The 57,671-nt window shown below is 61.0% G+C and carries 54 protein-coding genes and 2 tRNA genes (1 of these 56 running past the window's edge); 30 read left to right on the forward strand and 26 right to left on the reverse strand.

What is annotated here, in order from left to right:
• The first annotated feature begins 168 nt into the window (after positions 1-168).
• From MTX19_RS34550 to MTX19_RS34560, 3 genes are all read left to right on the forward strand, one after another.
• Complete coding sequence (locus tag MTX19_RS34550) at positions 169-1,233, forward strand: phospholipase (protein WP_280981199.1); 1,065 nt, start codon at positions 169-171, stop codon at positions 1,231-1,233.
• 101 nt (positions 1,234-1,334) lie between these two features.
• Positions 1,335-1,541 carry a hypothetical protein gene (locus MTX19_RS34555; RefSeq protein WP_280981200.1) on the forward strand — a complete coding sequence of 69 codons (207 nt, stop codon included), beginning with the start codon at positions 1,335-1,337 and terminating at the stop codon, positions 1,539-1,541.
• Between the two features lie 91 nt (positions 1,542-1,632).
• A protein-coding gene (locus tag MTX19_RS34560; RefSeq protein ID WP_280979624.1) for an IS630 family transposase occupies positions 1,633-2,699 on the forward strand; the annotation gives its coding sequence in 2 pieces (ribosomal slippage) (positions 1,633-2,119 and positions 2,119-2,699; 1,068 coding nt in all).
• Positions 2,700-2,785: 86 nt separating this feature from the next.
• Here the strand turns inward: MTX19_RS34560 and MTX19_RS34565 are convergent.
• The 6 genes from MTX19_RS34565 to MTX19_RS34590 all read right to left on the reverse strand — a co-directional run bounded on the left by MTX19_RS34565 (position 2,786) and on the right by MTX19_RS34590 (position 6,652).
• On the reverse strand, positions 2,786-3,460 hold the full coding sequence (locus tag MTX19_RS34565) for a DsbA family protein (protein ID WP_280981201.1): 675 nt from the start codon (positions 3,458-3,460) through the stop codon (positions 2,786-2,788).
• A 35-nt stretch (positions 3,461-3,495) separates the two neighbouring features.
• Positions 3,496-4,233 (reverse strand): sulfite exporter TauE/SafE family protein, encoded by a 738-nt coding sequence (locus MTX19_RS34570; protein ID WP_280985689.1) that lies wholly within the window; start codon positions 4,231-4,233, stop codon positions 3,496-3,498.
• A 135-nt stretch (positions 4,234-4,368) separates the two neighbouring features.
• Positions 4,369-5,091, reverse strand: a complete 723-nt coding sequence (locus MTX19_RS34575) for an LrgB family protein (protein ID WP_280981202.1) — start codon at positions 5,089-5,091, stop codon at positions 4,369-4,371.
• Positions 5,088-5,474 (reverse strand): CidA/LrgA family protein, encoded by a 387-nt coding sequence (locus MTX19_RS34580; RefSeq protein ID WP_280981203.1) that lies wholly within the window; start codon positions 5,472-5,474, stop codon positions 5,088-5,090. Before MTX19_RS34580 ends, MTX19_RS34575 begins: the two co-directional genes overlap by 4 nt.
• A gap of 294 nt (positions 5,475-5,768) precedes the next feature.
• The gene (locus MTX19_RS34585; protein WP_280981204.1) at positions 5,769-6,212 is read right to left on the reverse strand and encodes a PaaI family thioesterase; all 444 of its coding nucleotides are present in this window, start codon (positions 6,210-6,212) and stop codon (positions 5,769-5,771) included.
• A 5-nt stretch (positions 6,213-6,217) separates the two neighbouring features.
• A complete protein-coding gene (locus tag MTX19_RS34590) occupies positions 6,218-6,652 on the reverse strand; it encodes an acyl-CoA thioesterase (RefSeq protein ID WP_280984977.1) in 435 nt (144 codons plus the stop codon).
• A gap of 99 nt (positions 6,653-6,751) precedes the next feature.
• Here MTX19_RS34590 and MTX19_RS34595 point away from each other — a divergent pair, with 99 nt between their 5' ends.
• Entirely contained in the window at positions 6,752-7,309 is a 558-nt protein-coding gene (locus MTX19_RS34595; protein WP_280981205.1) for a TetR/AcrR family transcriptional regulator, read from the forward strand.
• A 63-nt stretch (positions 7,310-7,372) separates the two neighbouring features.
• On the opposite strand, the gene MTX19_RS34600 is transcribed toward MTX19_RS34595, so the two are convergent.
• Positions 7,373-7,867, reverse strand: coding sequence for a hypothetical protein (locus MTX19_RS34600; RefSeq protein WP_280981206.1), 495 nt, complete (start codon positions 7,865-7,867; stop codon positions 7,373-7,375).
• A 185-nt stretch (positions 7,868-8,052) separates the two neighbouring features.
• Here MTX19_RS34600 and MTX19_RS34605 point away from each other — a divergent pair, with 185 nt between their 5' ends.
• Positions 8,053-8,337, forward strand: coding sequence for a PsiF family protein (locus MTX19_RS34605; protein ID WP_280984978.1), 285 nt, complete (start codon positions 8,053-8,055; stop codon positions 8,335-8,337).
• Positions 8,338-8,623: 286 nt separating this feature from the next.
• Entirely contained in the window at positions 8,624-9,709 is a 1,086-nt protein-coding gene (locus tag MTX19_RS34610; protein WP_280981207.1) for an AbrB family transcriptional regulator, read from the forward strand.
• Positions 9,710-9,806: 97 nt separating this feature from the next.
• Here MTX19_RS34610 and MTX19_RS34615 read toward each other — a convergent pair whose 3' ends face one another.
• Complete coding sequence (locus tag MTX19_RS34615; protein ID WP_280981208.1) at positions 9,807-10,379, reverse strand: disulfide bond formation protein B; 573 nt, start codon at positions 10,377-10,379, stop codon at positions 9,807-9,809.
• 157 nt (positions 10,380-10,536) lie between these two features.
• Here MTX19_RS34615 and MTX19_RS34620 point away from each other — a divergent pair.
• The 3 genes from MTX19_RS34620 (at position 10,537) to MTX19_RS34630 (ending at position 11,439) form a co-directional block, all read left to right on the forward strand.
• Positions 10,537-10,621: transfer RNA gene (locus tag MTX19_RS34620), tRNA-Leu, on the forward strand.
• A 78-nt stretch (positions 10,622-10,699) separates the two neighbouring features.
• Positions 10,700-10,864, forward strand: a complete 165-nt coding sequence (locus MTX19_RS34625; RefSeq protein ID WP_280981209.1) for a hypothetical protein — start codon at positions 10,700-10,702, stop codon at positions 10,862-10,864.
• Positions 10,865-11,362: 498 nt separating this feature from the next.
• Positions 11,363-11,439, forward strand: a tRNA-Arg gene (locus MTX19_RS34630).
• A gap of 53 nt (positions 11,440-11,492) precedes the next feature.
• Here the strand turns inward: MTX19_RS34630 and MTX19_RS34635 are convergent.
• Positions 11,493-12,224 (reverse strand): Crp/Fnr family transcriptional regulator, encoded by a 732-nt coding sequence (locus MTX19_RS34635; RefSeq protein ID WP_280981210.1) that lies wholly within the window; start codon positions 12,222-12,224, stop codon positions 11,493-11,495.
• 233 nt (positions 12,225-12,457) lie between these two features.
• Between MTX19_RS34635 and MTX19_RS34640 the strand changes: the two genes are divergently transcribed.
• Complete coding sequence (locus MTX19_RS34640) at positions 12,458-14,056, forward strand: PAS domain S-box protein (protein ID WP_280981211.1); 1,599 nt, start codon at positions 12,458-12,460, stop codon at positions 14,054-14,056.
• Positions 14,057-14,316: 260 nt separating this feature from the next.
• On the opposite strand, the gene MTX19_RS34645 is transcribed toward MTX19_RS34640, so the two are convergent.
• The 3 genes from MTX19_RS34645 to MTX19_RS34655 form a co-directional block, all read right to left on the reverse strand.
• Entirely contained in the window at positions 14,317-16,230 is a 1,914-nt protein-coding gene (locus MTX19_RS34645) for an AI-2E family transporter (protein WP_280981212.1), read from the reverse strand.
• A 468-nt stretch (positions 16,231-16,698) separates the two neighbouring features.
• Positions 16,699-17,163 carry an IS200/IS605 family transposase gene (gene tnpA, locus MTX19_RS34650; RefSeq protein ID WP_280984622.1) on the reverse strand — a complete coding sequence of 155 codons (465 nt, stop codon included), beginning with the start codon at positions 17,161-17,163 and terminating at the stop codon, positions 16,699-16,701.
• Positions 17,164-17,931: 768 nt separating this feature from the next.
• The gene (locus MTX19_RS34655; RefSeq protein ID WP_280981213.1) at positions 17,932-19,050 is read right to left on the reverse strand and encodes a maleylacetate reductase; all 1,119 of its coding nucleotides are present in this window, start codon (positions 19,048-19,050) and stop codon (positions 17,932-17,934) included.
• 87 nt (positions 19,051-19,137) lie between these two features.
• Here MTX19_RS34655 and MTX19_RS34660 point away from each other — a divergent pair, with 87 nt between their 5' ends.
• Positions 19,138-20,085: a LysR family transcriptional regulator gene (locus MTX19_RS34660; RefSeq protein ID WP_280981214.1), complete on the forward strand. Its 948-nt coding sequence runs from the start codon at positions 19,138-19,140 to the stop codon at positions 20,083-20,085.
• A 21-nt stretch (positions 20,086-20,106) separates the two neighbouring features.
• Here the strand turns inward: MTX19_RS34660 and MTX19_RS34665 are convergent, their stop codons facing one another.
• From MTX19_RS34665 to MTX19_RS34680, 4 genes are all read right to left on the reverse strand, one after another.
• A complete protein-coding gene (locus MTX19_RS34665) occupies positions 20,107-21,006 on the reverse strand; it encodes a dioxygenase (protein ID WP_280981215.1) in 900 nt (299 codons plus the stop codon).
• 146 nt (positions 21,007-21,152) lie between these two features.
• Entirely contained in the window at positions 21,153-22,736 is a 1,584-nt protein-coding gene (locus tag MTX19_RS34670; protein ID WP_280981216.1) for a 4-hydroxyphenylacetate 3-hydroxylase N-terminal domain-containing protein, read from the reverse strand.
• 38 nt (positions 22,737-22,774) lie between these two features.
• Complete coding sequence (locus tag MTX19_RS34675) at positions 22,775-23,236, reverse strand: flavin reductase (protein ID WP_280984979.1); 462 nt, start codon at positions 23,234-23,236, stop codon at positions 22,775-22,777.
• 560 nt (positions 23,237-23,796) lie between these two features.
• Positions 23,797-25,374 carry a winged helix-turn-helix domain-containing tetratricopeptide repeat protein gene (locus tag MTX19_RS34680; RefSeq protein WP_280985690.1) on the reverse strand — a complete coding sequence of 526 codons (1,578 nt, stop codon included), beginning with the start codon at positions 25,372-25,374 and terminating at the stop codon, positions 23,797-23,799.
• Positions 25,375-25,517: 143 nt separating this feature from the next.
• On the opposite strand from MTX19_RS34680, the gene MTX19_RS34685 reads away from it, so the two are divergent.
• The 17 genes from MTX19_RS34685 (at position 25,518) to MTX19_RS34765 (ending at position 46,249) form a co-directional block, all read left to right on the forward strand.
• A complete protein-coding gene (locus tag MTX19_RS34685; protein WP_280986153.1) occupies positions 25,518-26,267 on the forward strand; it encodes an SDR family oxidoreductase in 750 nt (249 codons plus the stop codon).
• A 91-nt stretch (positions 26,268-26,358) separates the two neighbouring features.
• Positions 26,359-29,298 (forward strand): winged helix-turn-helix domain-containing protein, encoded by a 2,940-nt coding sequence (locus MTX19_RS34690; protein ID WP_280981217.1) that lies wholly within the window; start codon positions 26,359-26,361, stop codon positions 29,296-29,298.
• 185 nt (positions 29,299-29,483) lie between these two features.
• A complete protein-coding gene (locus tag MTX19_RS34695) occupies positions 29,484-30,458 on the forward strand; it encodes an alpha/beta hydrolase (RefSeq protein WP_280981218.1) in 975 nt (324 codons plus the stop codon).
• A 185-nt stretch (positions 30,459-30,643) separates the two neighbouring features.
• Entirely contained in the window at positions 30,644-31,294 is a 651-nt protein-coding gene (locus MTX19_RS34700) for a response regulator transcription factor (protein ID WP_280981219.1), read from the forward strand.
• A gap of 491 nt (positions 31,295-31,785) precedes the next feature.
• Positions 31,786-33,900 (forward strand): ATP-binding protein, encoded by a 2,115-nt coding sequence (locus MTX19_RS34705; protein WP_280981220.1) that lies wholly within the window; start codon positions 31,786-31,788, stop codon positions 33,898-33,900.
• A gap of 276 nt (positions 33,901-34,176) precedes the next feature.
• Positions 34,177-35,127, forward strand: coding sequence for an AraC family transcriptional regulator (locus MTX19_RS34710; RefSeq protein ID WP_280981221.1), 951 nt, complete (start codon positions 34,177-34,179; stop codon positions 35,125-35,127).
• A gap of 52 nt (positions 35,128-35,179) precedes the next feature.
• Complete coding sequence (locus MTX19_RS34715; protein WP_280981222.1) at positions 35,180-36,130, forward strand: AraC family transcriptional regulator; 951 nt, start codon at positions 35,180-35,182, stop codon at positions 36,128-36,130.
• A gap of 101 nt (positions 36,131-36,231) precedes the next feature.
• On the forward strand, positions 36,232-36,522 hold the full coding sequence (locus MTX19_RS34720; protein ID WP_280985691.1) for a hypothetical protein: 291 nt from the start codon (positions 36,232-36,234) through the stop codon (positions 36,520-36,522).
• A 118-nt stretch (positions 36,523-36,640) separates the two neighbouring features.
• Entirely contained in the window at positions 36,641-37,846 is a 1,206-nt protein-coding gene (locus tag MTX19_RS34725) for an NAD(P)/FAD-dependent oxidoreductase (RefSeq protein ID WP_280981223.1), read from the forward strand.
• Between the two features lie 78 nt (positions 37,847-37,924).
• Positions 37,925-38,725: an acetoacetate decarboxylase gene (locus MTX19_RS34730; protein ID WP_280981224.1), complete on the forward strand. Its 801-nt coding sequence runs from the start codon at positions 37,925-37,927 to the stop codon at positions 38,723-38,725.
• A gap of 32 nt (positions 38,726-38,757) precedes the next feature.
• Positions 38,758-39,939, forward strand: coding sequence for a patatin-like phospholipase family protein (locus tag MTX19_RS34735; RefSeq protein ID WP_280981225.1), 1,182 nt, complete (start codon positions 38,758-38,760; stop codon positions 39,937-39,939).
• A 29-nt stretch (positions 39,940-39,968) separates the two neighbouring features.
• Complete coding sequence (locus tag MTX19_RS34740; protein ID WP_280981226.1) at positions 39,969-41,117, forward strand: HlyD family secretion protein; 1,149 nt, start codon at positions 39,969-39,971, stop codon at positions 41,115-41,117.
• 35 nt (positions 41,118-41,152) lie between these two features.
• Positions 41,153-42,763: an MDR family MFS transporter gene (locus MTX19_RS34745; RefSeq protein ID WP_280981227.1), complete on the forward strand. Its 1,611-nt coding sequence runs from the start codon at positions 41,153-41,155 to the stop codon at positions 42,761-42,763.
• A gap of 29 nt (positions 42,764-42,792) precedes the next feature.
• Positions 42,793-43,257: a carboxymuconolactone decarboxylase family protein gene (locus tag MTX19_RS34750; protein ID WP_280981228.1), complete on the forward strand. Its 465-nt coding sequence runs from the start codon at positions 42,793-42,795 to the stop codon at positions 43,255-43,257.
• Between the two features lie 43 nt (positions 43,258-43,300).
• Complete coding sequence (locus tag MTX19_RS34755) at positions 43,301-44,083, forward strand: 3-hydroxybutyrate dehydrogenase (RefSeq protein WP_280981229.1); 783 nt, start codon at positions 43,301-43,303, stop codon at positions 44,081-44,083.
• Between the two features lie 57 nt (positions 44,084-44,140).
• A complete protein-coding gene (locus tag MTX19_RS34760; RefSeq protein ID WP_280981230.1) occupies positions 44,141-44,851 on the forward strand; it encodes an SDR family oxidoreductase in 711 nt (236 codons plus the stop codon).
• A 66-nt stretch (positions 44,852-44,917) separates the two neighbouring features.
• Positions 44,918-46,249, forward strand: coding sequence for a threonine/serine exporter family protein (locus tag MTX19_RS34765; protein WP_280981231.1), 1,332 nt, complete (start codon positions 44,918-44,920; stop codon positions 46,247-46,249).
• A gap of 509 nt (positions 46,250-46,758) precedes the next feature.
• Here MTX19_RS34765 and MTX19_RS34770 read toward each other — a convergent pair.
• The 7 genes from MTX19_RS34770 to MTX19_RS34800 form a co-directional block, all read right to left on the reverse strand.
• Positions 46,759-47,622: a CmcJ/NvfI family oxidoreductase gene (locus MTX19_RS34770; protein ID WP_280981232.1), complete on the reverse strand. Its 864-nt coding sequence runs from the start codon at positions 47,620-47,622 to the stop codon at positions 46,759-46,761.
• Complete coding sequence (locus tag MTX19_RS34775) at positions 47,619-48,254, reverse strand: glutathione S-transferase family protein (RefSeq protein ID WP_280981233.1); 636 nt, start codon at positions 48,252-48,254, stop codon at positions 47,619-47,621. The genes MTX19_RS34770 and MTX19_RS34775 overlap by 4 nt, the downstream gene beginning before the upstream one ends.
• Positions 48,255-48,387: 133 nt before the next feature.
• Positions 48,388-49,173 (reverse strand): hydratase, encoded by a 786-nt coding sequence (locus MTX19_RS34780; RefSeq protein WP_280981234.1) that lies wholly within the window; start codon positions 49,171-49,173, stop codon positions 48,388-48,390.
• 98 nt (positions 49,174-49,271) lie between these two features.
• Complete coding sequence (locus MTX19_RS34785; protein WP_280981235.1) at positions 49,272-50,504, reverse strand: MFS transporter; 1,233 nt, start codon at positions 50,502-50,504, stop codon at positions 49,272-49,274.
• A gap of 494 nt (positions 50,505-50,998) precedes the next feature.
• A complete protein-coding gene (locus MTX19_RS34790) occupies positions 50,999-51,325 on the reverse strand; it encodes a hypothetical protein (RefSeq protein WP_280985692.1) in 327 nt (108 codons plus the stop codon).
• A gap of 327 nt (positions 51,326-51,652) precedes the next feature.
• Positions 51,653-52,696, reverse strand: a complete 1,044-nt coding sequence (locus MTX19_RS34795; RefSeq protein ID WP_280981237.1) for an alcohol dehydrogenase catalytic domain-containing protein — start codon at positions 52,694-52,696, stop codon at positions 51,653-51,655.
• A gap of 274 nt (positions 52,697-52,970) precedes the next feature.
• Positions 52,971-53,909 (reverse strand): LysR substrate-binding domain-containing protein, encoded by a 939-nt coding sequence (locus MTX19_RS34800; RefSeq protein ID WP_280984980.1) that lies wholly within the window; start codon positions 53,907-53,909, stop codon positions 52,971-52,973.
• Positions 53,910-54,000: 91 nt separating this feature from the next.
• Between MTX19_RS34800 and MTX19_RS39390 the strand changes: the two genes are divergently transcribed.
• Together MTX19_RS39390 and MTX19_RS34805 are read left to right on the forward strand one after the other, a co-directional pair.
• A complete protein-coding gene (locus tag MTX19_RS39390; RefSeq protein WP_348638329.1) occupies positions 54,001-54,759 on the forward strand; it encodes an acyl-CoA thioesterase domain-containing protein in 759 nt (252 codons plus the stop codon).
• 64 nt (positions 54,760-54,823) lie between these two features.
• On the forward strand, positions 54,824-55,888 hold the full coding sequence (locus MTX19_RS34805) for an alcohol dehydrogenase catalytic domain-containing protein (protein WP_280985693.1): 1,065 nt from the start codon (positions 54,824-54,826) through the stop codon (positions 55,886-55,888).
• A 15-nt stretch (positions 55,889-55,903) separates the two neighbouring features.
• Here MTX19_RS34805 and MTX19_RS34810 read toward each other — a convergent pair whose 3' ends face one another.
• The 3 genes from MTX19_RS34810 to MTX19_RS34820 form a co-directional block, all read right to left on the reverse strand.
• Positions 55,904-56,233, reverse strand: a complete 330-nt coding sequence (locus MTX19_RS34810; RefSeq protein WP_280984981.1) for a glutathione S-transferase N-terminal domain-containing protein — start codon at positions 56,231-56,233, stop codon at positions 55,904-55,906.
• Between the two features lie 129 nt (positions 56,234-56,362).
• Positions 56,363-56,827, reverse strand: a complete 465-nt coding sequence (gene tnpA / locus MTX19_RS34815) for an IS200/IS605 family transposase (protein ID WP_280984622.1) — start codon at positions 56,825-56,827, stop codon at positions 56,363-56,365.
• A 304-nt stretch (positions 56,828-57,131) separates the two neighbouring features.
• Positions 57,132-57,671 carry the 3' portion of a crotonase/enoyl-CoA hydratase family protein gene (locus MTX19_RS34820; protein WP_280981239.1) on the reverse strand. The gene runs 357 nt beyond the window's last position, so only the last 540 of its 897 coding nucleotides appear in the window; the start codon falls outside the window, past its right edge; the stop codon is at positions 57,132-57,134.

The following is a 57,671-nucleotide window of genomic DNA, read 5'->3' on the forward strand; positions in this document are numbered from 1 at the left end:
GTATCGCATCGTAGATGCGATACGGTTGGGGCTCCACTCAAAGATTTTCGCTCGTGGCAACACCCCCACCCCGGCCCTCCCCCGCAAGCGGGAGAGGGAGTGCTGTCCCCGTGTAACTGCACCTCACCCTCATCTTCTCACGCTCTAGCACCAGGAAGGATGGCACCGATGAGCGAGGCCGTGGTGGACGACATGGTGGCCGTGCTGCCACCGCTGTTGCAGACGCTGGAATCGCTGTCGTTCGTCGCGCGCAATCTCAACCCGCCGGATTTCGGCCGCGTGATGCAAATCGCGGGCGAACCCGACGAAGCCTTGCAGGCGGTGCGGCCGCGGCTCGCCGACTGGCCGGAAAAATTCGCGCACATCAAGACGGCGCTCGAAGCCGCAATCGATGCCGCGCTGGCGGGCTATGCGGGCCTGCGCGCGGTGCAGAACGGCGAGGGCGATCTCGTCAGCGTGTTCCGCGCGCTGCGCTATTTGCCGCGGGCGCAGGAGGCGCTCTATCCGCTCACCGAGCTGCCGCCGGTGAGCGGATTCTTCATCGCGCCGGAATTGCGCGAGGACGCCGAGCTGCAGGCCACGCTCGCGGCCGCGCCCAATGAGAACACCGGCATGTTTCACGAGCGCAACGAACCTGGCAGCCGCGGCGGCTTCTCGATGTACGTGCCGGAATATTATACGCCCGATCGCGCCTGGCCGCTGGTGATGGCGCTGCACGGCGGCAGCGGCAACGGCCGCGGTTTCCTGTGGAGCTGGCTGCGCGATGCCCGTAGCCGCGGCGCCATCCTGATCGCGCCGACCGCGACGGGATCGACCTGGGCGCTGATGGGCAACGACAGCGATACGCCGAACCTCAACCGCATTCTCGACCAGGTGCGTGAACGCTGGCGGATCGACGAGACGCGCATGCTGCTGACCGGCATGAGCGACGGCGGCACGTTCAGCTACGTCACCGGCCTCGACGGCGCCTCGCGCTTCACGCATCTTGCTCCCGTTGCGGCAACTTTCCATCCGCTGATGGCGGAGATCGCCGATGCGGACCGCTTACGGGGCCTGCCGATCTTCATCACCCATGGCCGCCTCGACTGGATGTTTCCGGTGCAGGCCGCACGGCAGACCCAGGGACTGCTGTCGGCCGCCGGCGCCAGGGTGATCTATCGCGAGCTTGACGATCTCAGCCACGCCTATCCCCGCGAGATCAACGGCGAGATATTGCAGTGGCTGAACGGATGATCTGGCGGCCGCCACCATTTCGCCATCGGAACGCCTCGTGCCGCTGCCCCGGAACCATCCCCTCCGCCTCGACGTTATCCGCCAACACCGGAGGACTCGTGATGCAGACCTTTTTCGGAATGATCTTGGGCGCGCTGCTACTGGTCGCCGGCGTCTATGTCTACGATTCCATGCAGACATCGAGCGTGGCGAACGGACAGGTGGCGCAGGAAAACCGGACACTCGTCAATTGGGATGTCGCGGCTCAGGACTGGAACGCGCTGAAGGCGCGGGCCCATGAGGAATGGACCAAGGTCGCATCGAAGTAATACCAACGGCCCCCGGATTTGACTCACATTTGGGATTCCCAAATCAGTGAGTTTCTGAATCGATGTTGCTGCGTAGACAGGAGCAATATCGATGGGGGCAGCGGTAGCGATTACGCGGCTTGATTTGACCGCGGGCGAGCTTCGGAAGGCGGCGCGCAGAGAGAAGAATAGTACGGTAGCGCGGCGGATATTGGCGCTTGCGCTTGTGCTGGAGGGCGCGGACCGCAAGAAGGCAGCCGAAAGTTGCGGGATGGATCGTCAGACCCTGCGGGACTGGGTGCATCGTTATAACGCCGAAGGCTTGGCGGGACTGCGGTCGCGCAAACCGACGGGACCGCGGTCGCGGCTGACGACAGAGCAGCAGGCCGAATTGGCCGCGTTGGTCGAGGCCGGTCCCGATCCTGAGCAGCATGGGGTCGTACGTTGGCGGCGGGTGGATTTGCGCGACGCGCTTGAGCGGCGGTTTGGCGTCAAACTGCACGAACGTTCGGTCGGCAAGGTTCTGGCCAAGCTCGGGTACCGCCGGCTCTCGGTGCGGCCGCGCCATCCGCAAGCCGATGAAGCGGCTCAGGAAGCGTTCAAAAAAACTTTGCTACGACCCTCACGACAACGCTCCCCGCTCACGCCCAAGGCAAGCCGATCGAAATCTGGTTCCAGGACGAGGCGCGGATCGGCCAGCAGGGCACGCTGACACGCGTGTGGGCCAAGCGTGGCTCACGGCCTCGCGCGCCGCGCGATCGACGTTACGATTGGGCTTATCTCTTCGGTGCCGCCTGTCCTCAACGTGGCGTCGCCGCGGGTCTTGTCATGCCGACGGCAAATGCAGAGGCGATGTCACTGCATTTGGAGGCAATCAGCCGCAAAGTTGCACCCGACGCACATGCCGTTCTCGTCTTCGACGGCGCCGGCTATCACAGTGCCGGCACCGTCCGAGCTCCGGAAAATATCACTCTGTTACAGCTGCCGCCTTATGCGCCCGAGCTCAATCCGATTGAAAACGTCTGGCAGTACCTGCGCGCCAACAAGCTCGCCATCACCGTCTTCGACGACTACGACGATATCGTCGCCAAGACCTGCGAAGCCTGGAACTTCTTCGCAAATGATCCAGATCGCATCGCCTCAATCACAAGCCGCACTTGGGCAACAGTCAATCCTTAGGGCCATTGGTATAAGGCCTTATCCGGAACGCCCCACAGCAACCGGCCTCTCCCCTACAGAAGAGGCCGTGACTCGTTGCGACGGGTTTAGTTCTTCTCGATCTTGCGGCCCATATTCGCCTTGCGGGCGTCGGCGATGGCCTGCTCGAACTGATCCATCGTGAGCACGCCGGGCACGCGATATTTGCCGACGATGAAGGACGGCGTGCCGTTGAATCCGAAGGCTTCCGCCTGCTCGTTGTTGCGCGCGAGCACCGCGTCGATCGCCTTCGCGTTGGCGTTGAGATCCTTGTTGAGGCGATCCATGTCGAGGCCGGCGCCCGAGAGCAATTCGCTGACGCGCGGCTCGGTGATGCGCGAATTGACCGCCATCATCGCCTCATGCGCGACCAGGAATTTGTTCTGGTAACGCGCGGCGAGCGCCATCCGCGCGGCAACCTTGGACACCGGCCCCAGGATCGGCCAGTCCTTCAGCACCAGCCGGACCTTGCCGTCGTCCTGCACCACCTGGCGCAGCTCCGGTTCGAGCTTGCGGCAATACGGGCAGTTGTAGTCGAACCATTCGACGATGGTGATGTCGCCGTCGGGATTGCCCGCCACCGGGATATCCGGGTCGCGCAGCACCTGCGCTTCGGTCAGGACCTTCTCTTCTTCCTCGGCACAGGCGGCTCCCGCGGCCAGCAGGGCGACGCCGGCACCGAACAGGCCAAGCGCGTCGCGGCGGGTGGGGGTGATCACGGATGGTCTCGTCAAGCGGTTCATATCTGGCTTTCGCGGGGGGCCCTTCGTTCCTACGCTCAGGACCCGTGGATGTTACGCACCAGCATATAGATTGCCACCACGATAATGACAGTCGCGAATACGATATTGAGCGCACCGCGGCGTACCGACAGGTGCCGGGCGCTGCGCGTTCCCACCAACCCCCCGGCGATGCCGCCCGCGACGAATAGCGCCGCCAGCCCCCACGACACCAGCCCGGACCATGCATAGCTCAACGCCGTCGTCATGCCGAAGGCGGTGACGGCGACCAGCGAGGAGCTGACCGCGTTCATGATCGGCATGCCGGTCGCCAGCATCAGGGCCGGCACGATCAGGAAGCCGCCGCCGATGCCGAAAAAGCCCGACATGGTGCCGGTCGTAAGCCCGAGGCCGACGATCGCCGGCATGTTGTCCATGCTGAACTTGACATCGGTCACTCCGACCCGCGCGCGGGCCTTCAGCATCAGGGCGGCAATCACCAGCATCACCAGCGCGAACAGCGCGAGCAGCCTCTGCCCGTCGAGCATCTTGCCGAGGATCGAGCCGCCGAACGCGCCACACATGCCGGCGAGCGCGAACACGATCGCGCAGGACCAGATCACCGTGCCGCCGCGGGCATGGTTGGAGAGATTGATTGCGGCATTGGCGGCGACCGCGATCGCCGACGTGCCGATCGCGACATGCGGCTCGGGCACGCCAACCACATAGACCATCAGCGGCACCGCCAGGATCGATCCACCGCCGCCGACCAGGCCGAGCGAAAAACCGACCAGCATGCCCGATGCCAGTCCGAGCAAACTTTGCGTTGCGGAGAAGACCAAGGGGAACAGACTCGCGTTTGAGGCGGCAACCCTAGAAGGATTTGCTGCCCAACGCCATACTCATAGCACAAAACTGCACTGCAATTGCCGTCAGTGCACCAGAAATGTCACGGCGAGCGGCACCAGCAGCGCGGTGACCAGGGCATTCAGGCTCATCGCGATGCCGGCGAAGACGCCCGCCACCTCATCGACCTGGAAGGCACGCGCGGTGCCGATGCCATGCGCGGCGATGCCGACGGCAAAGCCACGGGCGCGATAATCAGTGACGCCGGTCAAGTTCATCAGGGGCGTCACCACGATCGCCCCCATGATGCCGGTGAGGATCACCGACACCGCGGTCAGCGACGGATCGGCGTGCAGGGATTCGCTGATGCCCATGGCGACGCCCGCCGTCACCGACTTCGGCGCCAGCGACAGGATGACCTCGCGCGGCAGGCCGAAGGCCTGCGCCAGCAGCACGACGGAGACGATCGCCGTGATCGAGCCGACCGCGAGCGCCACCAGCATCGGCAGGATCGCGGCGGCGACCCGCCGGCGGTTCTCGTACAGCGGCACCGCGAGCGCGACGGTGGCGGGACCGAGCAGGAAATGCACGAACTGCGCGCCGGCAAAATAGGTGGTGTAGGAGGTCTTCGTCAGCAGCAGGAAGACGCCGATGATCCACACCGAATGCAGCACGGGATTGGCGAGCGGGTGGCGGCGCGTCCTGAGCGACACCGCATCGGCCGCCGCATAGGTCAGCAGCGTCACCGTCAGCCACAGCAGCGGCGACTGCGAGAGATAAACCCAGAGCGAGAATGGATTGTCGCTCACGGTTTGTCCTCGCCGCCTGACAGCACGCTGCTGGCCGCGACGAAGGTCGCGACCGTCGCCAGCAGCGTGATGATGACCGATATCGCGAGGATCGCCAGGATCGCGACGCCGTGCTCGGCGAGCAAATCCAGCTTCTGCACCACGCCGACGCCCGCCGGGATGAACAGCAGCGAGAGATTGGCCAGCATCGCGCGGCTCGTGTTCTCGACGCCGTCGTCGCGAAGCGGCCCGCGCGCAAACGCCGGAAAACGGTCGCGCGCAAGCAACAGCAACAACAGCAGCATCAGGCCGACCACCGGGCCCGGCACCGGCGCGCCAAGCGCGCGCACCGCGACTTCGCCGATCAGTTGGCAGAGCAGGATCAGGCTGAGGCTGGCAATCATGCGAGAGGCGTCCCCACGATCCGCCTATCAGGTCGCCGCGGCCGGAGCTTGTCAATGCATCGCAGTGTACACAGCTGCGTCATTGCGAGGAGCGCCAGCGACGAAGCAATCCATCTTTCGGTACGGCCGGACGTAATGGATTGCTTCGCTTCGCTCGCAATGACGTGGATAGCGCAACGCCCGGCCACCGGCCGGGCCGTTCATGCTTCGAGACGCCGCTATGCGGCTCCTCCAGCGACAAAGGCGAAGCCTTTGCGCGGGCATGACGGAAATGGATTCTCGCGCTTGGCTTTATTACTCCCGCCGCGGCAGCGCCATCAACGTGCCGGTCATGGTCGCGACCAGCGACTCGGCGCCGTCGTTGAGCGCATAGGCCCCGGCTTCGCAAAACGTCAGCGTGCGGCCAGGTTTGACCACATGGGCGCGAAAGGCGAAGCGCTCGCCCTTGGCCGGCGCCAGCAGATTGGTCTTGAACTCCACCGTCAGAATATCAGAGCCGGCGGGCATCAGCGTGAAGGCGGCGACGCCGCAGGCATTGTCGAGACCCGCCGTGATGATGCCGGCATGAACGAACCCGTTCTGCTGGGTGAAGTCGGCCGAATAGGGCATCGCGAGCTCGACCTCGCCGGGCTCAATGCGCGCGATCGAGATTCCGAGCGTCTGCATCGCGCGCTGGCGCTTGAACATATCAACCGCGACGGCGCGATAGTCCGGGTTTTTCGGCTGGAAGGACGGCATGACGGTCACGCAGGCGTTGGGTCTGACGGGACCAGGTGCTGCATCGCGGTGTAGCGGATCGCCGGAGCGAACGGCGCCGACTTGCGCGCGGCGCGATCCATGTGCACGGCCGTGATCTCGCAGGTCGCGGCAACCTCGCCGGTTTCGGCATTGCGCATCTCGTGCAGCAGGCGGATCGACTTGTCGCGGAATTCCAGGAGCCGGCTCTTGACCTCGACGATATCGCCGGCGAGCAGCTCGCGCTTGTAGGAGATGTTCTGCTGCACGGCGGCCATGCCGCGGCCGGACTCGCGCAGATAGCCCGGCGTCAGGCCGAGCCGCGCGAACATGTTCCAGCTCGCCTCGTCGAACTTGCCGACGTACCACATGACGTTCATGTGGCCGACGTGATCGCAATGCCAGGGATAGACCGTGCCGCAATAGGTCGCCTCGCCTTCCATCGTGCCGTTCCCGTTTTTCATTTTGATACGGTAGCGTATCAGCGGCCAGACAGGCTAGCAATACGGTACCGTATCACAAGGCCGCGCGCTGGAGACGAGATGACCGAAGGCAAGAGCGATGTCTGGGTTGCCGCCGGCTTTGCCGAGCTCGCGCGCTCCGGCGTCGACGGCGTGCGGGTCGAGGTGTTGGCGAAGAATCTCGGCGTCACCAAGGGCGGCTTCTACCGCCGCTTCAGGGATCGCGCCGCGCTGCTCGAGGCCATGCTGTCGCGCTGGCGCGACGGCCGCATCGCCACGATCGAGAAGCACACCGCGCTCGACGGCGCGACCGCGCGCGAGCGGCTGAAGGCGATCATCACGCTCTATTCCGAGCACATGAACACCGAAGCGATGGCGATCGAGCTTGCGATCCGCCAGTGGGCACGCACCGACGAGGCCGCGGCGAGCGCGGTCGCCAGCGTCGATGCCGCGCGGCTGAAGAATGTCGGACAGCTCTATCGCGCGACCGGACTTGCGGCTGAACAGGCCGACGCCAAGGCCTTCCTGTTCTACTGCTTCATCTTCGGCCAGAGCCTGCTGTTTCTCGAACGCGGCCCGCGCGGGCGGGCGCAACTGCTGGCCAAATCGGCGGACAAGCTGCTCGACGACGGGCCATAAAAGACGAGCCATAAAAAAGCGGCCGGCGCGGTGCCGGCCGCTCTTCAACATCGATATGCGAGCTCAGGCTGCGCCCTTCAGGCGCTTGTTGCATTCGCTGTAATAGCCGCCGCCCTTCTGGATCCACTTCAAGCCGCCATTGCCGCCGGTGGCCTTGTTGGCCTTGTACTGGTCGACGCAGGTGTGCATGCGCGCTTTGCCCTCGGATTCCTTGGAGTATTTGGGATCGACGGCGTTCGGAAACACCGCCTGACCTGCGGGCATTGCCGGTGCCGCGGCGGGAGCGGCTTCCTTCCTGGCTTCCTTCGGCGCGGCCGGCGCGGGCGCGGCGGCAGCCGGAGGCGGCGCGGCAGGTGCCGCAGCCGGGGTTGCGTCGGCGCCGCACTGGGTCTTGCGGAAATCATTCCACTTCTCGCCGTTGAGGGTGCCGTCGGCCTTGGCGGCCTTGTACTTGGCGCTGCACTCCTGCATGGTCAGGGCATGCGCTGGCGCGCTCGCCGCAAAGGCTGCGAAACCCGATACGGCAATCACGCACAACAATCTGGTCTTGATGGTCATCCCTGGTCTCCCTTGGGGGCAATGGCGTAAGACCATTATCCTAGCGCAACCGGCGCGTGCGACAACGCACGCGCCCGCTCAGCCGGCAAAATATTTGTGGCGGCCAAAATGTCGCACGTTCATCCGCGGTTCAGCATCGCCGCGCGACCGTTCCTGCCTCCATCCCCCACGAGGTACACCCCATGATGAAGATTTCCTCGCTCGCGACCGTCGCCGCCCTTGCCACCGCTCTGGCGGTGGGCGGAGCCTTCGCGCAAACTCCCGCACCTGCCACCGGCGCCGCTCCCGCTGCCACGGCCAAGGCGCCGAAGGCAGCCAAGCCGCGCAGCGCCGCCTCGCTCGAATGCTCGAAGCAGGCCGACGAGAAGAAGCTCAAGGGCAAGGAGCGCAAGAAGTTTCGCCGTGAATGCATGAAGGAAGCCGGCGGCAGCGCCGCGCCGGCTGCGGCGCCCGCCCCGGCCAAGCAATAGTCGACAATGTTTCACGCGCCGCGCGCACCGGCTCCCGTCGGGCGACGGCGCGGTCTCGATCGAGCGGTCGCGTTGAGACCTGGTGGATTGGACCGCCCCGGACAAGCTCCGGGGCGGTCTCTCTTGCATGGCCCCCGGCTCGCGGGCTCGCGCCGTGCGCGGCCAACCGCCGGACGAAATGTCTTGTCTCCGTCATAAATCTGCGTGTCACAAACCGACCGGCCGACGCATTGCTGCACCGCGCCGATGCAATTGTTCCGTTATCGCGGATTTGTCATAAGACGGCGTGACCCTGATCCGCGCATCGATAGCACCTGCCGTTCCCAGCCGCGCCAAACTGCTCAGCGCGCTCGAGACCATCGTGATCGGCAGTGCCGGCGGCTTGCTGTTCTTCTGGGCGCAGTTGCCGGGCGGGCTGATCTCCGGCGCGATGAGCGCGGTCGCCATCGCAGCCCTGATGGGACGGCCGCTCGCGATGCCGCCGGTGCTGACGCAATCGGTGCTGCTGCTGCTCGGCATCTCGCTGGGCTCGCTGATGTCGCAGCAATTGCTGCAGCACATGGGCTCCTATCCGCTCACCATCGGTCTGCTGGCGCTGGCGACCTTCTGCTCGACCTTCGGCTCGAGCTACTATCTGCAGCGCGTGCACGGCTGGGACCAGACCTCGGCCTTCCTCGCCGGCAGCCCGGGCGCGCTGTCGCAGATCACCATCCTTGCCGCGGAGAAGGACGCCGACGTCGCAGGCATTGCTGTGGTTCAGACCATGCGCGTGATCATCCTGACCGCCGCACTGCCGATCATGCTGGCGGTGACCGGGGTGACCCATGCCGCGCAGCTGCCCTTGCCGACGGGGGTCGCCTCCCCGCTTGGCCTCGCCGCATTGATAGCAGCGTCGATCGGCGCCGCGCTGCTGCTGCGCTGGGTGAAATTTCCGGCGAGCTGGATGTTCGGCGCGATGCTCGCCTCCAGCCTGCTGCACGGCGCAGGTCTGGTCGATGGCGGTCTGCCGCCCTGGATCCGCAACGTCGCGCTGGTCGGCATCGGCGCCGTGATCGGCACCCGCTTCGCGCGGATGAAGACCTCGACCCTGCTCAGGCACGTCAATGCCGGGATCGGATCGTTCGCGATCGCGATCCTGATCTCCGCCGTCTTCGTCATGGTGATCGCGTTCACCACCCATGTGCGGCTGGCAGACATCGTCGTCGCCTTCGCGCCCGGCGCGATGGATGCGATGCTGGCGCTGGCGCTGACGCTGCATATCGACCCGATCTTCGTCGGCGCGCACCATTTGTCGCGCTTCGTGTTCGTCACCGTCTCGACGCCGGGCATCATCCATCTGTTCGGACGGCCGCAGGACGACGTCGACGATTAGGTCGAAAGCGTAGGATGGGTAGAGCGCAGCGAAACCCATCGGCTGCGCTCCGCGGCCGGCACTGGTGGGTTTCGCTACGCTCTACCCACCCTACGGATTACGCCCTGGCGGTCTTCGCGACGCCCCAGGCTGCGATCGCGGCCATCAGCAGCGAGATCAGCACGTTGTAGCCGGCCAGCGAGATGCCGAGGAAGCGCCACTGCACCTCGTCGCAGCGGACCACCTTGACCTTGTCGAGTTGATCCAGCAGCGAGCCCGCCTTGCCGAAATCCACGACCGGACCGGTGCAATCGGTCGGCCCCTGCCAGAACCCCCATTCGACGCCGGCGTGGTAGGCGCCGAGCCCGGCATTGGCGAGCGCAGCGAGGCCGAGGATCGCGAGTCCGGCCAGCAGGACCGGGCGCGGCGCGCCCTTCGCGGCCGCAAGCACGACCGCCGCGCCGAGCGGGACGGCAAGATAATAGGCATAGCGCTGCTCGAGGCAGAGCGGACAGGGCAGGATCTCCAGCACGAGCTGGAAGAACCAGGCGCCGGCCAGGGTCGCCAACGCGATCACCGCGATAGCAGCCGATGCCGTCAGCGCGGAGTTGCCGGCTGCGCCGGCGTGCGAGGGATGGGCGGTGGCGAGCGTCACGGCGGGTCTCCTGCGAGCATCATCCGGTGGGGTCATCACCCTCCTCCATGCTCATTCCGGGTCGTATCCCGCGAAAATACCGCTGTCGAGGCGCGGGACAATCACATCCACGCGGGTTGACCGTGACGGGCCGCCCGCTATAGTCCGCCGCGCTTCGCGACCCCGGGCCATCCAAACGGCCCAGGTCACGAATGCCCCTGTGGCGGAACTGGTAGACGCGCTCGACTCAAAATCGAGTTCCGCAAGGAGTGCTGGTTCGATTCCGGCCAGGGGCACCACGGAAAAAAGTGCAGTAATAACAATAACTTAAGTCGATCGTTCGATTCCGGATTTCCCCGGAAAACTGTCGCGACGGTTTGAAAATCCAAGCAAAAGCTCACCGCAGCGGTCCACTTTGCTGGTATTTTTGCTGGTATCGCCAAGCCAAACGCGCCGCGGCGAATTTCGCTATTCCGAACAACGGAATCGAGCAGATGGCCCGCAAGAATGATGGCGCGGGTGCCGACCCAAAGCAGATCTGATCAATCTCGACTGCCGCGCCGCGCGACCGAAATTCGACATGAGCGACGGACCGCTCGCGCTTTTCGGCTCGCGCACGCTGGTGCAGCATTGGGCTGATCGGAACTGTTTCGATCCCAAGAAGTCGATGCCGACAAGGGAGGCGCGCAGCTTGAGTCTCTTATCATCAGGCTGGTTGAGGTTGTCCAATTCTACCCGCGGCAAGCTCATGTGATAGTCGTCGAACGCTTGTGCATGTGTGCCGGAAAGCGGATCGATTTCGCAGCGCTTTTGCGACGCGTTGCGCTTGGTCGCCTGAGATAAACCGCCGCGCGTACATACGCCGTAACCAAGAGATCGTCTGCGCTCCTGACCGCTGCCCTCCGAAGGCAGGTGTCAACCTAATTCGTGCTGATAGGGAGATTAAAACAGAGTAGGAAAACAAGGACTTGTGAAGTCGGTGTCAATCACGTCAGTCTCGCAAGAACGTCGCGTAAGCACCGCGTAAGCAACACAGAGATGCGCCCGTAGCTCAGCTGGATAGAGCGCCACCCTCCGAAGGTGGAGGCCACACGTTCGAATCGTGTCGGGCGCGCCACTTGTCGCGAGATGATTTGCGCAAGTCGGTCGCGCCGCCGCGTTCCGGAAGCGTCAGACGGGCGACCGCTTCTTGAGGTGGAGGTAACCCGGATCGAAGTCGCCCAGCCGCTGCAACTCTCGCCACTTTAGAACGATCAGCTCACCATCGCGCAGGTCCGCAGTGCCTGATCCCCGCAACTCCTGAAGTGTTCGATTGACGGTAGCAATCGCCATTCCCAATGCTTCACCCAGCTGAACCAGGCTTATCGGAAACTGGCATTTGTTACCTTCGCTAAGGCCCGCAGCGCGCGCCTTATAAAAGAGCTCGCAAAAGAGATGCGCCATTCTCGTCCGCATCGGTCTCGCACTGTTGTTGGTGATGGCTCCCCGAAAAATCGCGGCATCCAGCAATGTCTCCCGCCAGATTGCAAAGCCAACCGATGGTCGGCGTTTGAATGCAAGGAGCAACTCCTTATGGGGGAGGAACGCTACGGTGGCTGGCCCTATCGCGCACAGAGCATGATCCATCTTTTCAATGAAGAGACCCTGCGCGTCCGGAAGATCGCCGGAGATATGGAACGAGAGGTACTGACGACGGCCCGTTCGGAGGAGGTGGTAGCGAGCGACCATGCCGGACACCACAAGCGCCGCGACTTCCGGATCATCGCCTTGACGGATGAAATCCTCGTTCGGCTTGAAATTGCGGGCCGTACACGTCAACCGGCCGATCTCGGCGACGTCGTTTTCCGTGAGCTCGGAGTGCTCCCTCAGATTTCGGACTAGGACCGCGTGCGCCTTCTCCATGGAGAGCTCCAAAAAGGCCCGTTTGGCGTATCAATTGATACGTTGGCATCCCGGACGTCAATCTAGACTGACCTAGACTGACGCCGTGCCACATGGCTTCAAAGCTGGTGTGGCAGTCCTGGAGTGTTTCAGGCCGCAGCGGGCAGACCCAAATCGCTGTCGGACACCAACCGTTTTCGTTAGCGGCGGAACTTACCGCTCATCCACCTGCCCCGGGATTCGGAGGAACCGGCATGACCAACAAACGTTTCAGTTCTCCGGACGACCGGCATCACGCCGGTCCTTCTCGCGGTACTCGGAATGGAGAGAAACAAGAAGCAAGGGGCGACACCATGTCTACTACCGTCAGTGTCAGCGTCAACGGACCACCTTTTTGGGGATCTGACCCGGATGAGAGCGCTCTGCACCCGGAGGAACGCGCCCTGTGCGGAGGCGAGGCTTGGTACCGCGAGCTGCTCGCTTCGCTGCCGGCCGCCATCTACACGACCGATGCCGCAGGGCGCATCACTTACTACAACGAAGCCGCTGCCGAGCTTTGGGGGTGTCGGCCTGAACTGGGCAAGTCCGAGTTCTGCGGTTCCTGGAAACTCTATCGGGCCGATGGCAGGCCCATGCGGCACGATGAGTGCCCTATGGCGGTTTGCCTCCAGGTCGGACGTCCGATCAGGGGCATAGACGCGGTGGCAGAACGGCCCGATGGTACGCGCGTATCCTTTCTGCCATACCCAACGCCCCTTTTCGACTCGAGAGGTAACCTGACCGGCGCTGTGAACATGCTCGTTGACATCGGCGAGCGAAAACAGGCGGAGATGGCGGCACTGCGCCTCGCAGCCATTGTCGATTCTTCCGAAGACGCCATCGTCAGCAAAGATCTGAATGGATTCATTCAAACCTGGAATCATGGGGCTGAGCGCCTCTTTGGCTACGAGGCAGCCGAAGTCCTTGGCAAATCTATCTTGATCATCATCCCCCCGGATCGGCACGATGAGGAGCACGGTATTCTCCAGTCCATCAGGCGCGGCGAGCGCATTGCGCATTACGAAACGGTACGGCGGCGCAAGGACGGCTCTTTGGTCGAAATTTCGCTGACTATCTCTCCTGTCAAGGATGCGGCTGGCAGGATACTGGGCGCCTCGAAGATTGCGCGTGATATCACCGAACGCAGGCGAGCGCAGGCGCGCCAGGAGCTGCTGGCTCGCGAGATCCACCATCGCACCAAAAATTTGTTCGCAGTGGTGCAATCGGTGATCGCGAGAAGTTTTGTCGGCAAGCGGACCGTGGAGGAAGCCGAAGCGGCAGTTCGGAGCCGCCTGTCATCGCTCGCTCAAACGCACGTTATGCTGCTCGACAAGAACTGGGAGGGGGCTGACCTGACCGAGGTGATCGGCGCAGAGATGAGGCCCTACGGCGATCGGGTGAAGATCAGAGGGCCGCGGGTCGTGCTCAACCCGAAAGCCGCACAGAACGTCGCGCTGGCGGTCCACGAGTTGGCGACCAACGCAGCAAAGTATGGGGCTCTGTCAAACGAAATCGGATGGGTCGACGTTAGTTGGTCGGTAAACCATTCGAATGGATCGAGAGCGCTCTGCTTCGCATGGCAGGAGCGTGATGGTCCACCAGCGACGACTCCGCGGAGCAAGGGCTTCGGTAGTACCGTCCTTGAGATCGTAATGCGCGACTACGGTCAGCCACAGATCGAATATGCAAGCGAGGGCCTCATCTATCGTCTCACGGCTCCGCTTGACGCCATCGCTTGCGTCGGCGGGGTGCAGCCTGCATCCGGTAAGGGCCATTTGGCCTCGCCATCCAAGCCGGGTTTGGAAATGTCCTAACGAGGTCGGGGTACGCTTCGGGGGCTATCAATCCTTTGGAGCTTGAGACTCCTCCCGAGAAGCGCCGAGAAGTGTTTCATTCCTGCCTTGACATTGGCGCAAGCTGAAGGGCGCTGTTATAATGTAATGAACAGCTGCGCGACCGATGCCCGTTCACACCAGACCGCTAGAGCGCGATGGAATTGGGATGAATCGCAATCGCGCTCTAGGTTCTTGATTGAGCACGATCTTTTCGGAAAACCGCTGCACACTTTTCCGGATCATGCTCTAGTCGCGGGTAATGTACTCCCGACGCCGTCCTCAGAGACAGTCTGCGGAGGAGCAGACGGACACGCGACTCCTGCGCGCTGTTCGGCCACGGCCCGTGCAGTCTCGAGCAGATCCTCCAAGGACGAAGCGTATTCGTCGGCGCCTATCGTTGAGAGTTTCTCCTGCGATGCGGTGGCGGATTTCTGGACAAAACCGAAGACGATCTTCGCATTCGGACTGCGTTGTCTTAGGCGGCGGACCAAAAGGCGCGCGCTTGCTGGAACGGCGCGTGTATCGAGATAGAGCACGCAGATCAGCGCAACGTCCTTCATCTCCTGGGATGACAGCTTCTCGCGAGAGGAGGCCTCAGCGATGCTTGTGGTCACCCCGATATCTTCGCGCTCGATCAGCTGCGACAACATCGTCGCGGCGAGGCCATCAAACGGACCGCGGCCGGAGAGGCACAAGATGTGGGCCTCGCTCCCAAGAGCAAGAGCCGCGCCTGACGACGGGCGCTTGGCCTCCTGCTTGTTGTCGAACTCTTGTGCGAAATCGATGAGCTCCTCAAAATTGGACCGTAGCCTTTCAGCATCAGAATGCGACAGCTTACTCGCTCGAAAGTCTGAAGAAGCGAACTGGAGAGCCTCGATTGCCACGTTATCGTAGTAGTTCATCAGGCTGTGCTCGCCAGCCAGCTCCTCCAACTGCTCTTCCGCCTCGTCGGCATTATCCGCGAGAAGTCGCTGGTACAGGCTTTCAGACGGACGCAAAGCCGGGTGGCTGCCGAGGAGAATGTCGATGAAGGAGAGCTGTTCGATGTGCCGGCCGAGTACGACGGCACACAGCGTAAGTGGGGTTGAGATAATCAACCCGATCGGGCCCCAGAGCCACGTCCAGAAAATTGCGGCGATGACGACCGCAATCGGCGAGAGTCCAGTGCTATGTCCGTAAAGCAGCGGCTCGAGAAGCTGGCCGGCAAGAAATTCCGTGATGGCGTAAAGACCGACGGTCAACAGCGCCATCGACCAGCCCGGTTCGATAGCCGCGGCAACCAGGCTCGGAAGCGCCGCCGCAATCCACGCGCCGATATACGGGACGAACCGTAAGACGCCGCCGATGACGCCCCACAGTATCGGATGCGGCAGTCCTATTAAGTACGTTCCGATCGATACGACTATTCCGAAAGCGGAGTTAATCGCAAGCTGCGCGATGAAATAGCGGCTGAGCCCCTCGCCGGCGTCGTCCATCGCGGACGTCGTGCGGCTTAAATCATGTGATCCGAACACGCGAATCGCACGGTCTCGGATGTCTTCCCGATAAAGCAGCGCGAAGATGGTGACCACGATCATGATGATAGCCGTGGCAACTGGGTGAAGGATTGGACCAAGGACCTTTGCTCCGACCTGAACAGGCGATGGTGGAGACTGTTGAACAATGACCGGCAGCGGCTTCTGGGAGTTGGGAGAAGGGGGACCGGTCTCATGCGAACTCTGTGGCTGCTGCTCTCGGCGCGACTCGAGGCGCGTGATAGCGCCCGACAGAGGGGCGAGCGTAGCATCACGCAGCTTCGTAATCTTGCTTTCCAGCGTGTTTTGGTATTGAGGAAGCTGCGCAAACAGGTCAGCGACCTGCGTGCCGATAACGGTTCCGAGCCCGAGGATGATCCCGAGCGCAAGGAGCACGGTCGCGACGATTGCGGGGACCCGCGGGATTCCGACGCGGCGCAGCAAATTGGCCAAGGGAGCGAGAATGAACGTGAGGAGCGCAGCAAGTGTAATCGGAATGAGCACTTCGCCGGCCACATAGAGGGCACCGACAATAATGGCTGCGGTGATCATCCCAGCCGCCCGGGTGATCTGCTTGCGATCGCGCCGCCAGTCGATCAGGTTGTCAGAGGGGTCCTGAGGCTGAGCTTCTGAAGCCATCTGTCCCTCACTTGAGCGACTGAGCCCCAAGCGACCAAGACGCATGGTTCGAAGCTCGGCGCCTGCGATTTAGAACGTTGCGCTCTCGCGCCTGTTCCGTCCTTCGCAACCATGATCAACCATGATGATGATCCTGCGGACGTTCCGCTAGATCGCAGTCGGAGTTTGAGTGCTGTCAACCTTCGGCATCCTGAGCCGGTATACCTCCAACTGGCGTTGGCAACCGGTGCCTGCAAGGGAACTCGAACTGGCAAATCGTAGATCGCGCGACAGACGCCACTCTTACCAAAGCGGAGTGTCTGCCGCGATCGTGTCCGCCGCTCAGCTCGCCGGCGGGCTCTGAGCAACTCGGCTGCAATCTCGAACTCTGGAGCGAGGGCGTCGTACTGAGACTTGACTTTCGAGCCAATAACCTCCAGCAAAGCTGGAGGTTTGATTGGGAACCGCCAAAGGCGGTTTTAAGGGATGTTAGGACGATTGCTTGGATTTTGGGGCAGCTGAAATCTTTAGCTCAAACTGATCCAGTTGCTGGTCGGCCATTTCCTGATTCTTGATGTAGGCCCGGATCATTTCCTCATCGCGGCCGACGGTCGTGACAAAATATCCGCGTGCCCAGAATTTGTGGCCCAGGAAATTTCGCATCTTCCGTTCGACGTTCTGCGCGATCCAGATCGAACTCTTCCCCTTCATATACCCGATGATCTGCGCCACCGAATATTTCGGAGGTATCGATATCAGCATGTGGACATGATCCGGCATCAGGTGACCTTCCTCGATCCGGCACTCCTTCCGTCGTGCCAGATCGTGAAATACCTGGCCCAGATGTCGCTTGATCTTCCCGAACAGCAGCTTCTTGCGGTACTTCGGCGTAAACACGACGTGGTACTTGCACTCCCAAGTCGCGTGATTAAGATGATTGTACTCTGCTTCCATCATGGTCTCCTTGAGGGTTCTTGGCGGTTCCCCAAGGAGACTCCATGACTTCATTCCCGCAGCTGTAGAACTGCCGGTTTTCGCCCCGCCATAGGCGGGGGCTTAGCAGGCTTGGTTAGCGAGGAGACAAGCCTTGAGCTATCGTTATCCACCACTTCAAGCCGCTCGACTTGGCCACTGCGCGTATCACTGTCCATAAGGACAGTTCTCACACCGACAGCCGCCTTTTGTGCGCAATCGAGCGACGTTTCGAATGTTGCCTAGCAAATTCGCCCTTTGGGTCGCTTGCGCCGATGACGGAAGCATCGTGGTTGCGCGCGCTTGCGAAACGATTCTTGCGATTGACTGAGCGAGAGATCCCGAGGCTTGTGGCGTAGCCAGTTTGGAATGGACTCTCGGATGTTTGAAACGGGTGAAGGGAATCGAACCCTCGTATTCAGCTTGGAAGTCGCCAAATTCTATAGCGCGCTCAATGGCCATTCCGACATTTTGCAGCCTTGCGGACGATTGAGACTACTACAGAATTTCTCGTTGTCTGAATGGCGGTGCGGCGGTTTGGCAAGTGGGGACCGGACCTCCCTAGCCGATCCTTTCGCGGATCAGCTCGATTCCCGATCGACGCATCCGAGGCGTCGGGGGGTCGAGCCAGTGGTCCGCTACGCGATACCCACCATTGTGGCAGCGCTGTTTTCTTATTGGAGGGCAGCCCTGCCCGCGAAGCGGCTTCTTAATAGTCCGCTGAAGTTTGCCATTCGTGCGAGACGCGGCTCAGAGGGGTCGCGGCGACGAAGAAAGACCAGAGACTTCGCCGTAAGTTTCGGCCGATCCAACATACTGACAACGTCCCACGAACGCGTCATCGAGCAAAGCTAAAACGCCATCGTAAGTCACTGGCCGCGGATTATAGTACGGCAACTGCATTACAAGCGATGCCGCACGCGGGAGATCGGCACGCTTCATGCCAATCTCCTCTAGCGACATTGGCGCACCCAATCTCTGCATGAGCGCAAAAACTGCGCTCGCCGCGTTCTGTGCATTCATAGCGTGCTCGAGTCGCTTCATCGCATCCGGTGCGGCGGCGGCGTTGTAGGCGAGCACATGCGGCAGGATGACGGTGTGAGTTTCGGCGTGCGGCAAATTCCAGGTACCGCCCAGCACGTGGCAGAGCTTGTGATGCAGCGCCATGTTCGACATTCCCAGCACGGCACCGCAAAGCCAGGCGCCGTAGAGACAATCGCTACGGCTGTCAACGTCTCGAAGATTTGCTTTCACGCCCGGTAAGCCACGCGCGAGCGCACGGATACCTTCCTCCGCCATCAGATTCGTAATCGGATTGGCGTTTTCTGCATATAGAGCTTCGGCCGCGTGTGCGATCGCGTTGAACCCGCTCGTGATCGACATGGTCAACGGCAGATCCAGGGTGAGATAGGGATCATAAATCACAGCCTTCGGCAAAACCCGCCGGTCTTTTCCGGTCCTCTTCAGTCCCGCTTCGGTCAATCCGTAGATAGGAGTCATTTCGGAGCCGGCGTAGGTGGTCGGCACCGCCAGGATCGGGAGCGCCGACTCCAGCGCGATAGCCTTGGCCAGACCGATGGTCGACCCGCCGCCGGCCGCCACCACACAATCCGCGCCGAGCCGGTCAGCCTCCTCGATCGCCTTCTGGGCGACCTCGACGGGGACGTGCATCACGGCATGTGGATAGATGCCGACACTCCGGTCACCGAGACGCACCGACAGATTGTTCGCCAGCTCCGCTTGCTGGGGCGTCGACAGCACCAGCGCGCGGCGTGCGCCGAGCAGTTCGATTTCGAACGCCAAGTGATCGAGGGCGCCAGCTCCGAACACGACGCGTCCCGGCGAGGCTTCGAAGATAAAAGACTTCATATGAGCTCCGTTTTCTTTTTCGGCCTCATCTCGCAAGTGGCGCTAGCGTAGCGGGAATGGCGCGGCTAAGCTATCGCCCGGGCAGATATGAAGACTATTCCGGGAAAGCACGCTGAAGATCTCGACCTACACGCGCTGCGGGTGCTCGACGTGCTGTTTCGCGAGCGCAGCATCACGCGCGCCGCCGAGGCACTGCATACCCAGCAGCCGGCGCTGAGCAAGACGCTGGCGCGCCTTCGCCTCTATTTCAAGGACCCCCTGTTCGTCCGCGTCGCGCTGCACATGGAGCCAACGGCCAAGGCGCTGGAACTCGAGAAGCCGGTGCGCGCGCTGCTCGATGGCCTGCAGCGGCTGCGCAGCGAGCAGACGCGGTTCGACGCATCGCAGTCGACGCGCGTGTTTCGCGTATTTACGCTCGATGCGGGCGTGATCGTGATGCTGCCGCCCGTCATCAAGACGTTGCTCGGCTCCGCGCCCGGTGTGCGCTTGCGTGCCGCCCAAATCGGACTGCAAAACCTGCACACCTCGCTCGAGTCCGGCGAGATCGATCTCGCGATCGGCGAATTCCCGCTGCTGATTCCCGGCATCCGGCGGCAGAAGCTGTTCTCCGGCCAACACATGTGCATCTTCCAGAAGGGTCATCCCCGGCTCGGCCGATCGCCGTCGCTCGCCGAATTCCTGGAGGAGCAGCACATTTTCATCACCGCAGCAGGCACCGGCCATCCGCATCAGGTGGCGGAGCGGTCGCTAGAAGGACAATTGCCAGCGAAAAGCATCATCGCGCACGTGCCGACGTTCACCGCGGCCGCGATCCTTGCCAAGAACACTAACGCGGTCGCTACGATGCCGGGACCGGTCGCAGCCGTGCTGGCGCGCGAGCTCGACATGCAGCTCGCAAAGCCGCCGGTCAAGCTGCCGGCCTTCGAGATTGCGCAATACTGGCATGAACGCTTCGATCGCGACCCCGGCAACCAATGGCTACGCGCGGTGTTCCATGCCGAATTCGGTGGCAAGCCGCCGAGAGGGAAGCGATAGCTTCCGCCGTCATGGGCGATGTCAGGCTGCAACGCTCGCCGGCGCCGCGGCCGAAGCAATCTCCGCCGGTTGCAGCACGAAGTCATACTCGAGCAACCAGAACGGTTGATTCGCGGTCTTGCCGGTCGGCGTTGTGCTGCCCGCCGGCATCAATCTGAATTCGACGATCAGCGGCGCCTTCACGCCATAGACCGCGTCGGTCTCGATATAGGGACAGGACTTCTTGAACAGATGCGTGACTAGGCGATGATGACCTTTCGCCTCGATCAGGAAATGAATATGCGACGGCCGCATTGGGCTGATCTCGGTACGGCTCATCACCTCGCCGACGCTGCCATCCATAGGAATCGAGTAGGGGACCGGAAGCACGGTCTGCACCACAAACCGGCCGTCGTTGCTCGACTTGAAGATGCCGCGCATCCACGGCTCGTCGCTGCCGCGCTGGGCGTCGTAGAGCCCCTCTCCGTCGGCCTGCCAGATGTCGAGCGTGGCGCCGGCAATCGGCGCGCCACACACGCCGTGCACCGAACCGACAATATAACAGGGCTCGCCCGGGGCACCGTTGGCGATGTCAGCACCATCGGCAAGATTCGGCGAATCATGCACGTGGAACGGCCCTTTCACCGTGGTCGGCGTCGCTTCTCCCGAAAGGCGATTGTTGATGCAGTCGACCAACATGCTGACGCCGACCACGTCGGAGGCCAAGATGAACTCCTGCCGCTTGTCGTTCGACTGCTTCCCGGTTCGGGTCAGCCATTCGATCGCGGCCATCCACTCCTCTTCCGTCGGCTCGATCTCGCGAACGAAAGCATGCAAATGCGTGATCATCGATTGCATGATCTGCCGCAGCCTCCGATCCGGTACGGCTTTCCAGCGCTCGAGCACGATGTCGGTGATGGTCGTTTCGGTGACGTAGGGCATGGCGTCCTCCTGATATGCGCAAGGAACGATTGCGCGTGTGCCTAGCTTGCAAGTTCCTGCTCGCGCGCCAGCACGAGCCGGGAAAGATGTCGGCCTCAAAGCGGCACCGCGGACGCCAGGCTTTTCCGGCGTCCGCGATCAGCGTGCTAGATGCGCGGATCGGTCAGCTCTCCGATCGCCCTTTTCCGGAGCGGCGTAGAGGCTATTGCGCTCGCCGGTGCGCCGGCGTCCTGCGCGCGGGCGTAGGATGCAGAGGTGCTGTATTCGGTCGCGGCATCCTGCTTCAGTTCGATGCCACAGACCTGGCGCGCGAACTCGACGTAGCGGCCGGCGCCGGAGAACTCGGCGCGCTGCATGGTCAGCGAGCGGATCGCCATCAGCGGCGTGCCGTTGAAGTTCTCGAACATGAAGAGACGGCCGCCCCAGTCCGAGAGATAGAGATCACGGATCACGCGGCCGATCTTGAGCCGATCATGCGGCTTGCCATTCGGTCCGGTGTTGAGCCTCTCGAGCCACGGTCCGAGCTTGGTGTCCCTCCACTGCCCTTCTGACGGGAACAGCAACGCACTGCGCCCGCAGAGATCAAGCAGCTCGTACATCATCGAAGAGAAATGCTCGAGATAATAGGCGCGGCCAAAATCGTAGATCAGGATGTTCGGCTTGTAGTGACCGCCCGGAGTGTGGAAGCCGAGGTCTTCGGACGCCACTACATGCGCGATCATCGCTTGGTGGAAGCCGACGAATTTTGCCACCCGCGTCTGCACGGCTGGGATCTTGCTGGTACCGATATGCTCTGTGATCAGGATGGCGAGCCCGGCCATCAGCTCGGCGCGTACCATCTGGCGGACGATCGCGTGATAATGCAGCCAGTCGAATACGCGCTGCGGATAGAGCTTGGCGTGATCCGGGTTACCAATATGGAAGACATACTTCCAGGGGATGAAGACATGATCGAAGATCGTCAGATTATCGAGCTCGTCGCCGGCCGAAGCCATCGGGTGTTCAACCGGATCGTCCTTCACGGTGCTCTCGCGGCACACCACCGTGACACCCTTGGTATTAACTGGTGTCATGGCGAAGATGATCTGTTCCGCCGGAATGCCTGGACGGAAGAACACGCCGATGTGGATCCAGTCGCCGAAAGCCGTGCCCGTGCCGATTGCCTTGATGCCGTCGACGATGATGCCCTCGTCATTCATCTCGACGATGCGGAGTGCCGGTGAACGCGCCTGCGCCTCCGTAGTCGAGCGGTCGGCCTGCGGATCGACGAATTGCGGGGTGCAATTGAGGTCATTATTCCTGGCGAATTTGAAGAAGTCGACGATGTTCTTCGCAAGTCCCCGCCCCTCGGCACCGATCGCGGCGTTCTCCCAGGGCTGCGGGTCGTCGACATAGGTCAGGAGTGGATAGTTGTTGGTATCAGGCATGCGCGGAAACGAGGTGCCGCCAAGCTCGCGCATGATGGTCTCGTGATACTTGCGCTTGCGCCGCACCTCCTCCTTGTTGCGGTGGCCGAACCACTGCATCGAGCGGCGCACGCCATCCTCGTCGACGAAGGTCATGACGTCCTGCAGGTCCTTGCGGTGATGCAGGTCGTAGAAATCGGCGATACGCCTGGCATAATCGCGGGTCTTCGGATGGGTTGCAACGTTGTCAATCTTCTCGTTGCCGACCCAGACGTTGCGGCCGTCATTGAGGGCTTCCAGATATTGTGCGCCAGTGCGTAGCATCGTCAGCTCCTGTGTGTTCGCGATCGGTGGCAGCTGGCTCAAGCCATGTGCCGGAGGGTTGCGTAATTGCGGCTGTGATAGATCAGAGGCTCGTTACCGTCGGCATGGGCGGTGGCGAGCACTTCGGCAAAGATCACGCTGTGCGTGCCGACCTCTCGAATGTCGGCCACTCGGCAATCGAGAGCGACGCGTGAGGTCTTGCAGTAGGGCGAGCCGGTGGTGAGCAAAGCCCAGTTCGGACCGGCAAACCGCTCGTTCATCGGGACTCGGCCGACGCCTGCGAAAATCTGCGACAGCTCCACCTGGTCGGCGCCAAGGCTGCTGACGCAGAGCACGCCATTCGACTTGATGACGGCATTTGCCGCACTCTTGCGGTTGACGCACACCATAATGGTGGGCGGCTCGTCGGTCACGGAGCACACGGCCGAGCAGGTGAAGCCGGCTATACCATGAGGGCCGTCGGTGGAGACAATGGAGACCGATGAAGCGACGCGGGACATGGCTTCACGGAACTCACCTGCGCTAGCCCGCGACGCATTGTTCTGAATGAAGGCCTGGACTTGCCTGTCCGGGCGGACGCTGCCGGCCGGAGACCGGGTTTCTGTGTGCGCTAGCATCTTCCTCTCCATAAGCTTTCCGGCAGTACGGATCCCAATGCGTCGTTGCACGAAGATTCTTTCTTGTTGTTGAGGCAACCTTGTCGCAACCGCAAACGCCGCGCCATCCGTGGCACGGCTATGGGGAGTATTGCCTTACAGGAATAGAAATTGCCGGCGGTGCCGTCGCGCGTCCGGCTCGTTGCGCGTCACAAAAGACGGCCTATTGCCGGCGCGCAGCAGATTTTCGGCATCGTGAAATGCCGCACACTGGAAGGGAGGCATTGCAGCTGGCGATAACGACAAGCGTCAGGTCGGAAACCGCGGCGGCCGCAGCGAAGCCTTGTTTTCTTATCGGCGGGCAGCCTAATTCGCTTGGCGCCCTTTGTTGATGCGCTAGGAACCGCCGTTGGCGCGCGATTCACTACGCCCATCCGAAGTGCCTGCTGCGGATCAAAGGGAGGTCACTCAGGTAGCCCCGCCAGCCGCAGGCCGGTTTCGAAGCGGGCGAGATGCTCCGGTCGTCGGATCGGAATCCATCCTTGGAGACTGGCGATACGAAACGTGGGATCCAGCGTCCACAGATGTTCTACAGCAGTCCGCGCTTGCTCAGTTCGACCGGCGAGCGCGTGACTTGCGGCAATGATGGCAACGACAGCCAAGAAGGTTGGCGCTTCCCTGAACGATTGCTCTCCCCATGAGGAGGCCGCATCAAAGCGCCCCGCAAACAAATGCGACAGCGCCAGACCTGCCTGCATCCGGAACATCTCCGGATCGAGCGGGCTGAAACGCATGGCGCGCGTAAAAAATTCGATGGCAGCGTCGGGGTCACCGCGCACCGTTCTGAGAAAGCCGCCCAGGAACCAGGCCGCCGCAAGATTAGGGTTGAGCACCAGCGCCTTATCGATCAGCGCGATGCCGCCATCCACCTCACCGGCGAGGTGGGCAAGCGCGTGTCCACCCCTCGTGAGCGCGACGGCGTCGTCCTTGCCCAATTCCACCGCGAGGCGCGCCAATCGAACGCCTTCCGCGATTTCCTGCGGCCGGTCGGCCATCCAACCATTTATCTTCCGCCAGAAATGACACCACGCGGCCATGGCATGGGCAGAGGCAAACTCTGGATCGAGCTGCATGGCCTCGTAGAACAGCGGCAGTGCATTATCGATCGCCTCCCGTGTTCCTCGATGGAGGTGAGGCATGGCACGCAAATAGTTATCGTAGGCACTGAGGCTGCCGGTCGGCTTGCGCCTGGCACGCTCGATCTCCGCCCGCTCGAGCTGGGAGGCGATCGCTCCGACGATGCTGGTCGTGATCTGATCCTGAAGCTCGAAGATGTCGTCGAGTGTGCCTTCGAACCTCTCGGCCCAAAGGTGGGTGCCGGTTGTCGCATCGACGAGCTGCCCCGTGATACGGATCCGGCTTTCGGACTGGCGCACGCTGCCTTCAGCTACATACCTCACGCCAAGCTCGCGCCCCACCTGCTTCTCGTCCACGGTCCTGCCTTTGTAGGTGAAGCTTGAGTTGCGGGCGATCACGAACAGCCAGCGAATGCGCGACAAGGCCGTGATGATGTCCTCGACGACGCCATCTGCAAAATAATCCTGCTCGACGTTGCCACTGAGATTCCGGAACGGCAGGACCGCGATCGACGGGGAATTCGGCAGGGCCAGGACCGGCGTCAGCTTCTCACCCGCAATGTCCGAGGTCGTGACCGGGATATTGGCGGGTAATTCCAGGTCTTCGATCTTGCCGACAAACCGAATGCCTTTGCGAGAAACCGTCCGGATCAGGCGCTGGTCCCTGCCGGTGTCCCCGATCGCCTTGCGCACCGCGTTGATGTGGCTTGTCAGCGTGGATTCGGACACTATCCGTCCATCCCACACCGCCTGCAGGAGATCGTCTCTTGTCACAACCTGTTCCCGGTTCTGGACCAGAAAGAGCAGAAGATCGAACACCTTCGGTCCAATCGCGATCAGTTCCGAGCCTCGCCTGAGCTCGCGCCGATCGGCGTCGAGGCAATAATTTTCGAATAGGAACGGCACTTCCCTCTCCGCTTGGACAAGAAGCCAAGGAAAATTCAACCGCAATTCAGGGTGGCCACAAGGATTTCTGCCCCCGCATGGACGCAATCTCCCTCGCCTTCAGGAAGAAGACCATTGGCGGTCAGCTAAATCGAGGGAAAGTGATGAAGATTGTTGTGATCGGCGGAACCGGCCTCATCGGGACCAAGGTCGCGGGCAAGCTCCGCAGGAAAGGCCACGAAGTAATTCAAGCCGCTCCCAGTACGGGCGTCAACACGATCACGGGCGAAGGTCTCGACAAGGCCCTTTCCGGTGCCGAGATTGTCGTCGATGCCGCGAACTCACCGTCCTTCGAGGACAACGCGGCTCTGAAGTTCTTCGAAACCTCGGGCCGCAATCTTCTCGCTGCCGAGGCCGCCGCCAAAGTGGGGCACCACGTCGCGCTGTCCATCGTCGGGACCGACCGCCTTCCGGAGTGCGGCTACTTCCGCGCTAAGCTGGCGCAGGAGAACCTGATCAGGGCGGCGAAGATTCCCTACACTATCCTGCGGGCAACCCAATTTTTCGAGTTCGTCCGCGGGATCATCGATTCCTGTTCGGATGGCCAAATCGCCAGAATGTCGCCTGCGCTGTTTCAGCCGGTTGCGTCGGACGATGTCGCTGCGGCCCTCGCCGACGCCACGCTCAGCGCTCCCGTCAACGGTGTGGTTGAGTTGGCCGGTCCGGAACGGTTGAGCCTTGATGAATTCGCCCGGCGCTACTTCGCCGCGACGAAGGATCCGCGCAGGGTCGCCGCCGACATCCACGCTCGCTATTTCGGCGCAGAGCTGGACGATCGCTCTCTCACGCCGGGCCACGACCCCCGGCTCGGCTCCATGCGGTTCGAGGACTGGTTGGTCCGGCTCCGCAAGTGAACGCGCGCGATGTCCGACTTGAGATGGACCGTGACATTTGACCGGCTCCACCGTGGTGTGCTAGCTGCTCTCAACGAGGTGAGCCAAAAAAATGGCACCCGCTAACAGAGGCGACCGTGATCGTCCTTCTACATCGGTGACGGAAGCTAACGGACGTAGTGATGTAAGCGCGTCCGTCGAGCTTACTTTTACCTTTGCCCCATTCCGTCTTTTCCCGCGACAGCAACTTCTCCTTCAGGGCGAAAATCCGGTTCCGCTCGGAAGTCGAGCCTTTGAAATTCTCGTAGCCCTGGTCGAGCACGCTGGCCAGGTGGTCGACAAGGATCAACTCACTGCTCGCGTGTGGCCTGGCCTCACCGTCGAAGAATCGAATATTCGAGCTCAAATCACTACCGTGCGGCGCGCGCTCGCGGAGGGTGGGACCGGTGAGAATTACATCATCACGGTGCCTGGTCGGGGGTATCGCTTCGTTGCAACGGTTGTACGGTCCACGGGCGATGCAGCCCTAGCCTTCCCCGCCACCGCCCATAAAGGGCACAACTTGCCCGACCGCCTCACCCGACCGATCGGCCGCGCTGATATCGTTGCCATGGTGAGCAGTCGATTGCAGCGAGGCCGTTTCGTTACGATTGTCGGACCGGGCGGAATCGGCAAGACCACGGTGGCTCTAGCGGTCGCCGACCAGCTGATTGCCTCTTACAGAGATGGTGGACGATTTGTTGACCTTGCCCCGCTCAACGATCCCCAGCTTGTGCCAAGCGCGCTCGCTTCTGTGCTTGGCGTGGCCATCCGCTCGGAGAATCCATACCCCGCACTAACTTCCTTTCTGAAGGACAAGCAGATGCTGCTTCTGTTCGACAACTGCGAGCATGTCTTGCTGGCAGCCGCAGCGTTGGCTGAAGAACTGTTGAAAGGAGCACCGGGTGTTCACATCCTTGCGACCAGTCGAGAACCTTTACGTGCCGAAGATGAGCGCGTGCAGCGCCTCCCGCCACTGGAAACCGCTCCTGCCGAGGCACGACTTACCGTTACGGAAGCGCTTAGCTACCCGGCCGTACAACTCTTTGTCGAGCGTGCGGCCGCGAGCGCCGGCGGATACGAGCTCAAGGATGAAGATGTCCCAATTGTCGCGCAAATTTGCCGTCGGCTCGACGGAATCGCGCTAGCAATCGAGCTTGCTGCATGTCGCGTTAACGTCTTCGGGGTTCGCGGAGTCGCCAGTCGTCTGGACGATCGATTTCATCTGTTGACACGCGGTCGGCGCACCGCTCTGCCACGGCATCAGACGCTTCGTGCAGCGTTTGATTGGAGCTACGAATTGCTTTCCGAAATCGAACGCGTCGTCATGCGCCGGCTGGGTATTTTTGCTGGGCGCTTTACGATGGAAGCTGCAGGCGCCATCGCTGGAGACGCCACGATTATTTCGTCCGAGGTAGATGAGATCGTTGCCGATCTTGTCGAGAAGTCGCTGGTCATAGCGGATGTGGGAGCCGCGACCGTATATTATCGCCTAACCGATACAGCGCGAGCCTACGCCCTGAAAAGGCTGACGGAGGATGGCGAAACGCAAGGTGTGAGGAGGCGGCACGCGCTTTACCAGCTCGACCGGTTCGAACGGGCTCATGCTGCGTGGGAGACCTGGTCCACGACCGAATGGTTGTCCGCCCATGCTCCCCAGATCGACGATATTCGCAGTGCGCTTGATTGGACCTTTTCGCCGGGCGGCGATGTTGGGCTCGGTATAGAGCTGACTGTAGCGGCGGTGCCCCTTTGGTTCGAGATGTCGCTGATGGAGGAATGTCGTACGCGGGCCGAGCGTGCGCTGGCTACGCTGGAGGAAAACACAACGAGAGATGACCGCCGCCGGATGCTCCTCTACGCTGCGGTCGCCTGGTCGCAAATGTACACAACGGCCTCGGCCCGGGACACGGCAGCGGCGTGGACGACTGCGTTCGAAATCGCGGATGCGTTGGACGATACTGATTACCGTTTACGGGCGCTCTGGGGAATGTGGGCTTCGCGAGTTAATCGGGGAGAGTTCGGCGAAGCTCTGGCCCTCGCAAAGCGTTTTTCTTCCGTTGCCGAGAAGACGGCTGATGTCAATGATCGATTGCTCGGCGACCGATTGACAGGTGTGGCGCTGCATTTCCTGGGCAAACAATCGAGTGCGAGACAGCACATTGAGCTGATGCTTGCGCGCTACGTAGCTCCGGTCCGTCGATCACATGCGGTGCGCTTCCAATTCGACCAGCGGGTGACAGCACGCATTACGCTCGCGCGAGTGCTATGGCTGCAAGGGTTTGCGGATCAGGCGTTAGGCTGTGTCGAGATTAATGTCGAAGAGGCCCTTTCGATCAATCACAGGCTTTCGCTCTGCAACGCGCTTGCTCAAGCGGCGTGTCCGGTTGCTCTCATGGCCGGCGATCTGTCGGCCGCGGAGCGCTATACAAAGATGCTGCTCGATCAGACTGCCAGCGATGAGCTCGATATCTGGCGCGCGTACGGCCGCTGTTTCGGAGGAGAACTGCAGGTCAAGCGCGGCGATCTCGCTGCCGGATTGCAGCAGCTTAAGGCTGGTATCGACCAGCTACGTCGAGCCAGATTTGTGCAGTATCTTACGACCTTCCTGGGCGCGCTGGCCGAGGGGCTGGCGGTCGCCGGAGACACGTCACTGGCACACGCCACGATCGATGAGGCGATCATACGAAGCGAGCAGAGCGAGGAGCGCTGGTGCAGCCCGGAGCTGTTGCGGATCAGGGGTGTAGTCGTTTTGCAGCGGGATGCCAATCACGCTGCGCGCAAGGCCGAGGAAGATTTTCTGGGGTCGATTGAGTTAGCCCGAACCCAGGAGGCTCTCGCGTGGGAGCTGCGCACCACAACTGGCCTAGCGCGACTGTGGCAAGATCAGGGGAAGGTCGGCGAAGCGTACGAGCTGCTCTCGCCGCTCTATAGCCGCTTCAATGAGGGCTTCGAAACCAACGATCTTAAGGTCGCGAAGAGTCTACTGGATGAACTCTCGGGACATCGCTAGCCCCAGACTGAGTCCAAAGCTGGCCGTTTCACATCCCCTACTGAGATTTCACGACAATTCACAATGCTTCGTGGGGAGGTTTCACGCCTCCTTCGGAATTTTGCGAGAATTCACAAGCTTTGTTTAGGCTTTCATCGCGGGAGTGCTCATGATGCTGTCGAGCGCTGCTTTTCGGATGAAGATCGATGCCTGAGAAAGCTGCACTAGCAACTATCCCTGACGCAGCGTTGCTTGAGCCCCTGACGCAGCAGTTTGTCGATGCGATCGCTGACGGCCCGGTGATGCGCGAAATGACGCCCGAAGACGCGCGACAATTTCTGGCGGACATCCAATCAGGCATGATCGGCAAGCCCGCCGTGCGCTTTGAGGATCTCGTAGTCCCTACCGGCCCCACTGGAGCGGTGCCAATTCGCATCGTCCGACCGGAGAGAGCAAGTGAAACGCTGCCTGCATTGGTATACGTCCATGGCGGTTGGACTTTCGGCGACAAAGAGACACACGACCGCTTGATTCGGGAAATCGCGGTCGGTGCGCACGTTGCGTTGTTTTTCGTGGATTACAATCGCTCGCCGGAAGCCAAATATCCAGTAGCAATCGAACAAGTCTATGCCGTCACTAAATACGTCGTAGAGCATGCTGGGCATCTAGGAATCGATTCGACGCGCTTGGCCATCGTTGGCGACGGCGTCGGCGGCAACATGGCCGCCGCTGTCACTCTCATGGCGAAGGAGCGGCGCGGCCCCAAGATAGACGTGCAGGTGCTGTTCTATCCCGCCGTCAGCTTAACGTTCGACACCGTGTCTTACGCCTCGTTCGAAAATGGTCCGTGGTTGACCAAGCAAGCGATGGAATCGTTCTGGAGCGCCTATCTTCCTGACGTTGCCGCGCGCAAGCAGATCACCGCGGCACCACTCAACGCCTCGATTGATCAGCTGACTGGCCTTCCGGATGCGCTTATCATAGTTGCCGAGAACGACGTGCTTCGTGATGAGGGTGAGTGCTACGCGCGCAAATTGGCTCGCGCGGGCGTACGCGTCACCTGTACGAGATACAACGGCACCATTCATGATTTCGTCATGCTCAACGCCTTGGCCGATACGCCTGCAGCTCGAGGCGCTATTGCGCAGACCAACGCCCTTCTCCGGTCCATTCTTGAATGAAGGATCGGACAATGCATGGCCGTTTTAGGAAAGGTGCCAGACGTGGACGCTGCCTAGAACGAGCGCCGGTCGGGTAAAAAAGGCAACGACAGATAAGGGAGCAGGAGCGATAAGGAGGCCACGCAATGGTTGGGAGAACCGCATCCGCCCGCTCATCTGCTTTACCACACTTGCCGAGCTTTCCCATGAGCACGACTGCCGACAATAAAGACCACCCACTCGTCTTGATCGTGGACGACGATGAGGAGATCCGGTCTGCGCTTCAAGAACTTCTTCTGTCCGTGGGAATCGACGCATGCTGCTTTGCATCAACACAGGCACTATTGCACGCCGATCTTCCAGAGCGCCCTGGTTGCCTGATCCTCGATGTTCGCATGCCGGGAGCAAGCGGCCTGGATCTCCAGCAGCATCTCGCCTCAAACGGCAATAGGCGACCGATCATCTTCCTCACAGGTCACGGCGACATCCCAATGTCGGTGCAAGCGATCAAGGCGGGAGCCGTTGACTTCCTTACGAAGCCTGTAAGAGATCAGACGCTCCTCGACGCGGTCGCGGCTGCGATCGAGAAAGATATCTCGCAAAGAAACGCGGACCGGCTCGTCAAACAGCACATCGACCGCTACGCAAAGTTGACGCCGCGCGAGCGCGAAGTCTTGCGCGAAGTCGTCAAGGGTCGCCTGAACAAACAGATCGCGTTCGAACTGGGCATTAGCGAGATCACGGTAAAGCTGCACCGCGGCAACGTGACAAAGAAGATGCAGGCAACCACCGTTGGTCAGCTCATTCGCATCTGGGAATTGTTGCCTGCGAAGATCCGAGAGGAAAGATCACCCTAGACCAAAGGATGGTTATAATCCCGCCAGCAATGGGCCAGATGAGCAAATGGCCATTTGGGCCATGCTAGCGAAAGTCATCCGTTTGTCTAAGGCGCCTATAGTCGCAATCATAGATGACGATGAAGCTGTGCGAGAGGCCCTTTCCGATCTCCTTCTGGTGCAGGATGTATCATGTCGCACTTTCGATCGAGCGGAGGCCTTCATGGCGGAATACGTCCCGGGCAGGTTCGATTGCTTGATAACCGATGTAAGCATGCCGGGCCGTAGCGGCCTCGACCTGCTGCGGCGGCTGCGGAGCATCGGCTCCTCGATACCGGTCATCGTCGTTACCGCCGACACGAGCCGGACGGCCCGATCGCGCGCAATGAGAGACGGCGCCCACGCATATCTGACAAAACCAATAAGCAGTGAAGCACTCCTTCGTCATCTGCAGTCGGCCTTGAGTCAGGCGAGCCCACCCCCTGAGGACGACGGACAAGGGACGATTTCCGATGACTAGCACCACTCACAAAGTCCTGACGGGCGAAAACGAACACCCCTTCATCTTTCCGCTCCCTTTCCAGCTGTCAGACTTCGCGTCTGAAAGCGTGATCGTGAGCGACGCCCACGGTGTCATTCAGTATTGGAATGCTGCTTCGGAAGCTCTTTATGGATGGCCGGCCATGGCCATGATCGGGCAGAGTTACGAAGCGTTCTGTGAGCACGATGCTGAACACATCCGTACGCTGCTGCAGGAAGGCCGATGGGAAGGTGTGGTCCACCGGCGCAATCAGGCCGGAACCAAGGTGGCAGCCGCCGTGCGGCAAATTGCAAGGCGGGACGCGAATGGCACCGTTCTGGATATTGTTGAATTCGGGAGGAATGCAGGCGAGATCTCCCAAGCGGCGACCATGCGCCTGGATGCCGAGCTGCAGGGCAGCCTCGCCCCTTGCTGGGAGCTCGATACCTCGTCTGCACGACTTCTGCTCGACACAATCACAGAGCTTAGAAGTCGTGGCATAAGTGTCGATCTCGAGCAGCATCCGGAGTGGGTTGAAGAGCTGCTGACCGCAACTCGGATCTCTGCCGTCAATGATCGCGCGGTGCGAATGTTCGGAGCGCATGCCGGTCAGGAACAGATGATCGGTCAGCGGGTTGGCGCGTTCTGGCCGGCAGAAAGTCGTTCAGTACTCGCTACCTTGATTGAAAGTGTAGCAAGCGATCGCTCGCGTCTCGAGACACGCAAAATGGTCTTAAGCGGAGCCGCACGCGACGCTATCATCAGAGCATGGCACGCTGCCGAGCCCAAGCCCCTCGGCTCTGTATTTGTAACGATCAACGGCGCGCCAAACGACGATCGCAGCTCTTGGGAACTGCAGGCGAGCGAGGAGAGATATCGCAAGTTGATTCAGTATCTACCGACCGCTCTCTGGCAAGTTGATTCCCGGCGGGCGGACGAGGTCTTTGACCAATTGAAGGCAAATGGCGTCCGCGATATCGGAGCCTATCTTGATGAGAATCCCGACCTTGTCGAACACGCGAAGGATGTTGTGCACGTAACGGAGGTGAATCGAGATGCGATATCACTGTTTCGTGCCAGCAATGCTTCCGACCTCATAAAGCCTGTTCGTTATATTTTTGCCGCCGCCCCCGGGCTCGCGAACCGGGTCATGGTTGCTCATTTCGAACGTCGACGTAACTTTATCGAACAGACAAAGATTCTGGCCTTCGATGGCACAATCATCGATGTCCTGTTCACGGTCACATATCCGGTGCCGCCCGAGCAGCTGGATACAACCTTTATAACCATGCAGGACATTAGTGAACGGCTGAATGCAGAACGGCAGGTTCGGAAGCTGCAGGCCGACTTCACGCATGCTGGGCGCATCGCAACCCTCGGCGAACTTGCGACTTCCATCGCACATGAGATCAACCAGCCGCTTACAGCAATCTTGACCAACGCCGAGACGAGCCTGAGATGGCTGGCGCGCGCCGATCAAAACATAGAAAAGGTCACCCAGCTCACTTCCAGGGTCGTATCGAACGCCCGTCGTGCTGGTGAAATCATTCAGCGCATCCGAGGCATGGCAGTGAAACAGGAGCCAGAGAAGCGTCTCATCGACCTCAATGAGGTCGTTCAAGAAGCTCTCCTGTTCAGCCGCCACGACATGGAGTCGAAGTCGATCGCTCTGTCGACAACATTTGGCTCTGGCCTTCCCCGCGTGATGGGCGATCGCATTCAGCTGCAGCAAGTCATGATCAACCTGCTTGTCAATAGCGTCCAGGCGATTGCGCAGTCGGGACAACCAACGCGGCGGATCGATATTGAGACTTCGATCGATGACGACGGTTCGGTTGTCTTTTCCATCTTTGACAATGGGCCGGGCATTGCCGCCACGGATCTGGAGCACATCTTCGACCGCTTCTTCAGCACCAAGGATTCAGGCATTGGCATTGGGCTCGCCATTTGCCAATCGATCATTGCGGCGCACGGCGGCAGCATTTCAGGTTCAAATCGTTCGAACGGCGGCGCTCATTTTCGCTTCACGCTCCCGGTATCAATGGGGCCCGGCGCCACGTCTGATGCGGCCAACATCATTCAGCAGACCCACCCGCCGCTTCAATGAGCCTCCCCTTCATCTCGGGCGGAATCGGCGCAGAGACCCGAGATAATCCACCGGCAGGATGCGTGCTGTCCAACCTTCTAAAGCTTGGCATGTTCAACCTATCCCAAGGTACAGGTCAGCCTGTCCGCTTGAAACAACAAGCCTAGACTCGCTGCACGATACCGTCCGCGGGCGCATGCCATCAATATTGCAAACACACCACAGTTAAGGGCTCCACGCCCACCCAAGGCCCTGCGCAGAACGAGCGCGGTGCATTCCTGACGGGAGAACAAGTCCATGAGCAAGCCGATCTCGCACGAGCGTTTGAGGGCTGCGCCAGTTGCGCCTCGCGCACGCCAGAACGATTTGTCGGCTGCCGAACATCGTCCCGCCGATATGGAGATGGCGCGCGTGCTTCACACCAAACCACTCCGCATGGCATTGGACTCCTCCGGTGCCGGGATCGCCCACTGGAAACATGAACCATTGCACGACGTCGTCGAGCCCATGAGCCACCACGTCATCATGGCCTACAACGGCTCGGTGCAGCGCATGGAGCGGCGGTCAGGAAGATCGGTTGCGACGGGAACGTTTCGTCGCGGGGTCGTGATAATCATTCCGGAAGGATCAAGCTCCCGTTGGGATATTCCGAAACCTGTTGATGTCGTTCAGCTCTATCTTCCTCACGCAACGCTGAAGCGCGTTGCCGACGAAGCCGAGACCGCCGCGCCGATCGATCTCCTGGAGCGAACGGCGCATCCCGACCCCACCACATCCCGATTGCTCTTGAGCGCAGCCGGTGTGCTGGAGGGCAATGGGGCCCTGGATATGCTGTTCCGGCATCAGCTGACAAACCTGTTGGCCACGCGCCTCCTGGCTGCGCACACGAGCTCGCCAACCACGTTTCAGCCGACCATGGGTGGGCTTTCGCCGAAAGTCCTGCTCCGTGCCATCGAACGCTTGCGCTCGGACAGCGATGCGGACGTCTCCCTAGATGCCCTGGCTTCCGATGCCGGCCTGTCGCGCTTCCACTTCTGCCGCGCCTTCAAAGAAAGCACCGGGCTTTCACCTCATGCCTGGCTGCGCCAGCACCGGCTCGAGCAGGCCATGAACATGCTGCGCGACACCGACGCATCGATCGCCTTGGTTGCGGCGGAGCTTGGCTATGCCTCGCAAACGGCCTTCGCTGCGGCATTCAGGCGATTTACTGGGGAAACGCCGAGCGATTGGCGGCGACGCGTGCGTTAGTAGCAATCGCTCTGCAGGTAACGAAGTGCCTTCCGAACGCGAGGACAGCTGCATGAACAAGCCGATCCTGAACGATCCTTTGAAGGCTCTGCTTGTCGCACCCAGCGCGCACCACAGCGACTCGCCGGTCGCCGAGCGGCGTCCTGCCGATGTGGAGATGGCACGCGTCCTCAAAACCGCTCCGCTCTGCATGGCTTCAGACCCCTCCAGTGGCGCGATCGCCCATTGGAAGCATGCAGCTCTGCACGACGTGGTCGAGCCGATGACCGACCACGTCATCATGACCTACCCCACGGGCGTTCAGCGCCTGGAGCGGCGCAGCGGGAAATCGGTTGCGATTGGAACGGCGCGTTCCGGAGTTGTGACGATCATTCCGGCTGGTTCAAGCGCCAGATGGGATATTCCCGGCGCTGTCGATGTTATCCAGCTCTATCTTCCGCACACAAAGCTCGAGCGCATTGCGCGCGAAGCCGACGCGCCCGCTCCTCGCGATCTTCTGGAGCGGACGGCGCATCCTGACCCCATCACATCCCAATTGCTGATGAGTGCGGCGGATGTGCTGGAGGGCAATGCAGCCCTGGATACGCTGTTCAGGCAGCAACTGACGGATCTCCTGGCCACGCGCATCCTGGCTGAGCACACGGGGGCGCCAACCACGTTCGATCCGGTCAGGGGTGGGCTTTCTCCCCATGCTCTGCGCCGCGCCATAGACCGTCTGCGCTCGGACAGGGATGCTGACGTGTCACTCGCTGCGCTGGCATCGGAGGCCGGCCTGTCGCGCTTCCACTTCAGCCGGGCCTTCAAGGAAAGCACCGGGCTTTCGCCTCATGCTTGGCTGCGCCAGCACAGGCTCGAGCAAGCCATGAATATGCTGTGCGATACCGACGCGTCGATCTCGTTGGTGGCCGCGCGACTTGGCTACGCTTCCCAAACTGCGTTCACCGCGGCGTTCAGGAAGCTGACCGGCGAAACCCCGAGCGATTGGCGAAGGCGCATGCGGTAGCAGCAATCGCTCTGCAGGTGCCGCAATCGCTCTGGCGCAGTTGCAGACCTGATCGGCTAGACCATCGCTATGTCCACACCAACGATCGACGGAGATAAACAATGATCTGGAAAAACTTCGTCAGCTTCCCTGCAGTCTCGCCGCGACGGAGGCTCGTCGCAACCGCCATCGTATACGGACTTTCGTTGGCAGTTCGCTTCACCTCGGCAACCGGCGAGGAGGTGGAAATTCCACCGCGGTCCCTGCAAAGGACGAATCCGGCGATGTCCATCATGACCAACGATCGTGCCCCGCTTCCCTACGCCGACTGGGGAGGCCCGAATGCCGCTGAGCCGATTTTCTTTCGCCGCCACTGGACGCTGCGGGCGTCGTCGAGCTGCCCTGCTCCTTAAGACCTAACGATTTCGTTTCACGTCTTCGCGTCGTCCTTGACCACAAGGAGCCGCCACCAAAGGAGCGGCGGCGGCAACGCGCCTATGCCCGGAAAGATCAACCACAGGAGTAGATCACATGCGACTTGTCATAATCGGCGCCGGCTTCGCCGGCATGTACGCTGCACTTTCCGCTGCACGCCTGCGGGACATCCAGGGCGCTTCCCCGGAAGAACTCGAGATCGCGCTGGTTGCACCACAGCCGACGCTGGTGGTTCGCCCACGGCTCTACGAACGGAAGCCAGAGACGCTGACGGCGCCTCTCCAAGATGTCCTCAAGGCCATCGACGTCGTCTACGTGCAAGGCAGCGCCGAGACGGTCGACACCAAGTCTCGCACGGTGGAAATCGTCGGTATCAAAGCTGCGAAGAAGAGCCTATCCTACGACCGGCTGGTCGTGGCCACCGGCAGTCGGCTCTTCCGTCCGAATATTCCCGGGCTTGCCGAGCATGGCTTCAGCGTCGACCAGCTCGACGATGCGATTGCGCTCGACCGGCATCTTCACAGTCTGGCCGATCGGCCAGCAAAGAACGGACGCGACACGGTCGTCGTTGCCGGCGGCGGGTTCACCGGCATCGAGGCGGCAACCGAGATGCCCACGCGGTTTCGTGCGATCCTCGGCAAGGATGCCACGCCGCGTGTCGTCATCGTCGATCGGAATAGTGCGGTCGCTCCCGATATGGGCGCAGGTCTTCGCCCCATCATCGAAGATGCGCTGCGCAAGCTCGGTGTGGAAACCCGAGTCGGTACCGGCGTGGCGTCGCTGAACAAATCCGGCGTCACGTTGACTTCCGGCGAACGCATCGAAACCGAGACCGTGATCTGGGCAGCGGGCATGCGCGCCGCTCCATTGACCGCGCAGATTCCCGCCGAGCGCGACCGTCTCGGCCGGCTGCTTGTCGACCGCGACTTGCGCGTACCGGGAGTGCCTGGCGTTTTCGCCACCGGTGATGCTGCGAGAGCCGCCTGCGATGATCTCGGCAACTACGCGCTGATGTCGTGCCAGCACGCGACGCGGATGGGCGCCTTCGCCGGCAACAATGCCGCCGCGGAGCTCTTGGGAGTACCGACCAGGCCGTATCACCAGGAGGGGTACGCCACGTGTCTCGACCTGGGAGAGGCCGGTGCGATCTTCACGCGAGGCTGGGATAGGAAGCTCGAGCTGGTCGGCGCCGAGGCGAAGAAGACTAAGCAGCAGATCAACACCGTGTGGATCTATCCGCCCCGAGCAGAGCGTGCGGCCGCACTGGCCTCGGCCAATCCAGAGCACGTCGGCGAAGTGTAGGCGAGTTACGCGAAACGGGCCGCGCTGACCCCACATCAGCACGGCCCGATCACCATCGACCAATTGGAGCTCACCACGATGAAACACGAGACCGTGCGCGCGACGGCGTTCGCCATGCCGCTGACCAACCCGGCCTTTCCACCCGGCCCCTATCGCTTCATCAACCGCGAGTACTTCATCATCCAGTACCGGACGGATCCCGAGGTCCTGCGTCGGATCGTGCCGGCACCGCTCGAGCTGACCGAACCGGTGGTGAATTACGAATTCATCCGCATGCCTGACTCAACCGGCTTCGGCGACTACACCGAAAGCGGCCAGGTCATCCCGGTGTCCTATCATGGTCAGGCTGGCAGCTTCACCCATCAGATGTTCCTCAATGATCATCCGCCCATTGCAGGCGGGCGTGAGCTGTGGGGCTTTCCCAAGAAGCTGGCGCAGCCGAAGCTCGCAGTCGAGATCGACACGCTGGTCGGTACCTTGAACTATGGCTCGGTTCGCATCGCGACCGGCACCATGGGCTATAAGCACCGCGCCCTCGACATCGAGGCCGAAGCAAGGAAGCTCGCCGCACCCAATTTCCTGCTCAAGATCATCCCGCATGTCGATGGCACGGCGCGCGTCTGCGAGCTCGTGCGCTTCCATCTCGAAGACATCAGCGTGAAGGGCGCATGGACCGGGCCGGCGGCGCTCGACCTGTATTCGCATGCGCTAGCCCCTGTCGCCGAGCTGCCGGTCCTTCAAGTGCTGTCGGCGAAGCACATCATTGCCGACCTGACCCTCGGGCTTGGCACCGTGGTCCACGACTACCTGTCCCCCGGCGTGGCTGTGCGACGACGCGGGTCCGAATCCGAAATCTTGATCGAAGCGAACGCAGGCTGATCGCATCAGCCGCAATATCGGGAGTTTGTAAAATGCTGAAGGTGATGCGCGAGCAAATCAGTTCTGTGCCGCAGGCATTCAGACCGCTGCCCTACGATGTCGTCGCCTTGGTGCTGCAGGGCGGCGGAGCTCTAGGAGCTTATCAGGCCGGAGTCTACGAGGGCCTGCACGAAGCAGGTATCCGGCCGAACTGGTTGGCCGGCATCTCGATCGGAGCACTCAATGCGTGCATCATCGCCGGCTCCCCTGAGGACCAGCGGATCGAGCGACTACGCGAGTTCTGGGAGACCATCTGTGCCTGTCCGGTGGGATGGCCTGCCGGCGAAGGGCTGGCTGATGCCTTGCCATTCGCTTTCGACCTACGCTCGATGCACAACGCGTTTGCCGCGATGAGGGCCTTGTTCCAGGGGCAGCCGGGCTTCTTCAAGCCGCGCTTCCCGCCCCCGTTCTGGTCGCCGTTTTCAGGCGATGGAGCGACAAGCTTCTATGACACGTCACCCCTGAACCAGACGCTGGAGAGGCTCGTCGATTTCGATCGGTTGAATTCGGGCGAGGTGCGCGTCAGCGTCGGAGCGGTCAACGTCCGCACAGGCAATCTGACCTATTTCGACACGACTGAACGCCGGCTGGGACCGAAGCATTTCATGGCTTCCGGCGCTCTGCCGCCGGGCTTCCCCGCAGTCGAGATCGAAGGCGAACATTATTGGGATGGCGGCGTCGTCTGGAACACCCCGCTCTCGCGGGTGCTGTCCAGCGAGCCGCGTGACACGCTGACATTTCAAGTCGATCTCTGGTCGGCCAAGGGCCGTGTCCCCCACGACATGATGGAGCTGTCGAGCCGACAGAAGGACATCCAGTATTCGAGCCGCACGCGCGCCATCACGGACCAAGCGTTGCGAATGCAGAAGATGCGTCAAGCCTTGCAGCGGACGCTCGAACATTTACCGGAAACCGCAAAGCAGGATCCAGAAATCCGCGCCATCGCGGAGATGGCCCGTCGCCGCTCCTACAACATCATCCACCTGATCTACCAGTCCAAAATCTATGAGGGCCAGTCCAAGGACTACGAGTTCGGGCTGAGTGCAATGCGCGCCCACTGGCAGAGTGGACTGGACGACATCCGCCGCACCTTGGCCGACCCGCGTCGCCTCGACCCGCCAGCTCCCGAGGTCGGCATCGTCACGCACGACGTCCATCGCGCGATTGAGATCTAGCGACCCCCACACGTGTTGGAGAATGTGCCATGTCAACCCTTTCCTATTCCGCTGAACAGAAGGCAAAAACCCGTCTATCTCCGTCGCGTCAGGCGATCCGGCGGGCAGCGCTCGCGTTCGCCGCGGCGCTCGGCGTCGCCGGCGCTGCCGCTTTCGGCCACTACTACGTCACGACCGGCCGCTACCTGGAAACGACCGACGACGCCTATGTCAAAGCGGACTCCACGATCATCGCGCCAAAGGTCTCCGGCTACATCGCCGAAGTGCTGGTTTCCGACAATGAGCCGGTGAAGGCCGGCCAGCTCTTGGCGCGGATCGACGACCGCGACTTCAAGACCGCCCTGAACCAGGCCAAGGCCGACGTTGCAGCCTCCGAAGCCGCGGTGAAGAACCTCGACGCACAGATCGAATTGCAGGAACCGCTGATTCAGCAGCAGGCCGCCGAGGTCGACGCGACCGAAGCCAATCTGAAGTTCGCTCAGCAGGAGCGCGCCCGCTACGACGAGCTCATGAAAACTGGAGCAGGTACCGTTCAACGCGCCCAGCAGACCGACGCGGCGTTGCGCGCACAGACCGCGCAGCTGCAGCAGGGCAAGGCAGGTCTGATGGCCGCCAACAAGAAGATCGAGGTGCTCGCAACCGAACGCGCGAAGGCCGTTGCGCAGCTCGATCACGCCCGCGCCGTCGAACAGCAGGCGGCGCTGAACCTCTCTTACACGCAGATCACGGCACCGGTCGACGGCACGGTCGGCGCGCGGACGCTCCGCGTCGGCCAATATGTGCAGGCCGGAACGCAGCTAATGGCAGTGGTGCCGCTCGATCAGGTCTATGTGGTCGCCAATTTCAAGGAAACCCAGCTTACCCATGTGCGCGATGGCCAGCCGGTCGAGCTGCGGGTCGACAGCTTCCATTCGACCAGGCTGAAGGGCCATGTCGATAGCCTCTCGCCAGCGAGCGGTCTGGAATTCGCGCTGCTGCCGCCCGACAACGCCACTGGCAACTTCACCAAGATCGTGCAGCGCGTGCCGGTGAAGATCGTGCTCGACGATCAGAGCCTGAACGGTCTGCTGCGCCCCGGCATGTCAGCCGAGCCGACCGTCAACACCAAATCGGCCGTTGTCGCCGAGCGCGAAGCCAAAAAGCGGCTCGCGTCGCGTGGCGGCGAGCCCCGCAGCTGAACGACGCACCCTCCCTCGCACGCGAGGAAACAACCATGACGACACTGCAAACCACCATCGATGCCGTTTCCGCGAGCGAAGGTCAGTTACCGGCCGCGGCTCCCGCTGTCTCCGCAAAAACCTGGCTCGCGGTTATCGGCGCCACGCTGGGTGCGTTCATGGCGGTGCTCAACATCCAGATCGTCAATGCCTCCCTTGCTGACATTCAGGGCGGAATCGGAGCAGGCATCGATGACGGCGGCTGGATCTCGACCTCCTACTTGATCGCCGAGATCGTCGTGATTCCGCTCTCAGGCTGGCTTGCCCAGGTGTTCTCGGTCCGCATCTATCTCCTCACCAACGCCTTCCTGTTCCTGGTGTTCTCGGCGGGCTGCGCGCTCGCGCAGGACCTGCCGCAGATGATCACGCTACGTGCCGTGCAGGGCTTTACCGGCGGCGTGCTGATCCCCATGGCGTTCACGCTCATCATCACGCTCTTGCCGAAGGCGAAGCAGCCGATCGGGCTCGCGATGTTCGCGATATCAGCGACATTCGCTCCCGCGATCGGTCCGACCATCGGGGGCTATCTCACCGAGAATTTCGGCTGGGAATACGTCTTCTATGTCAACGTCGTGCCCGGCGCGATCATGATCGCCATGCTGTTCTTCTCGCTGGAAGCGGCGCCCATGAAGCTGTCGCTGCTGCGCGAGGGCGACTGGGCCGGCATCATCACCATGGCGATCGGCCTCGCCGCGCTGCAGACCGTGCTGGAAGAAGGCAACAAGGACGACTGGTTCGGCTCGCCTTTCATCGTTCGGCTGGCCGTGATCACTACCGTCGCGTTGACGCTGTTCCTCGCAATCGAGCTGACCGCGAGGAAGCCGTTGCTCAACTTGCGCATCCTGCTGCGCCGCAATTTCGGCTTCGGCGTGCTCGCGAACTTCCTGCTCGGCGTCGCACTCTATGGCTCCGTCTATATCCTGCCGGTCTATCTGTCCCGCATCCAGGGCTACAACTCCGAGCAGATCGGCATGGTGCTGGCCTGGACCGGCTTGCCGCAGCTCGTGCTGATCCCGCTGGTGCCGCGACTGATGCAGCGCATCGACCCGCGGATCGTGATCGGCATCGGCTTTGCACTGTTCGCCGCCTCCAACTTCATGAACATCTATATGACCAGCGACTATGCGGCGGACCAGCTGTTCTGGCCCAACGTGGTCCGTGCTGTTGGGCAGGCCCTTTGTTTCGCGCCGCTTTCGGCGGTCGCGACCGCCGGAATCGAGCAGGAGAACGCGGGGTCCGCGTCTGCCTTGTTCAACATGATGCGCAACCTCGGTGGCGCAATCGGCATCGCCGCGTTGCAGACGCTGCTCACCAAGCGCGAGCAATATCACTCCAACGTGCTCTCGCAGCAGGTCACGATGTTCGAGCAGGCGACCCGTACCCGGCTCGATCAGCTTACGCAGTATTTCATGAGCCACGGCGTAATCGACCGTGTCGACGCCGTCCACCACGCCTACGTCGCGATCGGCAAGGTCATTCAGAAGCAGGCCTTCATCCTCGGCTTCAGCGATACCTTCTATCTGCTCGGCGTCTCACAGATCGTCGCCCTGATCGCGGCGCTCATGCTCACCAAGCCCGACCGCCTCGATGCAGGCGGCGCCCACTGACCATCTTCAACCCCGAAAGGAGAACGACCATGAAGCCCCGCATGAATTTCTTTCAGGCCGCGCCTGAGGGCATCAAAGCGCTTACGGCTGTGGAGACCCAAATCCAGTCATCCGGACTCGAACAGTCGCTGATCGAGCTGGTCAGGACTCGCGCCTCGCAGATCAACGGCTGTGCCTTCTGCATCAACATGCACACCCAGGATGCGCGCAAGCATGGCGAAACCGAGCAGCGGCTGTATCTCCTGAACGCCTGGCGCGAGGCACCACTCTATACCGATCGTGAACGTGCGGCGCTGGCCTGGACTGAGGCGGTGACGCTGATCTCCGAAACGCATGCGCCCGACGATGCTTATGAGGAGCTGCGCAAGCATTTCTCCGAGGCAGAGGCCGTGAACCTGACCATCCTGATCGGAACCATCAACGCTTGGAACAGGCTTGCGATTTCCTTCCGCGCGGTGCCGCCGGTCAAGGCCAAGGCGGCGACGGCCGCTTGATTCTGCGTGAGTTTCATTTCTCTAGCATCGAAAGGAATTCCCCATGTTGAAGGGAAAAGCAGCAATCGTCACCGGATCGACCAGCGGCATCGGCCTGGGCATCGCGAAAGAATTGGCCAAGCTCGGCACCGACCTGGTTATGAACGGCCTTGGTGACGCCGGCGGGATCGAGGCAATCCGCAGCAGCGTCGAACGTGAGCACAGCGTGCGCGTCGTCTACGATGGTGCGGATATGTCAAAGGGAGAAGCTGTACGCGGATTGATTGCGGCGACGATCGAGAAATTCGGACGCCTCGACATCCTGGTGAACAACGCCGGCATTCAGTTTACCGCTCCGGTGGAGGAGTTTCCCGCTGCCAAGTGGAATGCGATCCTGGAGATCAATCTGTCGGCTGCGTTTCATGGAATTGCAGCGGCGGTACCCCAGATGAAAAAGCAGCGCTGGGGAAGAATCGTCAACATTGCCTCAACGCACGGCCTCGTCGCCTCAACTCATAAAGCCGCCTACGTTGCAGCCAAGCACGGGCTGGTTGGCCTGACCAAGGTGGTTGGCCTCGAGACCGCCGGCAGCGGCGTGACCTGCAACGCGGTCTGTCCGGGTTGGGTGCGAACACCCCTGGTCGAAAAGCAGATCAGCGACATCGCTGCGCAAAGAAGCATTAGTCAGAAGGAGGCGGCCAATGAGCTTCTTGCTGAGAAGCAGCCCTCTCTGGATTTCGCGTCGGCCTCGCAGCTTGGCGGCACTGTGGCTTTCCTCTGTTCGCCTGCGGCAGACCAGATCACAGGCACGACGATCTCCGTCGATGGTGGCTGGACCGCACAGTAGCGGAGGTAGCACCGCGGCATTGATCGCCACTTCAACAGAGAACATGGAGGCCCCGTCATGGGTGCAAAGCAGAAGGTCGCCATTATCACCGGCGCGTCGCAGGGAATCGGCGAAGCATTGGTCAGGGCATACCGCGATCGCAATTTTCGCGTTGTCGCGAATTCCCGCTCGATCAGGCAGCCATCCGATCCGGATATCCTGGCGGTTGCCGGGGACATCACCGATTCGAAGACCGCGGAACGCATCGTATCGCAGGCGATCGAGCGCTTCGGCCGCGTAGACGCCCTCATCAACAACGCTGGCATCTTCATCGCAAAGCCATTCACCGATTATACGGACGAAGACTATGCCAGCTTGCTAGGGATCAATCTCGACGGCTTTTTCCATGTCACGCGTCGCGCAGCCAAGGAGATGCTGAGGCAGGGATCCGGGCATATCGTGCAGATCACGACCAGCCTCGATGAACACGCGGTCAGCAGCGTGCCCTCGGCCCTGGCGGCCCTTACGAAGGGCGGTTTGAACGCGGTGACCAAGTCGCTCGCGATCGAGTATGCGAGCAAGGGTATCCGCGTCAACGCTGTGGCGCCTGGAGCGGTCAAGACGCCGATGCACGCACCTGAAATGTACGACTTCCTGGCCAAGCTGCATCCGGTCGGACGGATGGGAGAGGTGCGAGATGTTGTCGATGCAGTGCTCTACCTCGAAGGTGCCGCCTTCACCACCGGCGAGATCCTGCACGTGGACGGCGGACAGAGCGCCGGACATTAAGAGGAATGTCGTGCCGCCCGCATCGGCGGAGCGGGTCGACACCTGGAACTTAGAGGCTAGCTTGCAATGACGGTCGCATTTCGATCATCTCGGCCTGACTTCGAGGCTTCAGCGCGCGAAGTAGCTTTGGATACGATCGCGCTGACCGCCAAGCTGTTGTTTGCGCACGGGCAGACGACCGAGCGGACGGTAGTCACCACCGAACGCCTTGGACGCGCTCTGGGCGCGCCGGCGAAGGTGCTGCCAGATTGGGACAAGATTACCGTCGAGCTCGAAGGCACATCCTTGTCCCGGATTGTTCCCGCCAAGCCGCTCGGCATGGACATGAACAGGGTGCTGGCCATCATGTCCATTGTGGACCGGCTGTGCGACGGCACGCTACATACTGAAGAAGCATGGCCGGCACTGTTATCGGCCGGAAACTTGCCCCCCGTGTCCACGTTGCATTTCACCTCATTTGCAGCCATCGGCGCGGCGTCGCTTGGGGTGATCTTCGGCGCGCTCGATATCACGAGCCTGATGCTCATCGCAGCGAGCGCCTCCCTCGGCGCGCTCGTCCGCCGCTGGCTGTCAGGCTTCAGCAGCAATCCTTTTATCCAGCCGCTTTGTGCCGCCCTCATCGCCGGTATTGTGGCGGCCGTTTCCGCTATCAGCTTGCATCAGCCGATCGCAAGCACTCTCGTCGCCTTCTGTCCCTGCATGGTGGTGGTGCCCGGTCCGCATCTTCTCAACGGTGCGATCGATCTCGTACGCACGCGGATCGCGCTCGGCATTGCGCGCCTGACGTACGCCGGCACGATCGTGCTTATGATCTGCTTCGGCCTGCTATTGGGCTTCACCGCAGGCGGCGCAGCCCTACCGACCGCGACGCCGGACGCTCCCGTGCCGCTCCTGGCCGACGTGATTGCGGCAGGATGCGCCGTCGCGTCCTTTGGCACTTTCTTCTCGATGCCGTGGCGCATGCTGCCCTTGCCCATCGCAGCTGGTATGCTCGGCCATGCGGCACACTGGGCGCTGATCTCGCTCTTGGGTGCGAATGTCGCGACCGGAGCGCTCGTCGCCTGTATTCTGGTCAGCATCATCGTCACACCGGTCGTCGACCGCCTGCATCTGCCCTTCGCTGCGCTCGGCTTCTCTGCTGTCGTCTCGATGATGCCAGGCTTCTTTCTGTTCGAGGCGGCGAGCGCCCTTGTCGAGCTGGTCGCGATGGGGCCGCGTGCGCCGGTAGCTCTGCTGACGAACATCGCCGCGAACGGCGCCACGGCATTTCTGGTCATACTGGCCATGACGTTCGGGTTGATCCTACCACGCATGCTGCTTGAAGGCCGTGACGTGGCACGCAGCGCTACCATTAAGAGCCCGAAAGCGCGGAAAATCGTAGAACAGCGTAGGAAATAGTTGGGAATGCGTAGCGGGGGGCGATTCATCTGATTCCCCCCTCCCCCCTCGCGCTTGTTTACACCATCATACGGCAACGAAAAGCCGCCTAGCGTCCGGCGCTCGTTTCACTGACGCGGCGACGAAGCTTCGGCGGCGTGACCGCACTGAATGGGTTCAATTTCTCGAGCACACGACAGTGTGATGGTGCTGCGGACACAACGCTTGCCTGAGGCATGTATGACGCACCAAGAGTAGCAGTGCGGCATTCTTGCTCACCTTGCCGACACTGACATCGAGAGGCTCGCCAAGCGGCACCGGGCGCAGAAATTCGGTCCGGTAGGAAAAGACCCGGAAACCCGGTGGGGCATGGCCATCGATCTCCACGGCAGCAAGCCCGGCGAGCACGCCTCCCTGGACCGTCTCGAACGGCCCTGAGACCTCCGGCGTGGCGCGATCGTGACCGGAGGCCAGCCGCTCAACGACGGGACTTGACGTCATCGCTCAACGGTTACTGGTCGAAATACTGGCTAAAAGAATACAAGCGCCCTCACCTCGATGCTCTCACGCGGGGGAATGTCGGCGTGGGGAGTCGGATCAATGAAGCCGGTATGCGGTACGAAGCGCGCCCGTCCATCCCTGGCAGAGTCGTAGCACTTGAACACAAGCACTTCGGTCTCGTGCATATCAGGCGCATAAAACCATCGATGTTGTTGGCGACAGACCAGACCATAAAATTCGCCGGTCCGATCCGGATAGACAATGTCGGTTGCGACCAGATCGTCTGAATTGATGCTGGTGGCATCGCAGAGTGCGAGTGGAGCGTCGCGCAGCGGGCCGCGTATCGGGCGCCAGACATTTACAATCGAGAAGCGGCGACGAAGCAGCGCCTCGGCCTCCTCGCCCATGAGATCGCGAACGCGCTGGGGACCGGACTTTTCGGTATAGTCGCCGTGAACTCTTGCGGAGGGCTGTCGCGGAATCCCGGGTGTACGATCAATCCGATCGATGACCCGGCGCCGAACGGTGTGATCGAAGATCACGACTCTCTCTGCATCGCAGACGCTGGCGATCAGCTGCTCGATTTCCGGATAGAGAATTCGACGCAATTGACTTTCATCATAGAAGTCCGCGACCGCGCTTTGATGCGAAGCCAGCAGAAAACCTTCGCGATCGAGCGACAAATCAAGCGGGCCGCTCCGCATGTCATGTATTAGGACCGAACGGCCTTCATATTCCGCGCTCGATGCGGATACGCCTGATGGCGGCCGGAATGTGTAATAACGGGGCTTTGTCATGCCCGGCTTTAAGTAGTGAAGAACGCCCTCGACGTAAGGGCGGCCGGCACAGTTCTTGGGCTGCATTGCTTGCTCCATCGGGACGTCGCGGCTCATGCCGTCTTCAGCAACGGGCTCTTTTCCCGCTCCAGCACGCGGCGCACCGCGGGACGTGCAAGCAGCCGCTCCTTGTGGTCAGTGTAGGACACCAATTCCGCGACAGGCAGGCCGAACACTGCGGCCCAACCGTAGTACACGAGCGCGTAGGGATCACACACCGTGTACTGGTTGCCGCCCAACCAAGCTTGACTGGACAGCAACGTGTCAATCTCCTGGCACTGCCTCCAATATCCTTCCTTGGCGCCGTCCTTGACCGACCCGTGCGCTACCTGATCGGCAACAAAGCGCTCAGGCCTGACCATGCGCCGAAACTGGGGGTCGACAGAGTTGGAAATCCAGCTCAGCATGGAAATGCAACGCGCTTCTGCGACGCCATCCTTCGGCAGCAGCTCGGCTTCGGGAAACGCTCGGCCGATGTAGGCAAGGATGGCTACGCATTGCGTGATCGGCTCGTCACCGACCTTCAGCACGGGGACCTCTCCGCGCGGATTGATCTTCTTGAAGGGTTCTGCGTGCTGTTCGCCTTTGCGAAGATTGACGAGCACGCTCTCAAACGACGCGCCTGCTTCTTCCAGCGCAACGTGCGCTGCCATGGAACAGGCACCTGGACAGTAATAAAGCGTCAGCATAGATTTCTCCTCACATTCATCAGCCTTTCACCAGTCACTATCGTCGCTTGCGCAAGATCAATGGCATTGGCATCGCGTCGAACTCGTTCAGATTTTCATGGATGAGAGCGCGGTCAGCCTGATACAAGAACGATCACTCCAGCCTGAGCTCGACCGTTCCAAACCGCCCATAGTCGGCTGTGTAGCGACCGCCGGTTCTTGCCGCCAACATGCCACAAACGGTCCCTGTACTCACGAATTGCCCGGCGTATAAGCCTATCCCAACCTTCGATAGTTCGTTTATCAGCCAAGTGAACGATACTATAGGATGGTCGATGGCGGCGCTTGCCGTGCCGCGGCGCTTTTCGAGGCCGTTGCAGGACAGCGAGACAGATTGATCGGCCAAGCCGGAGCGTTCCCAGTCCGGTATTGGATCCCCGATCACGATAGACCTGCCTCCAGAGCCGTCTGCAATCATTGCATTCACGGGCGGAAACGCATCATCATTGCTGAAGCTACATCCCGCGAGCTCGATGCCGGGATGTATGGATGCGATCGCCTCAGCGAGATGATCCTGAGTGTATGGCTGTTCACGCGGCAGCAGATTCCGGCCGACCTTGATCTGATACTCCACTTCCACAATTGGACTGCAAAGTTCCGAAAACCGCACAATCGCCGGCGATTGCATCACACATGGATGGAATATTCGGCCGTAGATGGGGGTCGTTGCGCGCAAAGCTTTCTGAAGCTCTTCTTTCATTGCAGCAACTTTCCAGCCCCCGATCTCCCATCCGAGCCGATCTGCAACAGCGCTGGCGATCCGATAGGCCGAAGCTTGATCCAGCGGGACGAGGTCCGGCCGCAACCCACTTTGCTGCCTCGCCTCCTTTCGGAGCGAATAGAGAAGATCAGTTAGCTCTCGTTCAGCTTCGTACTTCATTGAGGACCTAGAGCCTTCTTCCATATGCGAATGGCATCTCGACAAGTTTCTCTGTTCTGCCACGAAAGGGCATAAGAACAGCCGAGCAATGTCCGTTGTCATGCCGTGCGCAGCACTGGCGGTGATGCCGCAGGGCGAGCCAGCGCGAACGTGACTTGCACGACTCCAGCCGCAAGCCCAACCGCAACACCGATGCGCCAGGCGAGCGCATAGGATCCGGCAACATCGTAGATCAGCCCGCCTCCATAGGCGCCGACAAAGCTGCCAATCTGATGACTCATGAAGGCAAGCCCCTGAATCATCGCCTGCCATTTGAGACCAAACATCTCGACGACCGAGCCTGCGACGAGTGGACTGACGCCGAGCCAGAGAAATCCCATAGCCGCACTGAAGATCAGCGTTGAAAGAGGCGTGGGCGGCACCATGAAATAGAGGGCCAACACCAGCGATCGACATATGTAGATGGCACCCAACAGGGCGAGCTTGTTCCATCGGCCGCCGGCCCAGCCAAAGAACAGACTGCCGAGCACATTGAAGCCGCCGATCACGCCAAGTGCCTCAGCGCTTAGCATCGGATCGAGGCCGCAGATTGCGAGATAGGAAGGCAGATGTGTCGTGATGAACGTGAGTTGCATCCCGCAAACAAAAAAGGCAATCGTCATCACCAGAAATGAGACGTTTGTGAAGGCGGTTTTCACAGCTGCCCCGGCAGAGACATTCTTGAGTTGGTCGGATGACGCGCCCGATGACAGCTTGTCCACCCGACTGGCGTACAACGCAGCGGGGATCATCAGAACCGCGAGCGCGACGAAGCCGACAAGGCCGGTACGCCAGCTAAAAGCGGAGATGAGTACCTGCCCAAGAGGCGCTGACAATAGCGCGCCCAGTGAACCTGATGCGGATACAATACCTAGCACAGTCGACCGAGCGCTTTCAGGCACGGCGCGCGCCGACACCGACTGGGCCATTGCGCTCGCGGTGCACGCGAGCGAGGCCCCTATGAGGACGCCTGCCCCGACCATGATGCTGATGAGACCATGCGCGGTTGCCATCAGTGCCAAGCCCGCCACGTAGGACACGGCGCCGACCATCGTGATAGTGCGAAAGCCATAGCGCACGGCTAGGCCGCCGGTGAGGGGCTGCAAGAGTCCCCAGACGAGGTTTTGAGCGGCGATCGCGAGGGTAAAATCGGACACGGAAATGCCGACGTCACGAGTCAAAGGCTGCACGAAGATGCCGAGCGACTGCCTGAGACCCATGCTCAGCGTCAGCATCAATGAGGCGCCAATCAGGATTGGGAGCGTAGGGCGGAGGACCTTTAACGTTGACATTTAGCTCACCGGTTTGCAGGGGGCATCCATCGGGCGGACACCATTGATCTTTTTCATGCGATCGAAATGACGGATGCCTCCATGCAAATCGAACGCCTTCTTTATCGTTCGAAATAGACAAGGCTGCCTAAGATCAACAAGAGAAGCTTCCTCACGACCAGTGAAGATTTGTCACTCTCAGGAGCGACACGGTGGTACACGCCCTTAGGAGTGGCAGCCTGCGTGCTGGTTTTAGAACTGATGACCTGCGGAATAAGCCATCTGCCGTCACTCAAGGCCGGAAGACTTCGAACTGAAGTAGCGGTAATGCTTTCTTCACGGAGGCGCGACGCCCGGAGCGCGCGGGCGGGCGAGTCAATGGTACGCGACAAAGCCGCCGGGTGGAGCACTCTGCCGCGGCGCGCCGATATCTGCGTGGAGCTCAGAGCTCAGTTACTGAAGGACCCTTGAGCTGGCATCCGGCTTTTAGCCCTTGAGGTTTGTAGATCCCTGGATCACCGAGATATCGGGCAGAAGGCCCAGAATAGACCTATCGCAAGGGCGACGACAAAGGCGGGAAGGCCAACCGCGGAAAGGCGATCGATGGTGCGAGAGTAATGAATCACTTTCGCAAGATCTCCCGCGTCAGCGGCTCGCTTACGCATCACCACTGGGACCACGCAAACAACGTTAAGGCTCACAGCAATGAAACCGGCAACCAGCTTCACGATGAGCAGGCGCGCCGGCTGAGTATCGCTAAGCATCGCGAGCCCGGTTGCGAGCACGACGAGGGCAGCCGGCAATTCGAGAAGGATGTCTATCCAAAAATGATTGCGGGCCACGGAGAATCCGTGTGACTTGCTCTCGGCACGGCTCCGCTCGAGCACAAACTCCGAGCCTATGACACCAGACCAGAACGCTACGGCGCAAAGGTGAATTGTCGCTAGTTGAATCACCAGAATACCCCCCGTTTGCCAAACGCCGCGAAATTGGCTTTGTTCGAGCTGACCTACCAGCTCGCGAGCAGCGCGTTCCGCATTTGGAGACTCCTTTTTTGGCGGGCTTTCGATCCAAAATCACAAGCGACAAGGCGTCGAGGTCATCGTACTCGTACGCTCAACCTGCAGGCTGTATGAATACGATCCGTCCCGCTCGTTCGAAGCACTGCCCTACTGCGTACCATCACGCAGGAACAGGACTTTCATTGTCGGATCCTTAATGGCCTCGTGGGCGTCATCAAACGAAACACGATGCGTCAACACCGCCTCCGGGTGATAGTGGCCGGTCTTCAGATGCTCCACGCATTCCGGTAATCGTGCTCGAACGTTGACACGACCAATTTTGAGGGTAACGCCCATGCCGTACATGTGACGGAGAGGAACCGCAGTGGTTTCGGTGAAATCACCATACATCCGCTGACACACGCCGGCAGGCTCAACAGATCGGAGTGCAAGACTCAAGCTCGCAGTTGAACAGGCAGCATCGATCGTTAGCGGGAATGCCCCAGGCGGATTCATCTTGGCGAAGTCGTGTGCTTCGATCACTTCTGCACCAAGCGACTTACATTTTGCGAGCGCTTCCTTGCTCGAGTCGACGTAGACAACACGCGACGATCCAAGGCTGAGGGCCGCATGCACAATCATTGCCCCCAGCGATTGACCGAGGCCGCCGCCGACGACCAGAACCTCGGCACCTGGCCGCTCCTGCAAGACCGGAGCAACCACACTGAAGGCGTCAGTTGCGCTATCGGCAAGACTGGCAGTTTGCGATAGATCGTGACCTGGGGGTTGCTTGATAAGCATATGGTCGGCGAAAGGAACTAGCATCGCGTCAGACAACGCGCCGCCATACTCCACGCCGCACGCAGGCTTCAGCCCATAGGACGAACGGTAGGGTACGGTTTTGCAGGCATATGGCAGTCCGCGTCGACAATTTGGACATTCTCCGCAGCTGATTTGAAATGGTACGATAACGAAGTCGCCAGGCTTGACCTCCTTCACATCGTCGCCAACTTCGACCACCACTCCGGATGTCTCGTGGCCAATGGCGAAAGGGCCTTCGAAACCTGCCTTTCCGTTTGCAATCGCCAGGTCCAGATCACAGCGTGAAACGGCCAGAGGACGAACAATTGCTTGGCGGTCGTCCTGGATTGTGGGCTCCGGAACATCCCACCACTCAAGCACGTTGGCCCTTACATAGGTGAGTTGCCGCATCCCGCCTCCCCGCTGTGTTGATGCGCAAACGACTTGCGCTCTCACCCGAATACTCAGTGCTAGCCAGGACCAACAAGAGAAGTTTTCTCACGAGCAGTGAAGAGTCGTCATCGTTTGGGATAATTGCGGTAGGGACTCACCTCCTTCAGCGAAATCAGTGGGGACGTGAGCTCGTCAGGGCATGAGTTCGAGGTTTCAGCTTCCAATGGTGGACAGAAGCTTCATTCCTGTCTCCATCCTAGGCGAAGCGTAGAAGGCCGGCTTACAGTCTGGCTTACAGTCCAACTGCAGTTCGAACTGCGTTTTTGATCCAGCGGCGGACCGATGTGAGTCGTCTATTTTGTACCTGTTCGGACCGCGACACCAAGTAAAGCGTTTCACTTTGGCCAGGTCCCGGGTCGAACGGGACGACAAGCCGTTTTCCGAATCCAGGGCGCGCCCGGATCAGAGGATCCATTGCTAACGCGACTCCGACGCCGCTCTCGGCGGCTTCCAGGGCCAGCGGCACTGAATCGAGCCAAAGCTTCCCCACGGGGCTTAGATCCTTTAGACCGGCCCGAGTGAGCCAGCTCTGCCACGCTCGAGGCTGCCGAATCAAGTTGATCAGAGTTTGGTTGGAGAGATCGCTGGGAGCTCGCAATCCCACCTTCACGAGCTGGGGCGCGCAGACCGGGACCAACCTGACCTTGAGCAGCGGTTCGAGTCTCAACCCTGTAGAGTTTTCCCGCCCATACCGGACCGCAAGGTCTACAACGGATTCAGAGAAGTCGGCATATTGATGGGTCGCTTCGATGCGCAGGGCCACCCCGGGGTTCGCTTTAGCGAAGTCGGGTAAAGCCGGTATCAAGATTGTCGACGTGAAGAACGGCAGCGAACTGATCCGCAGTTCGTTCGGCTGCATCCGGCTTCCACTCGATACTGCACGGCTAGCCCGTTCCAGCGTGGAAAGTGCGGTTGAAATCTGCCTGCGGAAACTTTCACCTTCAGATGTCAGCCGAACCGACCGGCCGTCGCGGATGAACAGTTTCACGCCGAGTTGCGCTTCCAGATTTCGGATCTGGTGACTTACGGCGGAAGGCGTCAGCGCCAGATCATATGCAGCCCTCCGAAAGGAGAGCTGAGCCGCAGCTCTTTCGAATGCAAATAGCGCCGGGAGCGGTGGGACGGCGCGCAATGGCAAATCGCTTTGGGGAAGATGATGAATTTCATTCATCTCCGTCAAGAACGTCTCTCTTGTTTTGTCCATTGAAACGGCGTCACCTTTGATCAGGACGAATGAAAGCTATTTGACAGTGGACTGGCCCGTGTTGTCAATTTTTGAGCCTCTGGGACCCAATTCCTGGCGGCCGTCGCCACTTGCCGCTGGTCCATTCGCCGGCCTCCAGGGAGGCGCGGTTGCCGGTCTCCTTACTTCAGAGCTCGAAAGTTTAGCTGCCGAGAAGAAGTGGGGTGACGCAATTGGCGTCACCGCCTGGTTTCTTCGACCGGCTCCAATGGCGGACCTGCGGACAGCGATTACACCGATCACCCAAGGCGGGCGGCTCAATGTAATCGAGAACACGCTGTACACAGTCGATGGATTCAAACCTATCGCCTCGGCTCGTGTCACTTTCGCGCACAAGCGGCCAGTTGATGTCCAGCTGTCGAGGGAGACGACGCAACATCATGACCCGCTAACGTTCCCGGCAAGAGACTCCAAACTTCCGACCGGCAAGGCATGGTTCATGGAGGCGATGGAGATGCGCCCTGCCCCGGACATCGCATGGTTCAGGTTGAAGCATCAGATTACCCCCCATGCCGGAACGCTTGCCATGGTGCTTGGTCCCGCTGATTGGACTCACGGTCTCGCGCGTCCGGTAAGGAACGTCGTTGCTGATCCCAATCCGAATCTGACGGTACATCTTTTTAGGGCCCCGTTAGGAGATTGGATCGGAGTGCAAGCACACACACGTTGGCAACCCGAACGGGGTCTCGGAATGGGGCGAGGGACGCTCTTCGATACGTCTGGCGAGATCGGCTGTGTTTCCATGGACGTTGTGCTGCTTCCCGCAAGAGGCGCCTAGCCAGGCTGCCTCGAGAGGAGCGTCCAATGATTATAGTGACTAGTCTACTACTTTGAGGACAGACATGCAGCAGCTCAATTTCGTCGGCGTTCGGAAGCTCGAATGGCGGGAGGCCAACAGCCTCTCCTTGCCGGACGACGATGCGGTGCTAGTGCGGCCCCTGACGGTGTCGACCTGCGATTTCGACGGGTTGGTCATTCAGGGGCTGATACCGTTCCCGGGCCCCAAGCCCATCGGTCACGAAGGCGAGGGCGTCGTTGTGGACGTCGGCGATCGCGTGACCCAATACAAGCCTGGGGATCGGGTCATCATCCCGTGGAAGATCGCCTGCGGGTCGTGCCCTTCATGCCGCCGCAAGCACACGGCCCAGTGCTCAAGCGTCCCTCCCGCCGAATCCTACGGGTGGGGACTGAACTCGGCCCTCTGGGGCGGGTTTTTGTCAGACGTGGTGGTGGTGCCGTGGGCCGACCACATGCTCACCCGCCTTCCCCCCGACGTCGACCCTTCCATGGCTTGCGGCGTCGCCGACAACATCAGCGACGGCTGGCGTGCCGTCGCGCCCGGGCTGCGGGAACGACCAGGCGGCACAGTGCTCGTCATCGGCATGGCGCCGCCCGGAAGCATTGGCCTCTACGCCGCCGGCATCGCGGTGGCGCTTGGCGCGGAGCGCGTGGTCTATGCTGACCGGGATCCGACTCGGCTCGCGATCGCCGAGCGGATGGGCGCGGAGGCGTTCGACCTTCGCTCCGGGAAGCTTGAGACGCTCAAGGAAGACCTGACAGGGCTACTCGGAGGATTCGACATCACGGTCGACGCCGCCGGTGAACCGGCGATGCTGCCGACACTGCTGCACCTGACCGCCCCTGCGGGTGTCTGCACCTCGACTGCCGGCGTGCGGTATCGCGGAAAGGGCGACGTGCCGCTACCGATCACCAAGATGTATCTGAAGTCGGTGTCCTTCCACACCGGCTGGGTCCACACTCACGCCATCATTGACGAGCCGTTAGAGCTGATTCGGAGCGGACGATTCGATCCAAGTCCGGTGGTCACGCGGACGGTAGACTGGTCGGACGCGATCGATGCGCTGGTGGAGCCGTTCACGAAGGTTATCGTTCGCCGCGATAGCTAGAGCGCGGCAAACCCCTCATTCGGGCCCTATCTTCGAACTTTGCGGTGGCATCAGATCGTGGTTGGTGCCCCACGCGTACACCATGATTGAAGCGAAGAGTGGTCCCTCGACCCAGGCCGACACCGCGTTCGCCGGCCCTTCGTACCCGGCGGGAAATAACGTGGGCTCGGGATGCCTCCGATCGAGTTGTTTGAGGATCATCCGTGTGTCGCAATAGACGTCCGCGCCGATCTGGAGACCCGGCGCGCGACGATACCCGCCCGTCAAGGGAAGCAGGTCGGGCTTCGGCAACACAGGCGCCATGATCACGCTTTTCCGTCGGAGCGACTTCAAGCCCATGGCGATCCGCGTCTTCTCGGATTAATTGGAGATGTCGTAGTGATGGAGAATGAGTTCGGTCATGCTCTTCAGCCAATAACCTCCAGCAAAGCTGGAGGTTTGATTGGGAACCGCCAAAGGCGGTTTTAAGGGATGTTAGGACGATTGCTTGGATTTTGGGGCAGCTGAAATCTTTAGCTCAAACTGATCCAGTTGCTGGTCGGCCATTTCCTGATTCTTGATGTAGGCCCGGATCATTTCCTCATCGCGGCCGACGGTCGTGACAAAATATCCGCGTGCCCAGAATTTGTGGCCCAGGAAATTTCGCATCTTCCGTTCGACGTTCTGCGCGATCCAGATCGAACTCTTCCCCTTCATATACCCGATGATCTGCGCCACCGAATATTTCGGAGGTATCGATATCAGCATGTGGACATGATCCGGCATCAGGTGACCTTCCTCGATCCGGCACTCCTTCCGTCGTGCCAGATCGTGAAATACCTGGCCCAGATGTCGCTTGATCTTCCCGAACAGCAGCTTCTTGCGGTACTTCGGCGTAAACACGACGTGGTACTTGCACTCCCAAGTCGCGTGATTAAGATGATTGTACTCTGCTTCCATCATGGTCTCCTTGAGGGTTCTTGGCGGTTCCCCAAGGAGACTCCATGACTTCATTCCCGCAGCTGTAGAACTGCCGGTTTTCGCCCCGCCATAGGCGGGGGCTTAGCAGGCTTGGTTAGCCTTTCGTGCTATCTTCCTCGGCGACGCGCGCGGCAAGCTTGTCATGCTCCTTTGCGGGCTCGGTTCTTCGTGCGCTTCGTTTGCTTGCAACATCGGGGTGAAACGGAAGTAGCCGAGGCAAGGTGGACACTCCAGTCAGCAGATCCGACGGACCGCGCCGACATCAGTTGCATTCCTAGCGGCCTCAGTTGCGGCTATCCATCTCGTTGATCAACTTGCGCGCTTCGTCGCGCTCCGGAATCGGACGTCCGCTGTCGCGCCACTCGATCGCGGCCTTGAACCCGTGCTTCTGCGCGTATCGCCGGAACCACAGGCCTTCGGGATTATGGCGGGTGATTCCGTCGAACAGCGTCGCAAGCGACTGCGTCTGCTCCAGGCCCATGTTCAGCATCACCTGGTTGACGACCATTTTGTGCATGGCGAGGTGGCTCCTCGGCACGCCGGCGATCCGGTCCGCGAGTTTTCGCGTGGCGGCCTCCAGCTGCTCCGCCGGAACGCAGGTGTTGGCCAGGCCCCACTCGGCCGCCGTCCGGCCGTCGATCATGTTACCGGTGAACATCAACTCCTTGGCACGTGAGGGGCCGAGCTTGAATGTCCACATCGCGGTCGTAGGACATCCCCAGACGCGCGTCGGCATGTAACCGATCCGGGCGTCCTCGGCCATCACAATCAGGTCGCAGCAAAGAGCAATGTCACTGCCGCCGGCGACTGCGGCACCGTGGAT

The organism is Bradyrhizobium sp. ISRA464 (assembly GCF_029910095.1).
Lineage (GTDB): Bacteria > Pseudomonadota > Alphaproteobacteria > Rhizobiales > Xanthobacteraceae > Bradyrhizobium.

Bases quoted from the DNA above. Each gene is read 5' to 3' on its own strand.
- MTX19_RS34550 (WP_280981199.1), top strand. From the start codon at position 169: ATGAGCGAGGCCGTGGTGGACGACATGGTGGCCGTGCTGCCACCGCTG.
- MTX19_RS34555 (WP_280981200.1), top strand. From the start codon at position 1,335: ATGCAGACCTTTTTCGGAATGATCTTGGGCGCGCTGCTACTGGTCGCC.
- MTX19_RS34565 (WP_280981201.1), bottom strand. From the start codon at position 3,460: ATGAACCGCTTGACGAGACCATCCGTGATCACCCCCACCCGCCGCGAC.
- MTX19_RS34570 (WP_280985689.1), bottom strand. From the start codon at position 4,233: ATGCTGGTCGGTTTTTCGCTCGGCCTGGTCGGCGGCGGTGGATCGATC.
- MTX19_RS34580 (WP_280981203.1), bottom strand. From the start codon at position 5,474: ATGATTGCCAGCCTCAGCCTGATCCTGCTCTGCCAACTGATCGGCGAA.
- MTX19_RS34585 (WP_280981204.1), bottom strand. From the start codon at position 6,212: ATGCCGTCCTTCCAGCCGAAAAACCCGGACTATCGCGCCGTCGCGGTT.
- MTX19_RS34590 (WP_280984977.1), bottom strand. From the start codon at position 6,652: ATGGAAGGCGAGGCGACCTATTGCGGCACGGTCTATCCCTGGCATTGC.
- MTX19_RS34595 (WP_280981205.1), top strand. From the start codon at position 6,752: ATGACCGAAGGCAAGAGCGATGTCTGGGTTGCCGCCGGCTTTGCCGAG.
- MTX19_RS34600 (WP_280981206.1), bottom strand. From the start codon at position 7,867: ATGACCATCAAGACCAGATTGTTGTGCGTGATTGCCGTATCGGGTTTC.
- MTX19_RS34605 (WP_280984978.1), top strand. From the start codon at position 8,053: ATGAAGATTTCCTCGCTCGCGACCGTCGCCGCCCTTGCCACCGCTCTG.
- MTX19_RS34615 (WP_280981208.1), bottom strand. From the start codon at position 10,379: ATGACCCCACCGGATGATGCTCGCAGGAGACCCGCCGTGACGCTCGCC.
- MTX19_RS34635 (WP_280981210.1), bottom strand. From the start codon at position 12,224: ATGGAGAAGGCGCACGCGGTCCTAGTCCGAAATCTGAGGGAGCACTCC.
- MTX19_RS34640 (WP_280981211.1), top strand. From the start codon at position 12,458: ATGACCAACAAACGTTTCAGTTCTCCGGACGACCGGCATCACGCCGGT.
- MTX19_RS34645 (WP_280981212.1), bottom strand. From the start codon at position 16,230: ATGGCTTCAGAAGCTCAGCCTCAGGACCCCTCTGACAACCTGATCGAC.
- tnpA (WP_280984622.1), bottom strand. From the start codon at position 17,163: ATGGAAGCAGAGTACAATCATCTTAATCACGCGACTTGGGAGTGCAAG.
- MTX19_RS34655 (WP_280981213.1), bottom strand. From the start codon at position 19,050: ATGAAGTCTTTTATCTTCGAAGCCTCGCCGGGACGCGTCGTGTTCGGA.
- MTX19_RS34660 (WP_280981214.1), top strand. From the start codon at position 19,138: ATGAAGACTATTCCGGGAAAGCACGCTGAAGATCTCGACCTACACGCG.
- MTX19_RS34665 (WP_280981215.1), bottom strand. From the start codon at position 21,006: ATGCCCTACGTCACCGAAACGACCATCACCGACATCGTGCTCGAGCGC.
- MTX19_RS34670 (WP_280981216.1), bottom strand. From the start codon at position 22,736: ATGCTACGCACTGGCGCACAATATCTGGAAGCCCTCAATGACGGCCGC.
- MTX19_RS34675 (WP_280984979.1), bottom strand. From the start codon at position 23,236: ATGTCCCGCGTCGCTTCATCGGTCTCCATTGTCTCCACCGACGGCCCT.
- MTX19_RS34685 (WP_280986153.1), top strand. From the start codon at position 25,518: ATGAAGATTGTTGTGATCGGCGGAACCGGCCTCATCGGGACCAAGGTC.
- MTX19_RS34690 (WP_280981217.1), top strand. From the start codon at position 26,359: ATGGCACCCGCTAACAGAGGCGACCGTGATCGTCCTTCTACATCGGTG.
- MTX19_RS34695 (WP_280981218.1), top strand. From the start codon at position 29,484: ATGCCTGAGAAAGCTGCACTAGCAACTATCCCTGACGCAGCGTTGCTT.
- MTX19_RS34700 (WP_280981219.1), top strand. From the start codon at position 30,644: ATGAGCACGACTGCCGACAATAAAGACCACCCACTCGTCTTGATCGTG.
- MTX19_RS34705 (WP_280981220.1), top strand. From the start codon at position 31,786: ATGACTAGCACCACTCACAAAGTCCTGACGGGCGAAAACGAACACCCC.
- MTX19_RS34710 (WP_280981221.1), top strand. From the start codon at position 34,177: ATGAGCAAGCCGATCTCGCACGAGCGTTTGAGGGCTGCGCCAGTTGCG.
- MTX19_RS34715 (WP_280981222.1), top strand. From the start codon at position 35,180: ATGAACAAGCCGATCCTGAACGATCCTTTGAAGGCTCTGCTTGTCGCA.
- MTX19_RS34720 (WP_280985691.1), top strand. From the start codon at position 36,232: ATGATCTGGAAAAACTTCGTCAGCTTCCCTGCAGTCTCGCCGCGACGG.
- MTX19_RS34725 (WP_280981223.1), top strand. From the start codon at position 36,641: ATGCGACTTGTCATAATCGGCGCCGGCTTCGCCGGCATGTACGCTGCA.
- MTX19_RS34730 (WP_280981224.1), top strand. From the start codon at position 37,925: ATGAAACACGAGACCGTGCGCGCGACGGCGTTCGCCATGCCGCTGACC.
- MTX19_RS34735 (WP_280981225.1), top strand. From the start codon at position 38,758: ATGCTGAAGGTGATGCGCGAGCAAATCAGTTCTGTGCCGCAGGCATTC.
- MTX19_RS34740 (WP_280981226.1), top strand. From the start codon at position 39,969: ATGTCAACCCTTTCCTATTCCGCTGAACAGAAGGCAAAAACCCGTCTA.
- MTX19_RS34745 (WP_280981227.1), top strand. From the start codon at position 41,153: ATGACGACACTGCAAACCACCATCGATGCCGTTTCCGCGAGCGAAGGT.
- MTX19_RS34750 (WP_280981228.1), top strand. From the start codon at position 42,793: ATGAAGCCCCGCATGAATTTCTTTCAGGCCGCGCCTGAGGGCATCAAA.
- MTX19_RS34755 (WP_280981229.1), top strand. From the start codon at position 43,301: ATGTTGAAGGGAAAAGCAGCAATCGTCACCGGATCGACCAGCGGCATC.
- MTX19_RS34760 (WP_280981230.1), top strand. From the start codon at position 44,141: ATGGGTGCAAAGCAGAAGGTCGCCATTATCACCGGCGCGTCGCAGGGA.
- MTX19_RS34765 (WP_280981231.1), top strand. From the start codon at position 44,918: ATGACGGTCGCATTTCGATCATCTCGGCCTGACTTCGAGGCTTCAGCG.
- MTX19_RS34770 (WP_280981232.1), bottom strand. From the start codon at position 47,622: ATGAGCCGCGACGTCCCGATGGAGCAAGCAATGCAGCCCAAGAACTGT.
- MTX19_RS34775 (WP_280981233.1), bottom strand. From the start codon at position 48,254: ATGCTGACGCTTTATTACTGTCCAGGTGCCTGTTCCATGGCAGCGCAC.
- MTX19_RS34780 (WP_280981234.1), bottom strand. From the start codon at position 49,173: ATGAAGTACGAAGCTGAACGAGAGCTAACTGATCTTCTCTATTCGCTC.
- MTX19_RS34785 (WP_280981235.1), bottom strand. From the start codon at position 50,504: ATGTCAACGTTAAAGGTCCTCCGCCCTACGCTCCCAATCCTGATTGGC.
- MTX19_RS34795 (WP_280981237.1), bottom strand. From the start codon at position 52,696: ATGCGGCAACTCACCTATGTAAGGGCCAACGTGCTTGAGTGGTGGGAT.
- MTX19_RS34800 (WP_280984980.1), bottom strand. From the start codon at position 53,909: ATGAATGAAATTCATCATCTTCCCCAAAGCGATTTGCCATTGCGCGCC.
- MTX19_RS34805 (WP_280985693.1), top strand. From the start codon at position 54,824: ATGCAGCAGCTCAATTTCGTCGGCGTTCGGAAGCTCGAATGGCGGGAG.
- tnpA (WP_280984622.1), bottom strand. From the start codon at position 56,827: ATGGAAGCAGAGTACAATCATCTTAATCACGCGACTTGGGAGTGCAAG.